Origin of the sequence: Nonomuraea sp. NPDC049158 (assembly GCF_040648335.1) — a bacterium.
GTDB lineage: Bacteria > Actinomycetota > Actinomycetes > Streptosporangiales > Streptosporangiaceae > Nonomuraea.
The window spans coordinates 112,745-169,830 of the sequence record NZ_JBEZDM010000016.1 but is presented as its reverse complement, the minus strand read 5'-3'; the positions used below and the strand labels follow the sequence as shown (position 1 = coordinate 169,830).

The following is a 57,086-nucleotide window of genomic DNA, read 5'->3' as shown; positions in this document are numbered from 1 at the left end:
GCGGGCTGACCGGGGCGCGCCCTCACGTCGTGGAGACCGACTCCTGCCGCTTGGCTCAGACGCGGGCCAAGGCAGAACAGGCCGCTGCGACCTGAACAGGGCGGGGACTGCCGCGGTGGCCGACACTCCGTGTCCAGTCCCCGGATCTGCTCACCCGATCATGTGGTGGGGAACGGCCAGATCATCCTTGGCGAACAGGCGGGTCAAAGTCAGCGGATCGTCTTTGGAGCAGGCAGCGGCGACCTCGTCGATGAGCTGGTCGTAATCGGGTCCCGTCTTGCCCTCATACGCAGCAGTCATACGCCCCCATTCGTCCCAGTTCGGCATTTCCCGCTTGCACAGCGCGGCGAGATCGCGGACGGCGTTGCCGCTGATCTCTGCCGGCCCCCAGGCGAAATCGACACCGGCCACCCCGAACTTCTGCCCGTCGACCAAGCCTTGGCGGTACTGGATCCATGCCTGCCGCCGGTCAGGAACTCACTCGGAGCGAGATCCTCAGGATGCTCGGATCGGTTCGTGAACACCGGCCCGCAGGTGTACGACCTCGCGACCTGGGGCGCCGAGGTCGGCCGGAAGGACGCGAAAGGTTCGGTAGCCATGAGTGTGGGCCTTTCGTCCTCACCCAGCCTGGTGATCAGTTGGGACGCGCCGCCCTGCGCGAAGCCCTGCCATCAGGGGAAGGCCCCCGAACTGGTGGTGCTCAACCTGGCAGCTATGCCTGACTGATCTCCCATCCGGTCTCCTTAACTGGATCATCGGTCATATGTGTCCATGTCCGGAATCATGGAGGCATTTCTGGGAAGTCTCTCGGCTATGGGGATGGGCGAGGTGAGGATCAAAGCCGGTTCACCCCACGTGGCAACGACGCCTTGAGAAGGGCCCGCGCCTGGGCTTGATGCCAGTGAGACGACCAGCCGCAGCTCGTCGACGAGCCCGGCCTGCGGCAGGGAACGCGGCAAACGCCTCCCGCTGGGGAGTGTGAGCCGTCAATCCCTCAGCTGGGCGGTGAACATCGGCTCCAGGGCGGTCAACATGAGCGTTCTGGAGCGCTCCTTTCCGCCGGCGATCCTGCCCGCCATCGCCAGCGACACGCAGCCGTGCAGGAACGCCCAAATCGTGTCGACCGCACCGGGGGGATCGGCCAGCTCGGCGCCCCGCTCTTCCGCGATGCCCTGCAACGCGATCCGGAAGATACGGAAGGCGTTCTTGGCCTCCCGCGGGGTCTCGGCCGTGCCGAACGGCACCCCGTCCATGCCGTTCATCGCCTGGTAGAGCTCCGGGGCGGCGAACGCGAACGCCCAGTACGCCTCGGCCATCGCGACCAGCCGTCCCTCCGGGAGGCCCTCGGCCGCCAGGCGCAGCCGCTCGGCCAGCTCGGCGAAGCCGACCATCATCAGTTCGACGAGCAGCTCCTCCTTGCTGGAGAAGTGCTGGTAGAGGATCGGCGCGCTGTATTCGAGCCGGCCGGCGATGCGGCGGATCGTGACGGCATTCCAGCCCTCCTCGGAGGCGATGACCCGGGCCGCGTCCAACAGCCGAGTGCGCATCTCCTGCCGCTCCCGCTCGCGCCGCTTCTTGCTGGCGCTCTGTTCGGGCTGGGCCTTGCTCGTCACGATGCGACCTCCTATTGACGCCGACATCCTAACGCCGGTCTAATTGCTAACAATGTTAGATTTTTGAACATAGTTAGGGGATCAGCATGATCGTCGTATTCGGCGGGACGGGCAGAGTCGGCCGTCAGATCGTGGAACAACTCCGCCGGGAGGGAAAGGCGGTGCGCGTCGTCACCCGTGATCCCGCCTCGGCAAACGTGGCTCAGGGCGTTGAGGTGGTCGCGGGCGACATACACGACCAGCGCACGCTGGTCCGGGCCGCGGCCGGGGCCGAGGCGATCGTCTGCACCGTCCAAGGCGGCAACGGCAAAGGGAACAACGGCCCCAGGGGCATCGAAGGCGCGGGGATCCCGAGCCTCATCGGCGTCGCACGCGACACCGCGGTCGAAAACTTCGTGTACATCTCCTCCGCCAGCGCCCGCGCCGACAGCCCTGTCGAGTTCTTCCAGCTCAAGTTCGAGGTCGAGCGCCTCCTGCGCACCAGCGGCGTGCCGTACTCGATTGTCCGGCCCACCCACCTGATGGACACCTGGGTGGAGACGCTCGCCGAGTCGATCACCAAAAAGGGGAAGGCCACCGTATTCGGCTCAGGCGCCAGCCCCGTCTCGTGGGTGGCCGGCCGGGACGTCGCCAAGGTCGCCGCCGCGCTCGCCATGCGCCCCGGCGAAGGTTGGTCCGCCGACCTCGGCGGCCCCGAGGCGCTACCGCTCACGAAGGTCAACGAACTCATCGCGGCCTCGCTGGGCCTGCGGATCAAGGGCGAGAACAAGATGTCAGCCGGGATGCTCCGGATGATGAGCCCGCTGACCAGGCCGTTCAATGAGGTCCTCGCCCGGCGGATGCAGATGGGGGCACTGCTGGACGCCCAGCCGCAGATCGTCGACTCCAGCGCGGCCTGGGCCCGGTTCGGCGAGCCGCTGTCCCTGTCGGCGTGGCTGAAGATCCGACGCTGAGCCGGGCCCGCGACAAGGGCCGGCTGCCGCCGGACAGGGACCTGAACATCGTCCAGCAGGTCGGATAGCGCTCCTGCTGGTCCGCCGCGACCGGGCCGCCTTGCACGACGTCGTGGTGGTCACTCGCGTCGTACCGTCGCCATAGTTCTCCGCGCGTCACCTGCCGTGCACACCGCGTTATCGAGACGTCCAGGACCTTCCGGCGTTACCGTCAAAACGTCCCCGACGTCCTCAGTCCCCCGAGGTGCACCGTGGCCGACGCTGGTTGCAGGACGAAACTCGCATTCCACGCCTCCGACACCAGCGGTCCGTCGGAGAGGCACTAGGAGCTGAGACATCCGTGCTATGGCCAGATGCCCTTCGCAATACCGTCAAAACTGGGCCAGATCGCGAAGTCCTGACCGTCTATCCGTATCGCTCCGTGTGCCCCAAGTCGATCTGGTGCAATCTGATCAACTCTGCGGGCAGCGAGATCGTGTTCGCCGACTACACCAACTACTTCCTACTCAGGAAGGCATCCGGTCTCTGAGGGGCGTCCGGATGCACCAGAGACGGGCCCGGACGCGGGGCCGGACATGGGCTTCAGCGAGAGTGGCGCGCGGTTGCGGGCTCTGGGTGAGGCGCTGGCTGAGCGGCATCCCGCTCATGAGACGTACCTCTACCTGCCGTGCATGGGGGTGGTCGGCGAGCGGCGGGGGGCCGGGCTGGGCTCGGCGATGCTGCGGCACCGGCTGGCGCGGGCGGACGCCGACGGGCTCGGCACGTATCTGGAGGCGAGTTCGCCCCGGAGCCGGGCCCTCGATCTGCGGTACGGATTCGAGAACCTCGGCGAACCGCTTCGCGTGGCCGACAGCCCGCTCCTGTGGCCGATGTGGCGCCCGCCGAGCCGTTGACGGCCGACGTACGACAACGCCGCCGACTCGCGGCATCCAACAAGCACAAGGAAAGAACAGATGAACCACGAAGCAGCGACCAGCGTTGATCGGCGTCCGCCGACCCTGCCGGCGTCGACCAGGGCGGTGTCACCGTGAGCAGGGTCGGCAAAGCCATCCCCGACCTGCTCGATCGGGTGGTCTATGTCGCGGCGTACTGCTGCGTCGACCTGCCGAACATGGCCGCCTACCTCGAAACACCGGAGAACAGCGAGAGCCTGTTCCCCCAATTGACCGCGGCGATGGTCGCCGACCCAGCGGTTCTGGGAGTGAGCCGGCTCAACTGGCGTTCGGCCGACCCGGCGGTGTTCCAAGGCGTCAAAGCGGCCCTTGCCGGTGACTTCAGCGACGAGGGTGTGAACCGGCTGCTCAACATGCTCGAACCAGACGAGACCGCCGGCATCCCCATGGCCGAAGCCCGGGGCCAGGCGGAGACCTGGGGCCGGATTCCCCGTACCTACGTGCGCTTCACCCTCGATCGGCTGGTTCCGCCGGCGCTGCAGGACCGGTTCATCAACGAGGCCGACCGCCTCACTCCGGACAACCTGACTGACGTGCGAAGCGTCGCGGCACCCCATTTCGGCCCGTTCGACCGGCCTGAACTGGTGGACATCTTCGCCGAGCTCGCCAGCCGCTGACCTCACGCCGCGGTTCCTGGCCATGCGGCATGGAACGGGTTGGAACGTGATGGAACGCCATATCTCCAGGGGGCCGCCTCACAAACGGATGCGACGACATCGTTCGCCGCACACGCATGGGAGAACAAGCATGAGCATTCAGTACGGCGTCACCGCGGTCACGGCGCAAGCGTCCTTTCTCCAGGGCGGCATCGCCGCCAGGTACCTGCCTTCGGCCGACGTCACTCCGTTCGCGGTGCGCCGGGACCCCTACGTCCGCGCCTCGGGGACGCAGGGCATCGACTGTTCGATCAACCAGCACATCCCGACCTGCCGATTCCCGACGACCGACTGCACCAACCGCTGCCCCGACACGCCGACCGGCTCCTTCTGCCCGACTCGCGAGTTCGTGTGCTAGCCAATGGTTCTCGCTCTGCCGGAACTCACCACCTACCTGCTGGATCGGCGGCACGTACACCCGGAGGCGGTGGTCGACGGTGGTCTCACCATCGTCGACGCGTCCCGCCGCAATCACAACGTCCTGGTGAGTGCTGAGCCGGCGGTCGGGCTGTTCGTCAAGCAGGGTCGTTCCGACCCGGTCCAGTCGGCTGCCGGCTGGACCGGGAGCGGTTCGCTGGTGCACGAGGCGGCGGTCTACTCTCTGCTCGACTCACTACCGCGCCCTTCCAGCAGCGGGGGGATAACGGGAGCACTGCCGCGCTGCCGCGGCTTCGATGCCGACCGCGATCTGCTCATCCTGGAAGCGCTGCCGGACGCGTCGGATCTCACCTCCTACCACTCTCGTACGCGCCGTTTTCCGGCCACCGTCGGAACCCGGCTCGGAACCGCGCTCGCCGACCTGCACGAGCGCGCCTTTCCGGCGGCGCGACGGAATCCGGCGGACTTTCCCGGGCGGCTGCCCTGGGTGCTCGGGATCGACCGGCCGGGAACGGCGTTCTACCGCGAGATGAGCAACGCGGGCCTCGAGCTCGTCCGCATCCTGCAATCGTCCCCAGAGCTCCGGGCGGCGCTCGCGGCGTTGCGTACCGGTTGGCGTCAGGATGCCTTCGTCCACCACGACGTCAAATGGGACAACTGCCTGGTGATCGCGGCCGGGACGTCGGGGCGGCGTATCCGGGTGGCGCTGGTCGACTGGGAGTTCGCCGACCTGGGGGACGCGTGCTGGGACACCGGTTCGGTGTTCGGCGCGTACCTCGGCTGCTGGCTGGCCTCGATCCCGGTGACCGGCAGCGAGCTGCCCGACCGCTACCTGGAGCTGGCCGAGTACCCGCTGACGCGCATGCGGCCGGCGATGCGCGCGTTCTGGGCGGCGTACGCCGGCGCGCGCGGGTGGGACGCCGCGACGGCGGACGCGGCGCTGATCCGCAGCGCCCGCTACGCCGGGGCGCGGCTGCTGCAGTCGGCGTACGAACGGGCCCAGGGTGCCGCCCGCGTCTCCACGACCGTGGTGTGCCTGGCCCAGTTGGCGGAGAACGTGCTGGTCCGGCCCGAGGAAGCGGTCGAGCACCTGCTCGGCGTGGCCCTGCGAGGAGGAGCTGATGAGTGACAGCCGCGCGCTGGTGGCCGAGGCCGTCGCCGCGACGCGTATTCACCCGCCGACGCGCTACACCTGGTTCGGACGGATGTCGCCCCGGCTGACCGCGCGCGCCGCCCGGATGCTCAGCCCGCGTGCCACCCGGGACTACCTCGTGCACCGGCTGGCCGGTCAGCTGTACGGCGACTTCTACCGGCGGGGTCGGGCCGAGCCGCCGCGCTGGAGTGTCCAGGGGTCGTCCGCGAGCCGTAGCGGCTTCGCGGCCGCGCTGTCGGCGGCGAACTGCGGGCAGGGATATCTGGACGATGGCTGGCAGGTGCGCGGGATCGACGAACGCGGGGTGATGGTCGCCAAGAACGGGCTGGAGCTGACCGTCCACGCCACCGAGTTGGCGGGCGTACCGGTCGTCGGTGGACGGGCCGCGATGCGGCTGCCCAAGGAGCTCTTCGCGATCTCCCCGGGCTTCTACCTGGCCCGCGCCGATCGCCCGATGGACGCCGGGCCGAGCGGCCGGGTCGTGCGGTTGTACTGGAACCTCCGCGCGGACGGGGCCGTCCCGTTCGTCGGGGCTGCGACGCGGCTGTTCAACTCGGCGGGCGCGGCCTTCCAGCTCAAGGTCCTGAACGACCCCGGCGCCTTCAGTCGGTGCGACGCGGGTGTGATCTACCTGGCCCATGACGACTATCCGGAGCTGGCCGACCTGATGCTGGCGCTGCATGCCGAGATCAGCGGGTTCCTGTCGCCTCGGACGCCGGTGTTCACCGCCGAGCTGGCGCCCGGCTTGGGGTTCGCCGAAGATCCCGGGACGGGGGAGAGCTTCGGGGAGCACCGCTGCCGGCTGCTCGCGGAGGCGCTGGTGCAGTCGCACGAATCGGGGTGGACGGACGACGCGGCCAGACTGGCGGCCGTCGAAGAACGCTTCGCCCGCGCCGGGATCGACCTGGACGCCGCACACCTGAGCCCTGACCCGGCCGCCGGCCTGGCTCCCGCGCCATGACCCCCCAAGACCGCGCCACGGCCGCGCGAGCCATGACCGCGCCGCTTGGCGGGCCCGCGGTCGAGCAGTTGGCGGTCGCGGTGGCGATCGGTGAGCGGCTGGTGCAGGAGGCCGTCTGGTCTGGGGAGCGCTGCAACTGGGTCGGGGCCGAGCCGGTGGACCTGCGGGACCGAGTCGGTGCGCTGACCTATCGGGCACTGGGCCCCAATCTGTACGTGGGCAGCAGTGGCGTCGCGTTGTTCCTCGCCCAGCTGGCCGCGACCACCGGCCAGGACGAGTTCCGCCCGACGGCGCTGGCGGCGATGCGGCACGCGATCTCCCGGCGCGACGACGTCAGCCCTGCCGCCCGTCTGGGCTTCTACAGCGGCTGGGCCGGAATGGCGGCGGCCGCGCTGCGCACCGGCCGGCTGCTCGACTCCGCTGAGCTCGTCGACGCCGGGAACGGCCTGCTCCGCGACCTCGCCCAGCAGCTCAAACAGGGGTACGACCTCATGTCTGGGGTGGCGGAGGGTGGGGGACAGCAGCACGACCTCATGTCCGGGGTGGCGGACGGCGGGGAGCAGGAGTACGACCTCATGTCCGGGGTGGCCGGGGCTGTTCCGGCATTCGCCCTGGGATATCGGTGCACCAGCGACGAGCGGATGGCCGAGGCGGCGGTCGCGGCGGCCCTATGGCTGTGGAGGTCCGCCAGGAAGTCCCGTACCGGCTGGTCCTGGCGCTCGCCCGGTCTGCGCAACCAGCGCGATCTCACCGGCCTCTCGCACGGGGCGGCGGGCGTCGCCGTGGCCTTCCTTGAGGCGTTCCGGTTGACCGGTGAGGAGATGTTCGCGACGGGTGCCCGCAACGCGATGCGTTACGAGGACCGCTGGCTGGACCTTGGGGAGGGCAACTGGCCGGACTTCCGGGAGAACACGGCAGACCGCCGCGCCCGCACCTTCGTGACGATGTGGTGCCATGGCGCGCCGGGCATCGCGCTGTCCCGGCTGTACGCGTACGAGCTGCTCGGCGAGGTGCGGTGGCGGCAGGACGCGATGACGGCCCTAGCCACCACGGAGCGGGTGACGCGCCCGCTGACGAACGGCGGCGGGGCCGACTTCTCGCTCTGCCACGGGCTCCCCGGCAACGCGGAGCCCTTCGAGGAGGCCCGCGAGGTCCTCGGCACCGAGGACCTCGGTCCGGTCATCCCACGGGTCGGTGGCGACGTCGTCGGTACCTCGCGGGTCGGTGGCGACGTCGTTGGCATGGACATCCCGCGGCTTGTCGCCGATCACGGTCTGGACCGGTACGCGCGTACCGGCGTGAGCTGGCCGTGCGGGACCCATACCGCCGAGACCCCGAACCTGATGCTCGGTCTTGCCGGGATCGGCTACTTCTACCTGCGGCTGGCCGTGCCGCAGGTCCCGTCTGTGCTGTTGCCGGTGCGGTGGGATCGGTGAGTGATCACGGCCACAGCAGCAAGCGGGCGATGGTGACGGTGCCGATCGCCACGATCAGGGTCCGTAGGACCGCGGGGCTGAAGCGGCGGCCCATGCGGGCACCGAGCTGGCCGCCGATAGCGGACCCGAGCGCGATGAGTACGACGGCCGTCCAGTCGAAGTCCGCGACGAAGAGGAAGAAGAGCACGGCGACGGTGTTCACGACGGCGACCAGAACGGTCTTGATGGCATTGAGGCGTTGCAGGGTCTCGTCCAGGAGCATGCCCATCAGGGACACGTAGATGATGCCCTGGGCGGCGGCGAAGTAGCCGCCGTAGACGCTGGCCAGCGTGAGGCCGATGAACAGTAGCGGACCGCCGTCCCGGCGGCCGGGGTTGCCGTCCGGGTCGCGGCGGCTTCGTACGTACCTGCTGATCAAGGGCTGGAACGCGACCAGGACGAGAGCGAGGCCGACCAGAGCCGGCACGATCGTCTCGAACGCCGTGGCGGGCAGCGTCAGCAGGAGCGTGGCGCCCGCGAGCCCGCCCAGCATGGCTCCCACGCTGAGTTTGAGGATGCGACGGCTCTGACCGCTGAGTTCAGCCCGGTAGCCGATGGCTCCGCTGATGGATCCGGCGATCATGCCGAGCGCGTTGGAGACCGTGGCGGTGACCGGCGGCAGGCCCGTGGCCAGCAGAACGGGAAAGGTGATCAGTGTCCCGGAGCCGACCACGGTGTTGATGGTGCCGGCGGCGACCCCGGCCGCGAACACCGCGAGCATCTCTCCGGGCGTCACGCCGTGCGTCCCGGCGCCGCATCGCCGCCAGAGCCAGACAAGGTTTCCATGCGGGCGACCTTATGCTGCGCACGCTTCGCCGCACACCGAAGCATGCGGGCGCCACTGCCCCTGTCCGCGCTCACCGAAGCAGGTCGGCGCCTACTTCCCAGGACAGAAGACCGCCTTGGCCGTCTGGTCGATGGCGGCTGGGGAGAAGTCCATGTTGCTCATGCTCAACGTGGCGGACACGGCGAACTGCAGGCGGCCGTCGAGAGAGGTGAAGGTCGCGGCCACGAAGCCGGGTCCGCTGCCCGCGATCGCCTGCACCGGGGGTTCGCCGCCGCACAGGCGGCTGCCGGGGGCAGGCTGGGGTGGTGCGTCCTCTGGCGGGTCGGTGATCACCTTTTGCAGCGACGCCGGCAGCAGCTTGCCTTGGACGAACGCGCGCCGGAAGGCGCTGGCGTCACGGGCGGTAGAGATCACCCCGCCGGCCGCGTACCCGAAACTTGCGTTTTGCCGGTCCACATCGCGCGGCTTGCCTTGGGCGTCGGGGTAGTAGCCATGCCCGTGTGGGCCCTTGATGCCCATGGGCGGCTTGGTGGGCAGATAGGTGTGGCTCATCCCGAGGGGGGCGAAGACGCGCCGGGTGAGTTCGGCGGGCACGGTATGGCCGGTCACCTTCTCGATGATCATGCCGAGGAGCACGTAGTTGGTATTCGAGTAGGTGAACTTCTCCCCCGGCGCCCCTGTCCGGGGCAGGCCGCGGGTGGCCTTCACCAGCTCGATCGGAGGGTGGTAGGTCGTGAAGTCGAAGTTGTCGAACAGCCCGGTTGTGAAGAAGTCGGGGATGCCGGAGGTGTGCCGGAGCAGCTGGCGTACGGTGATCTCATCGGCCCGCTCCACCAGGTCCTGCTGAGCCACTTGCGGCAGGACAGCGCTGAGCTTGTCATCCAGGCCGAGCTTGCCCTCCTTGACCAGTTGCAGCAGCACTACGGCCGTCATCTGCTTGGTCTGGGACCCGACGCGGTAGCGGGAGCCGACGGGGATCTTGCCGCCCTTGCCGTCGAGGAGGCGGGAGCCGGCCGAGCCCTGGCCGACGCGCTTGCCGTCGACGTACACCTCGCCGATGGCGCCGACCACTCCGGTGGTTTTCGCGAGGGCGTTCAACGCCTCCTGTACGTTCCCGGTCTGCGGTCGGTCGGCGGCGGTGGCGGGTGTGGCGATGCTCAGTGCCAGCATCACGCAGGCCAGACCGGCAGTACGAGCTGCGGTCGTACTATTCACAACAATGGTCCTCTCCTCGCGGGAGCGCGCGGGGAGCATTTGGCAGGGCCAAGACGCTCCCAGCGTGCTGATGTTCGAGGACTTTTTAGGCCAGCGGCTGTTTCCTCACCGTTTCCGCAGACAGTGTGGTGGCGGGCCAGGCGGCGCGCAGCCGTTCGGCCTCGTGTTCGGCTTGCGAGACTCCGGCGTGGAAGGCTGGTTGCCAGGACGCCACGTCTGACAGGTCGGAGCCGAATGCCTTCAGTGAGGAGGCATCGGGGCTGACCGCCATGGTGGTATCCGCGCCGAGCCCGTCGTGCGGCTCGCGGGGGAACAGGTGCGCCAGCGGCTCGACGAGCAGGACCACGCGGGCGCCGGTGGCCAGGGCGGCGTTCGTGCCGCCGGCCAGGGCGCCGTCGATGTACCGGTGGCCGTTGATCGTGATGGGCGGGTAGGCGCCCGGCATGGCGGAGCTGGCCGCCACCGCGGCTACCAGCGGCGCGCCGCTGTCGCGGTCCCAGACTTCCGGCTCGCCGGTCTCGGCATTGACCGCGGTGATGAGCAGCCGCCGGTCGGGCCACTGGCGCGCGGTGATCAGGGACTCCATCAGGGCGATGCGTTCCGCCTCAAGCATGGTGGGAGCTTCGAGAGCGATGCGGCCGACCCGGCGCAGGGCCTCCTGCGGTTCCAGAGTGGGGTCGCCGAGCACGGTGAAGACCTCGGCCATCCGCGCCGGGTCCGTTCGCGGGTGCGTCTGCGAACCTGCCCGCGCGTCCGTCTGCGCGTCTGCCCGCGCGTCTGTCTGCGGGCCTGTCTGCGAGGCGGTCGAGCGCCCGTCCCGCTCCTGTCGGAGGTCGGGATCGGGGTCGGGATCGGGGTCGGGGTCGGGATCGGGACCCGCACGGGTGGCGAGCCGGTCGAGGTCCTGACCGGTCGCCAGCATGGCGCCGACGATCGCCCCGGCTGAAGTGCCGACGATCAGGTCGGCGTCCGCGAGGTCCACTCCACGGTGCCTCAGCCCGGCGGCCAGACCGGCCATCCAGGCCGTCCCGGGAACGCCTCCGGGCCCGAGGACCAGTGCCCGCGAAGTTCCGCTCATGACTTCCCCCTATGGATCGGTACGGGAACAGCCTCGGACCTCAACCAAGGTTGAAGTCAAGTCGGCTCGCCGCTCCTCGCGGTGCCGGTGGTGTGAGAGATTAGAAGGATTCGTGGAGGTCTCACCGATGCATGGGGAGTGCCGTAGGTGAAGTCACGCGCGGCCGGTGGGGCCACCAGGCGCCAGGCCATGGCCGAGCATGTCCTGCGGCATGGCTCGGCCTCGATGACGGAGCTCGCCGAGACGTTCGGCGTGAGCGTGATGACCGTCCACCGTGACCTGGACCAGCTGGAGAGCCAGGGCATGGTGCGCAAATACCGTGGTGGCGCGAGCGCCCAGGCCTCCAGCATCTTCGAGAGCAACATCGCCTACCGCAAGACCGCCCAGACGGCGGAGAAGGAGGCGATCGCCCGGCATGTGGTGGGGTTGATCGAGCCGGGGAGCTCGGTCATCATCGATGACTCCACGACCGCGCTGGCCGTCGCGCGTCATCTCGACGAGGTGGCTCCCCTGACCGTCGTGACCAACTTCCTTGAGGCGATCAGGCTCCTCGCCCCCATGCCGGGCATCCGGCTCATGGCGCTCGGCGGTGAGTACTATCCGACGCACGACTCCTTCCTGGGCGTGGCCTGCGTCGACGCCGTCGAGGCGATGAACACCGACACGGTGGTCGTCTCCACCTCGGCCATCTCCGATCGGCACGCCTTCCACCAGGAGCAGGAGATCGTGCTGGTGAAGCGGGCCATGCTGGCCGCGGGCACACGGTGCGTCCTGGCGGTCGACCACACGAAGCTCGACCGCGTGGCCTTGCACCGGGTCGCTCCGCTTGACGCCTTCGACGTCATCGTGGTCGATTCGCACGCGCCGCCCGAGGCCGTGCAACGGCTCCGCGACCGCCACCACCGCGTCGACGTCGCCCAGGTCGAGTAACCAGGTCGAGTAACCAGGTCGAGTAACCAGGTCGAGTAATTAGGGGAGGGCGGTGCGGGGGACGGCGAAGATGGTTCGGCCGCAGCTCAGTGGGGTGGCCGTCTCAGTGGCGCACTGGTTCTTCGTCCATTCGGTCATCGACCAGACCAGGCCGGTGGCGTAGTCGTAGGTGAGGGACTCCGGATGCATCCCCCAGCACTCGTAAGCCGAGCTGTAGGGGTTGGCGCAGGTGTGGGATCTGCCGGTGGAGGTGTTCAGGGCCCATAGCTCGCCCGCCTCGTCCGGCCAGCTGTGCGCGACGTACCAGGTGCCGTTCCAGGACAGCACCCCCTGCATGTTGCCGACCTGGGTGCGGTACGCCTGGGCCGCCGGGGTGTAGCCGCTGGCGTTGGCGCTGAGCAGGAAGTTCGCGCCGCCGAGGTTGTAGCGGTAGACCCTGCCGTGCAAGGTGGGGTCGCTGAAGTACTCCACGGCGGTCAGGGAGTCCGGGGAGGTGCTGCGGTCCAGGGAGATGGAGGCGAAGCACGGCACGCCCGTGTCGCTGCTCATGGTGCACGTGCCGCTGGCGTAGCTGTAGAAGCCGACCTCCGGCATGACGTACTGGTAGCCGTACGCGGCGTACCCACTGCTCGTCTTGCCGATCGCCGAGCTCGCGTCGTTCACCCGCAGGATCTCCGACATGCTGAACACCCTGATGCCGGTGGAGTTGGCGCCCGTCGCGCTGACGTACAGCTTGTCGCCGTACCAGGCCATGCCGCCCATGTGCGTCTTGGCGGGGCCGAAGGTGTTGTTGGCGTAGCTGGTGACGTTCGGGTTGGCGGTGCCGTCCGTCGGCGCGACCAGGTAGACCCAGCGGTACTCCGGCGCCGACGGGTTGGTGTAGTCGATGAAGGCGACTCTGGCGTCGTTGTTGCGGAGGTTCGCGCCGCATTCGCCGGCGTTGCAGTAGTTCCAGCCACTGAGGATGGCCTTGTACGCCCCCCAGGTGCCGTCGTCGTCGGCATCGCCGGAGGTGGTGAGGCTCTGCGGGATCCACGTCTCGGTGCTCGCGTCACCGCTGTCCCAGCACCAGCTGACCGTGGCGGCCGGCTTGATCGGCAGTCCTGCGGCCTCGGTGCTGTCGCAGGTGCGCATGGGGTGGTTGGCGCTGGTCATGACCTCGGCGAAGTCGGCCTCGGTGAGGCCCGGCTGCGCCTTGAGCGTGCTCAGGCTGGTCGTCGGGTGCCAGATGACACCGGCTCCGGAGACGGCGACGAGCGGGGTTCCGTAGGCGGAGTCGTCGACGGGGTCGGCGTGCGCCGGGGTGGCGACGGCCAGGGGGAGGATGAGTAGCAGAAGGATGGCCACGAGTCTGGACAAGGGGGTGTCCTCTCTTACCGGCACATGTCCCCACATGTCGAGAGGGGGACAGCAGAAATCATGGAATCCGGAGCAGGGTCGCAGATAGCACTAAACACGTCTGAATCGGACGAAATTGCTGTCATCCGGATGACTAGGGTGGCGCTGTGATGGCCACGCCCCTGAAGTTGTCCCGAGGTCTGCTCTTCATCGCCGACGGCTCTCCCGCCTACGCGCGGCGCTACACCCACGAGGGCGAGGAGCCCGTGCACGCGCACAGCTTCGTGGAGATCGCCGTCGTGGTCGCCGGCACGGCCGTGCACCTTTCCTCGTCGGGACGGCAGGACCTGCGGGCCGGGGACGTCGTCCTGCTGCGTCCGGGCGTCTGGCACGGGTACGAGAACTGCGCGCGGCTCGTCCTGTACAACTGCTGCATCGGCACCGACCTGCTCCGCAACGAGCTGTCCTGGACGCGCGAGGACCCCCGGCTGGGCTACCTGCTCTGGACCGGTCCGCACTCGTTACAGCGCCGCGGCCTGCTGACCACCCATTTGACGGAGCTTGATCTGCGTACGTGCCTCGGCTACCTGGAGGCGCTCGACGGGCTGCGCGACCGCAGCATCCAGCGGCACCGGGCCGACGTCATAGGCTGGCTCTCGCTCTTCCTCGGGCACCTGTCCCGCACGGTCGACACCGGCCAGGACGAGGCGGCGGCCGACGGCGCGGCGACGCATCCGACGGTGATGCGGGTGGTGGGCATGGTGGAGAAGGACCTCGCCCACGACTGGACGCTGAACGAGCTGGCCGGGGCCGTCGCGCTCAGCCCCGCGTACCTGGTGCGGCTGTTCAAATCGGCCACCGGACTGCCGCCGATGGCCTACCTGGGCCGGCTGCGTGTCGAGACCGCGGCCGACATGCTGCTACGTACGGAGGAGCCGGTGACGTCGATCGCCCGGGCGGTGGGCTGGCCGGACCAGAGCCACTTCGCACGCCGCTTCAAGGCGTACTTCGGACTCAGCGCGACCACCTACCGCAACCGGTTCCGCACCTAGCGCCCCGCGGCTATGAGGTGTTCGGCCTGGTCGGCGGCGAAAGCCTGGATGGCGGCCCGTTCGGCCGCGTCACATGGCAGCAGCGGCGGGGCCACGTGCTCGGTGCACAGCCCGCGCTGGCGCAGCAGCTCCTTCACCGACGGTACGCCCGGCCGGATGGCGTGCAGCGCGGCGAGCCCGTCGGCGACCATCTGCAGCCGGTCGAGCGCGGCGTCGTTCCCGGCCTCGTACGCGGTGACGAGCCCGGTCATCGGCCCCGGTGCGAAGTTGGCCAGACCCGGTGCGATCCCGTCCGCTCCGGCACGCAGCCCGGTGGCGAGCCGGCCCTCCGCCCCTTGTGTGACGCCCACTCCGCCTACTTCGCGGGCGATGGCGACGATGCTCGCGAACAGCTCCGCGTCCCCGGAGCTGTCCTTGATCCCGACGACGTGGCCGAGCCGCAGGACCCGCGCCACCAGTGCGGGTGTGAGCGGGTTGGCGTAGCGGGGCGCGTTGTAGGCGACGACGGGCACGCCGTACTCGGCCAGGGCGGCGAAATGCGCGACGATCTCGTCGTCGCGGTGCCTGAAGTAGCCCGGCGGGCTGAGCAGGAAGGCGTCCGGCTCGGCGGCCAGCGCCGCTTCGGCTTTGGCGCGCGCGTCGAGCGTGCCCTGCGCCGAGACGTTGACCAGCACGGGGCCGTCGGCGACGAGGGCACGCCAGGCGCGGGCGGCGGCCGTGGCGTACGCGCCGATGGACGAGGCGGGCAGCAGCGAACCTTCGCCGTTGCTGCCGAGCAGCAGCAGCCCGCGTACGCCCGCGGCGGCCAGGCGGGGGAGCAGCTCGGGAGCAGCCCTGAGGTCCGGCCGGCCCGGAGCCGCCATCGGCGTGACGACGGGCGCGGTCACGCCGCGCAGCAGGGTTCGGCCGTCGCTCATGATCATCATCCCTGCGAATCGCCTTTCTCCAAGCGGACAGAGGTCGGTCGTGCGACGCTGACCTCCGGTGCGGGCCTCAGGCGCTGAGACCTCAGGTGCGGGCCTCAGGCGCTGAAACATCAGGTGCTGTTCTCGGCGCCTGCGGTGGACAGCTCAAGAGCCGCATCGAGCAGGCCGCGGGTGTACTCGTGCCGCGGCGACCCGAGAACGTCCGCGGTCAGCCCCTCTTCCACCACCACACCACGGCGCATGACGGCGATCCGGTCCGCGATCTGGTGCACCACCCCGAGGTCGTGGGAGATGAAGAGCATCGCCAGATGGTGACGCTCACGCAGGTCGACCAGCAGCCGCAGGATCTGCGCCTGGACCGACACATCCAGGGCGGACACCGCCTCGTCGCACACCAGCAGCCGCGGCCTGACGGCGAGCGCGCGGGCGATGCTGACCCGTTGGCACTGTCCGCCGGACAGCTCGTCCGCCCGGTGCCGGGCGACGCTCGCGTCAAGCCCGACGTCATCGAGCAGGCGATGCAGAGCGGCGGTACGGTCACCGGGCGGGGCCGAACTCGGATGGGTGCGCCAAGCCTCGTCGATGATGGCGGCCACGGTCATGCGCGGGCTGAGCGAGGACCGCGGGTCCTGGAAGACCATCTGCGCGGCACGTTGCTGCGCCGTGGTCCGGCGCCCGACCGGTCCCAGGGGCACGCCGTCGAGCAGGACGGAGCCGGAGTCGGGCCGGACCAGGCCGACCACCGCGCGGGCCACCGTGGTCTTGCCCGACCCGGACTCTCCGACCAGTCCCACGATCTCGTCGGGCGCCACCGCCAGGCTCACGCCGTCGACCGCGACGAACCGCCCAGACTGGCGCTCGGCGGGCGAGCGGAACCAGGAGCCACGGCGGTCAGCGCGCGACCGGAACCAGGAGCCACGGCCGTCAGCGCGCGACCCGAGCCAAGCGCCACGGCGGCCGAAAGTGACCCGCAGGTCGCGCACCTCGAGCAGGGTCCCGCCAGGGTCGACGTCTTCACTCATCGCGACAGCAGCTCCTCGGCGAAGTGGCACGCGGCCCATCGGCCGGGCGCGACGGATCTCGGCTCCGGTTCCTCGGTGCGACACCGATCACGGGCCAACGGGCACCGAGGGTGGAACGCGCATCCCGGCGGCCGGTTCGCCGGTGTGGCCGGCGTGCCCGGCAACGGGTGCGCCAGCGCGGTACGGGTCCGCACCGCGGGCACGCTCTCGACCAGCGCACGGGTGTACGGGTGGGCCGGGCGAGCCAGCACCGCCGTGGTGGGGCCGCGCTCGGCCACCCGGCCGGCGTACATGACGACGACCTGGTGCGCGACGTGCGCCACGACCCGCAGATCATGGCTGACCAGGAGCATCGCCAGTCCCTGCTCCTGCTGGATGGAGCGCAGCAGGCTCAGGATGCGCGCCTGCACCGTGACGTCCAGCGCGGTGGTGGGCTCGTCGGCGAGCAGCAGCGCCGGGCTGCCCGCCAGGGCGAGGGCGATCATGGCCCGCTGCCGCATCCCGCCGGAGAACTCGTGCGGGTAGCTGCGCATCCTCGTGGCGGGCTCCGGGACGCCCGCCAGTTCGAGCAGTTCGAGCACCCGCTGGCGCACCTCGGCGCGCGGGCGGCCGGCCCGGCGGAGGATCTCGCCCACCTGGCGGCCGATCGCCTGCGTCGGATTGAGCGCGGCCAACGGGTCCTGAAAGATCATCGCGATCTCGTGGCCGCGCAGCCGGCGCCTCCGGGCGGGGCTCGCCCGGAGGAGATCCTCGCCCCGCCAGCGCAACTCCCCGCCGGTCGCCGCTCCATTCGGGAGCAGGCCGATCATGGCGTTCGCGGTCATCGTCTTGCCGCTGCCCGACTCGCCGATGAGCCCGACCGTGGTCGCCGGCGGGATGTCGAACGTCACCCGGTCGACGACGCGGATGGCGCCTCCGGCGACGGGCAGGTCGATGACCAGCCCGTCCACCTCGAGCAACGGGTCGCCCGTCGTGGCGTCGGACACCGGCCGAGGGTGTGACGTCCGTGTTCGGCTCATGAACCGCTGACCTGCATGCCGGCGAAGTCGGGCAGCCCGTTCGGATCCGGCGTGACGCCGGTGACCCGGTGGTTCCAGACATAGGCGTACTTGACCGCCATCGGGAACATGCCGACCGCGTCCCGCCAGATGATCTTGCTGGCCTCGCCGTACAGCTTGACCCGCTCGCCGGCGTCCGGGCTCGCCCCGGCGGCGGCGAGCAGCTTGTCGAGCTCGGGGTTGCAGTAGCCGTTGCGCTTGGCCGCGCAGGGGTACAGCCGGCCGAGCGTGTTGGCCGAGTCGAACGTGGGGTTCGACAACTGCTGGAAGTTGATGTCCCAGTTCAGGGCGAGCAGGTCCTTGGTGAACACCGCCTGCTCCTTCTCCAGCAGGTCCACCTGGACGCCGATCTTCTGCAGGTCGGAGACGATCGCCTGGTTGAACGGCCGGAACTCGGCGTTGGCGAACTGCAGCCGCAGCTTGGTGGCGAAGTCGAAGCCGGCGGCCTTCAGCGCGGCCTTCGCCGCGGCCGGGTCGTAGCGGACGGGTTCCTGGGGGACGTGGCCGAGGGTGACGGGCGAGACCGGGGCGTCGGCCAGGGTGCCCGTCTGCGGGTACAGCCGCTTGATGATGGTCGCGAAGTCGACCGCCTGCCACAGCGCCCGGCGTACCTTGGCCTCCTTCAGCGCCGGTATGGAGGAGTTGAACCACATGGTGAACACGGCGGTGCTCGGCACCGTCTCGACCTTGAGGTTGGAGTCGCGCTGCAGCTCCGCGAGCTGGTCGTCGGGGATGCCCCAGATGAGGTCCACCTCGCCGGTCCGCAGCGCGGTCATCCGGGCCGCGAGCTCGGGCATCTTGCGGATGGTCACCCGGCCGAGCCGGGGCGCGCCCGCGTAGTAGTCGGGGTTCGGCACCAGCACGAGCGTCCCGGCCGCGTCGAACTTCTCCACCTTGAACGGCCCTGATCCGACCGGGTTCTTGAAGAACGCCGGATTCTCGCCGGTCAGACTGCCGGGCAGCACGTAGAAGATGGCCAGCTTGTACGGCACCGCCGCATCCGGTTTCGCGGCCTTCAGCACCACCTCGGTGGGCGACGTGGCGGTCATCGTGTAACCGGTGAAGTTGGCCGAGCTCGTGCTCTTGAGGTCGATGAACCGCTTGAACGAGGCGACGACGTCATCGGCGGTGACGGGCTTGCCGTCGCTGAACTTCGCGCCCTGCCGCAGCGTGAACGTCCACTGGGTGGCGGAGGCGTCGGGCTTCCAGGCGGTGGCGAGGTCAGCCTGCAAACTGCCGTCCGGGCGGGGCCGCATCAGCCGGCTGAAGATCGCCTGGGCGGCGAGCTGGGTGCCGGTGGCGCTGCCGGCCAGGGGACTGGCCGGGTCGAGGTTGTCGATGGCGTAGGTGCCGGCGATGGTGATCTCACTGCCGCCGGTGCCGCCGCCGGTGCCGCCACCGGTGGCGGCGCTGCATCCGCTCAGCGCGATGGCCGCGGCGGCGATAAGGGCCAGTGCCGCGCGGCGCGGCCTGCCTGAGGCAAGAGGTCTGGTCATGGACGTCTTCCCGTCTTCCGAGGGCTTTCAGGGGGTGCTGGTGAAGGGAAGGAGGGTGTGCCGGTCGGACGTGGGCCGGTGTCTCATCTGAGATGTCCGCGTCCGTATCGGGCGGTGAGCTGGTCGCCCAGGATCCCGACGTTGATGATCAACAACGACAGTGCGACGCCGGGCAGAGCCGAGATCCACCAGGCGGTTTCGAGGTACTGCTTTCCGTTCGCGATGGTCTGGCCCCACGAGACCGCCGAGTTGGGCAGGCCGATGCCGAGGAAGCTGAGCCCGGCTTCGGCCAGCACGACGAGAGCGAACTCCAGCGTCGCCAGGGCGACCACCGGACCGGCCGTGAGCGGCAGGATGTGCCGCACCAGGATGGACGCCGGCCGGACACCGAGGACGCGGGCCGCGTCGATCCAAGGCCGCTCCCGCACCGACAGCGCGACGCCGCGGGTGACGCGCGCGAACGAGATCCAGGCCGTCGCGGAGAGCGCGGTCACGACCACCAGGACGCTGCGCTCGAAGGCGCCCGCGATCACGATGGTCAGCAGGATCGCCGGGAAGGCGAGCAGGATGTCGATGCCACGGGCGAGCACCGTGTCGGGCCAGCCGCGAAAGTAGCCGGCGACGATGCCGATGCTCACGCCGATCAGACAGGAGACGACGACGGTCGAGACACCGATGATCACCGACGTGCGAGCACCGTAGACGACCTGGGCGAGGACGTCACGGCCGAGACCGTCCGTGCCGAACCAGGCGATCCCGCCCGACGTGACGAGCGATCCCGGGCTGAGCAGCCGGTCGTCGAGCGCGACGCGCACCGGGTTGTAGTCCATGACCAGCGGGCCTGCCCCGCCGACCACGGCGTAGACGGCGAGCACGGCGTACGGGATCCGGCTGAGCCACCGACCGGCCGCCACCCGCCCGCGGCCGGCGCCAGGCAGGACGTCGACGAGGGCGGTCATGCCGCACCGTCCAGTTTGATGCGCGGATCGAGTTGGGAGTAGAGCAGGTCGGCGACGAGATTGAACAGCATCACGATGCCGGCGATCAGGAAGGTCGCCGCCTGGACCACGGCGTAGTCGCGGTTGGAGACCGCGTCCACCACGAGCGTGCCGAGCCCGGGCCAGGCGAAGACGTTCTCGACCACGACCGCCCCGCCCATCAGGCCGGCCATGTGCAACCCGACGATGGTCACCACGGGGATGAGGGAGTTGCGCAGTGCGTGGCCGAGCAGCACCTGCCGCTCGGTGAGACCTTTGGAGCGAGCTGTCTGGATGTACGGCTCGCGCATCGTCTCGGCGACGCTCGTCCTGGTCAGGCGGGCCACGATGGCGGTGAACGGCAGCGCCAGCGTGATCGCCGGCAGGATCAGGTGCGCGGGTGTGCCCGCCCCCGCGCTGGGCAGCAGGCGGAAGGCCAGCGCGAAGACGAGGATCAGCATGATGCCCACCCAGAAGGTGGGGAACGACTGCAGGGCGATGGTGCCCGCGGTGACCACGCGGTCGACGACGCCGCCCGGACGCCCGCCGGCCAGCAGCCCGAGCACCAGGCCGAGGGCCACGGCGATGAGGGTGGAGGCGAGCATCAGGTCGGCGGTCGCGGGCAGGCGCTCGAACACCTGCGACATCGCCGGCCGATCGAAGCGGTAGGAGCCGCCGAAATCCAGCCGCGCCACGTCGGCGAGATAGCTGAGGTACTGAGTGAACACCGGCCGGTCGAGTCCGAGTTTCGTGGTGAGCTCGGCCACCTGCTCCCGGCTCGCGTCCGGGCCCAGCAGGATCGTCGTCGGATCGCCCGGGGCCACCCGGACGATGAGGAAGATGAGGGAGGCGGCTCCCCACATCACCAGCACGCCGACGAGCAGCCGTTTGGCGATGACCCGGATCATGTGTCGTCCCAGATGTTCCAGCCGACGGCTGCGGGCTTGGTCACTGCTATCTCCTTGGTGGTGCCACCGTCGCGCCCGGAATGAGGGGGCATTCGACGTATTCTCTGCGGGCCTCCGGCTCGGGCGCCTCCAGCAGCCGCACCAGCAGGTGGGTGGCTTGCCGGCCCATCTGCTCGCGTGGGACGACCAGGCCGGTCCAGGGCGTGTCGGTGCGGGACGCGCCGGTGGAGTCACCCAGCACGACCATGCTCAGATCGTCCGGGACCGACATTCCGTGCCGCTGCGCGCAGGTCAGAAGCTCCTCTGCCAGGAGGATCTGCTCCGCCACCACGGCGGTGATGCCGCCGTGCCGGATCTCCGCCAGCAGACCCGGCACATCGCCGGCGGACTCCAGTGTCCATACCGGACCGGCGAGCCGCCTGGCTTCCCCGGCGGGCATCGCTCGCTGGAATCCCTTCTCCCGGTCTCGGCTGGGCTGCGCCCCGCCGTCGCCGATGCGGGCGTAGGCGATCCGCCGGTGGCCCAGCTCGAACAGCTGTTCAGTGAGCTGCTGGGTCGCTCCGGCGTAGTCGGCCGCCACATAGGAGATCGGCACACCGGATACCTCCCGGTGTCCCACGTAGACGAACGGGTAGCCGGTGTCGCGCAGCCGTTCGATCTCCTCCACGTTCGGGTCGCGTCCGAGCAGCAGCGCGCCGTCCGCGAGTGACAACCGGGTCGCCCCGTCGCGGAAGACCTGCCGCTCGCCACCGCCGCTGGTGAACATCAGCAGGTCGTAGCCGAGGTCCGCGGCCGCCTGCTCCATGCCGAGCAGGAACGGGAAGTAGAAGTCCACGCTGGTCGTCGGGAAGACCGGTTCGAAGGTGTGTACTCCGATGATCTTGTTCTGGCCGCCGGCGAGGGATCGGGCCGACGGGTTGGCGACGTAGCCCCATTCGCGGATCGCCGCCAGCACTCGCTCTCGGGTCGTCGGACTGATCCGGACGTCGTTCCGCTCGTTCAGCACGAGCGAGACGGTGGCCTGACTGACGCCCGCGAGGCGCGCGATGTCGGCCTGAGTAGGTTTTCGCACCGGTCCGCGACTCATCCGAGCCCCCTGCTAATGCGCCTAACACAGTGATCGCAAAGTCTGGCTCTCGATTCTGTGAAATGTCAATGGACCTGGGCGAGAACGCGCTCTCTGCAATCGAGGGCAATTACTAATACCCATTAGCGTCTGGTGTCCGGGAAAGATCGCAGGTACCGTCCAGTCCTGTCCTCAGGAGGTTGACCCGAGGAGAGCCGCATGACCTTTCCCATCAGCCGGCGGACGTTCGCCCTCGGCCTCGCCGCAGGGGCCGCCACGGCTGCCCTGCCTTCCCCCGCCGCCGCTTCCCCAGTCGGCGCCGCACCGTTCTTCGCGGAGTCCACTCTGTGGGACACCGCCGTCGATCCGCTGGCCAGCTACCACGTGCACGCCCTCGCCGTACTGCCCGACGACACGATCCTGGCCTGCACCGAAGGCCGGCACCTGGTGTGCGACGCCGGACCGCACGACCTGCTCATCCGCCGCAGCACCGACAAGGGACAGACCTGGAGCCCGTCCCAGGCGGTGGCGCTCTCCGTCGACGGCCAGTCCTGGTCCAACCCCACCTTCGTGGTGGACCGGACGACGAGCGAGGTGTTCCTGTTCTACGGGCTCTGCGTGCAGTTGCCGGAGAACACCAGCTGCTCCGCCGACTCCAGCACGATGTACGTCAGCTCCAGCAAGGACGGCGGCGCCACCTGGGGCGAACCGCGCAGCCTGGCCGGTCTCTTCGACCACTTCCCGTACAACTGGGCGATGCACGGTCCGGGGCCCGGTCACGGCATCCAGCTCGATTCGGGGCGGCTGCTCCTCACCGTCTCCCACCGCACGATCATCACCGGTGTCCCCACCGCCGACCGCCACTACGGCGCCTCGACCGTCTACAGCGATGACCACGGCCGTACGTGGCAGGCCGGCGGCGAGGTGCCGATGGGTGCGGGCTATCCCACCGTGGGGGAGGCCAGGCTGGTGCAGCGCGACGACGGCACGGTGCTGATGAACAGCAGGCCCGGCTCGGGCAATGACTGGCCTCGCGACATCGCGGTCAGCGGGGACGGCGGTCTGACCTGGTCACCCCCCACCATGGACTTCAGCCCCGGACTCTTCAACGGCGTCGACACCGGCCTCACCCGCTACACCGGCGGACCCCGCAGCCGAGGCGTCAACCGCGTGCTGTTCAGCCGTCCCGACGCGCCGATGCGCTGGAACATGACGGTCGCGGTGAGCTACGACGAGGGCGACTCCTTCAGGTACAGCCGCTCCGTCAACCCTGGCCGGGGGTATTACTCGGATCTGGCGCGCCTGTCCGACGGCACGATCATTCTCCTGTACGGCTGCGACGGCGACCTCGACGGCACCCCGCGGCGCGTGGCCGCCGCCCGGTTCAACCTGGAGTGGCTGACGCAGGGCCGGGACAGCCTGGCCACCGGCCCGAAGCTGACCGAGAAGACGCACGACCTGGGTCACACCGCCGTCCATGCCCACCGGTCAGGCGGAACGGTGTCAGTGGTCCGCGAAGCCACCGCGCGCGGCGGTGTCCGCGCGGCCTTCGTCCCCGCCGCGACCGGGGACTTCATCGAGTACCCCTTCATCGTCGCCCACGGCGGCGAGCACGAATTATGGTTGCGCTACTTCCGATCCGGGGACGGCGGCCTCATGGCGGTGACCGTGGACGGGAAGACACCACGCAACTCCACGCTGGATCTGACGGCCTTCCGCGGTAACGGCTACGACGTCGCTCTGCTGGACCGGATGCGGCTGCGGCCCGGCCGGCACACCATCCGCTTCACGCTGGCCGGCGCCGGCCGGGGTGGTGGCACGGCCATCTCACTCGACCAGCTGAGCCTCGTCCAGGCAGCCGCCGCGCCTGACGTCCGCGAGGAGGTCACCGTCGACAACGGCGGGCTCGGCTTCGACACCACCGGCACCTGGCCGAGCAGCAGAGGCGTCACCGGCTACTACGGATTCAACTACCTGACGCACGCGCGCGGCACCGGAGCCAACCTCGCCCGGTGGCGACCGGCGCTCCCGGGCGACGACCGGTACGAGGTGCTCGTCTCCTACGCGGCCGACCCCAACCGGGCGACCAACGCCACGTATGTCGTCCACCACGCCGAAGGCACGACTCCGGTGGCCGTCAACCAGCGGGTGCGCGGTGTGCCCGACGTCCGCATGGGCGAATGGACGTCTGTGGGCACCTTCTCCTTCAAAGCCGGCATCGAGGGATATGTCGAGCTCAGCGACGCCGCCGACGGTGTGGTCATCGCCGACGCCGTCCGGTTCCGCAGACAGGTGTCATCGTGACGGCCGTACCCGGTCCGGCCGCCGCGGTGGCCCTGCGCCCGCTCTCCGCCAACCGGGTGACCGGCGGTTTCTGGGCCCGGCGGCTGGCGGCCAACCGGGCCGCGATCCGGCTCGGACACGAACGGCTGGTCCAGGCGGGCAACATCGGCAATCTCCAGATCGCCGCAGGGGAGTCCACCGGCACGGCCGAGGGGGCCGGCTTCTGGGACTCCGACGTCTACAAGTGGCTGGAGGCGGTCGCCTGGGAGCACGCGCGCAGCCCCGACGAAGGGCTGCTGGAGCATCTGCACAAGCTCAGCCGGACGATCGCGGCGGCGCAACGCGAAGACGGATACCTCAACTCCGCCATCCAGGTCCGCGGCGAGGAACGGTACGCGCGCCTGTGGAACAGCCACGAGCACTACTGCGCCGGCCACCTGATCCAGGCGGCGGTGGCGGCGGCCCGGGCGACCGGCCACGACGAGCTGCTGCGGGTCGCCACCCGGTTCGCCGACCATCTCGCCGGCACCTTCGGTCCCGATCGGCGCGGCGAGCTGGACGGGCACCCGGTGGTGGAGATGGCGCTCGTCGAGCTGTACCGGCAGACGGGTGCGCGACGGTACCTGGACCTGGCCCGGCACTTCGTCGAAGCCCGCGGCCACGGCCGGGCCGCGAAACCGGGCTTCGACCCCTCGCACTACGGTGACCCCGCCCACTACTCCGACCGGCTCCCCGTACGCGAGGCGGAGACGGTGGAGGGGCACGCCGTGCGCGCCGTCTACTTCGCCGCGGGCGCCACCGACGTCGCCATCGAGACCGGCGACGCCGAACTGCTGGCCGCGGTACGCCGGCAGTACGACACGATGCGCCGTCAGAAGCAACACGTCACCGGCGCGGTCGGCTCACGCTGGGACGGCGAGGCGTTCGGCGAAGCGTACGAGTTGCCGCCCGATCGGGCGTACGCCGAGACCTGCGCCGCGATCGGGACGATGCAGTGGGCGTGGCGGCTGCTGCTGGCCACCGGGGACTCCGCCTACGCCGACCAGATCGAGCTGCTGTTGTACAACGCCCTGCTGCCCGCGGTATCGCTGAGCGAAGCGGACTACTTCTACGTCAACACGCTGCACCGGCGGACCGGCGCACGGGGCGACGTGCAGCGGGCACCGGCGTACGGCCGCCGGCCATGGTTCAACTGCGCCTGCTGCCCGCCCAACGTGATGCGTACGCTGGCGAGCCTCCCCGCATACCTGGCGACCGGCACGGACGACGGGCTCCAGGTGCACCTGTACGCCCAGAGCACGCTGACCTCGGGTGGACTCACCGTCACCATCGACACCGAGTACCCAACGGACGGCCTGGTCACGGTGACCGTACAAGAGGCGCCGGAGCGGGAGGTGGAGCTGGCGCTGCGCGTACCGGACTGGGCGGAAGGGTCCACCGTGGACGACAAGCCGGTGGCGCCCGGCGGCTACGCCCGCACGCGCCGGGTGTTCCAGCCCGGCGATCGGGTGCTGCTGCGGATGCCCATGCCCCCTCGCGTCCTGGTGGCCGACGACCGCGTGGACGCCACGCGCGGGTGCGTCGCCGTCACCCGTGGGCCGCTGGTCTACGCGATCGAACAGCCCGACCAGCCGTCCGGCGTCGTCCTGGAGGACGTCCGCCTCGATCCCGCCACGCCGCTGCGGCTCGAACACCGGCCGGACCTGCTCGATGGCGTGATCGTGCTCCGAGCGGACGGCGCGCTCGCGCCGGGACCCGCTGAGTCCTCCTACCGGCCGTACGGGCAGCCGCTCCCGTCGGCGCGGTCCACGGACATCACGCTGATCCCCTACTACGCCTGGGCCAACCGCGGCCCGCACGCCATGCGGGTGTGGATTCCGGTGAGAGGGAACACATGACGAACTACGCCCGTATCCAGGCCGCGCTCGCCCAGGGCTGGAACACCTGGGACACGCGCAGCGTGCTCACCCACGTGCTCCTCCCCGACGCCCTGGGCCTGTCCCTCGGCCTGAAGGAGTACTACCGGGGCACATCGCTGCGTACCGCCCAGATCGGCCGGCGCACCGAGGGCGCGGAGACCGTCACCCTGGGCCGCCACGCCTATGACGGCGGCTTCACCGAGACGACCGTGACGTGGGCGGGCATCACGATCCAGGTGCGGACGGCGCACGCGGGTGACGACCTGGTCGTGCTGGTGACGCCCACCGCCAACCAGCCCAAGAGCGCGCTGCTGACCGTCGGTGTCGGCTACCTGTGGAACCGGCCCGGCTCCGTCACCCGCGAGGGCGACCGGATCACCGCCGAGGGACCCGGCGGGACCGTCCAGGTCTTCTGCACGGCACCGCACGTCGACGACCCCTACACCGACATCGACGGGCCGTACCTGGCGATGGAGCTGACCGGCGCCGTCGGGATCAGCACCGGCCGCGCCCGGGACCTGCCGGAGATCGCGGAGATCGTCGCCCGCGCCGCCACCGAGATCGGCACGGCCGGCACCGACCCCATGGCGCAACACCGCGAGATCGTCAGGGACGCCATCTCCTGGAACACGATCTACGAACCCGCGCGGTCCCGCGTACTCACGACCGTCAGCCGGCTCTGGAACGTCGGCAAGCGCGGTGGCTACGCCCTGTTCTGCTGGGACGCCTTCTTCAACGCGCTGCTGGCGGCCGTGTCGAGCAAGGAACTCGCCTACGTCAACACCGTCGAGATGCTGCGAGCCCTCACGCCGGAGGGCTTCGTCCCGAACGTCGAGCAGGGCACCGGCCGCAAGACCTACGACGGCTCCCAGCCACCGGTGGGCTCGCTGGTGATCCGCGAGCTCTACCGAAGGTTCGGCGACCGGTGGTTCCTGGAGGAGACCTTCGCGCCGCTGCTGTCCTGGAACCGCTGGTGGTGGCGGGTGCGCAGGGACGGCGACCTACTGTGCGCCGGCTCGACCTACTTCGACCCAGAGTTCCCCTCGCCGCAGGACGTCCCCCGCATCCACCAGCACTTCGGCGCGACCTGCGAGACCGGCTGGGACAATCACCCCGTCTTCGAAGACGTGCCCTTCGACCAGGCCAAGAGCCTGCTCGCCGCCCACGATGTGGGGCTGAACAGCCTGTACGCGGCCGACTGCGAGGCACTCGCCGACATCGCCGACATCCTCGGCGACCGGGCGGCCGCGGCGGAACTGCGCGAGCGGCACGCGGCCGTCGTGGCGGCGATGGAATCCCTGTGGGACGAGCCGACCGGCATCTACCGCAGCAGGCGCACCGACATCGGGCTGCCGACAGAGCGGCTGTCCACCATGAGCTTCTACCCCCTGCTGGCCGGCGTCGGCGCGGGCGAACGGACCCGGCGCATGGTGTCCGGGCACCTGATGGCCGACGACGGCTTCGGCGGCGAATGGATACTGCCGACCTCACCGCGCAGCGAGCCGATCGACCTGCGCGAAGGCACCTACTGGGCGGGACGGGCGTGGCCGCCGGTGAACTTCCTCGTCTATCTGGGATTGCTGCGCGCCGGCGAACGCTCCGCCGCCGAGTGGCTCGCCGAAGGCAGCTCCAGATTGGTGCTGAAGGAATGGAACCAGCACCGCCACGTGCACGAGAACTACTCCAGCAGCCACGGCGGCGCGTGCGACAAGCCGAACAGCGAGCCGTTCCAGACCTGGGGCGCGCTGCTGAGCCTCATCGTCCTCATGGAACGCGGCGAGGTCGGCTTCTTCGAGAAAGGTGGTACGACGTGACGAACACCGAGCTGAAGAGCACATACGAGCGCGACGGCTTTCTCGTCCTCCGCGACGCGTTCAGCCCCGGTGAGGTCGGCAAGCTGGTCGAAGAGGCCGTCCGCATCTGCCGCGGCGAACTCGGCGACGTCCAGGGGGCGCTCCCCGCCGGGCCCGCCGACACCGACGACGACGTCCTTCGCCGCTTCCTCTGCGTCCACTACCCCCACAAGCTCTCCGGCGTGATGCTCGCCGCCATGCGCCATCCGGCGATCGTCGCACCGCTCACCACGATCATCGGCCCGAACGTGAAGTCCATGCAGTCCATGCTGTTCATCAAGTCCGAAGGGGAGCCGGGCCAGGCCTGGCATCAGGACGAGATGTTCATCCCGACCCGCGACCGTTCGCTCACGGCGGTCTGGCTCGCGCTCGACGACGCCACCGTCGAGAACGGCTGCCTCTGGGTGCTGCCCGGCTCACACCGATCCGGCGTGGTCTACCCGAACCGTGAGCACGATGATCCGCGCTACGACTGCACGGTGGAGTCCTACGGCTTCCCGTTCGACGACTCCGACGCGGTGCCCGTGGAGGTCCCGGCCGGCTCCGCGGTCGTGTTCAACGGCTACCTGCTGCACAAGTCGCTGCCCAACACCGCCAGGGGCGGCTATCGGCGGGCCCTGGTCAATCACTACATGAGCGCCGAGTCGCTGCTGCCGTGGGACATTCCCGCAGCCGGGACGCCCATGGCGCAGGCGGACCACCGCGACATCGTCCTGGTCGCCGGCGCCGACCCGTACGCGTACAAGGGCCTGCGGGAGGTACGCCGGCCGCGGATCCGCCCGAACAGGGACGGCGGCTGCGACCGGTGACGACCGGGCCTCATGAGAGCCTGTCACCGGAGCACTAGCCGAGCAGCAGGCGCGCCGGACCGTGCAGGCCGCTCACCCGCTGTCCGGGGAAGACGAAATGCGTGGGGCTGACCGCGTCGAGATGCGGCGCGAGCGTGCCGTACACCTCGACCTCGACGGTGTTCTCACCCTCCTGTAGCGCCGCGCCGACGTCGAACCGGTACGGCGAGCACACCCTGACCCCGCACGACCGGCCGTTGACCCGCACCTCCGCGGTGCCGCGCACCCGGCCCAGATCCAGGAGAGCGGTGTCCGGACGCTCGTCGAGATGGACGGTGCGGCGGTAGCGGACGCCGCCGCTGTACTCCGGCAGGCCCGAACGCTCCCAGTCGCCCAGCTCGATCGGGCCGGGCCCGGTCTCGATCTCGATCGGCCCGGTGAGGATGGCGCCGCCGGTGTACCCGGCCTCGGTCACGACGCGCAGCAGGGCCTCGCGCGGCCCGGCCCGGCCGTCGAGGGACACCTCCAGGCGGTCGGTGCCCTCCGCCACCGTCTGACCGTCGATCAGCAGCTCGGCCGCGCCGCGCAGGGGCACCCGGAGGGCGGTGGCGCCCGGCGGGACCTGGAAGCGCAGCCACTCGACGCGCCCGGCCGTGCCCGGCTCGGCCAGCACGGCCGGCAGCACGACCGAGGACGCGGCCGGCACGGCTGAGGACGCGGCCGGTGATGTGGGGGCGGCCGGTTCGTTTCGGTCTCCTGACAGCCAGGAGGTGCCGGGGAGGGGGTGCGGGCGGCGCGGCAGGTGCAGGGCGGCGGGGTCGCGGTACTGCGTCCGGTGGATCTCGGCCGGGACGCGCTCGCCGTCGTGCACGGCCCACCAGCCGGGCCCGGAAGAGACGCAGCCGTCGACCAGGACCGGCTCGGCGCCGTCGCCGACCCGGACGGTCACCTCGTTCGCGCCGGGCCGCAGCACCCCGGCCAGGTCGTAGCGGCGGACGCGGGCCTTGCGGTGGTCGGCGTACGGGTCGAAGCCGCCCTGCCGGCCCACCTCCACCCCGTTGACCAGCACCTGGCAGGCCGTCATCGAGGCGACCTGGAGCACCGTCCCCTTCGGCGTGAACGCGGCGGTCAGCTCGGCCGGGCCCGCCGGACCGGTGATCCATTCCGGGCGTAGGTAGGGTTCGGGGTCGGTCACGACGGCGACGTGCGCGCGCAGCCACCCGTCGTCCTCGGGCACCAGCCGGACCTCCAGCAGGTGGCTGCCGGGCGAGAGGGGCCGGCGGGCCAGCGCCAGATAGCCCCGGTCGTCCAGGTCCACGTCATGGCCGTCGATCCGCACCGCCTTGGCGGCCGCGGCGCCGACGGCGAGGAAACCGTGCTCCGGCACGGTCAGCTCGGCCCTGAACCGGGCGCTCCGCCCCATGGCCACCTGCCCGAAGTCCAGGAACTCCTCCGGCACGTGCCCCTTGGGCCCGAGGTCGAGGCGGTGGATGGGGTCCTTCCTGATGCCGCGCGAGGTCGAGTACACCGCGGGCCGCCACTCCTCGCCGTCGGTCCGCAGGCTGCCGTGCGAGCCGAACGTCGCGTACGCGGGCCGCCACTTCAGGCCGTCCACCCGGTGCTCGACCTCCCAGCGGTGCAGGACCGGACCGGAGTGGCCGAGGTCGCCCCAGGTGTCGTCCAGGGTGGGGACGAGCTCCATCTCCCAGCCGGTGCCGAGATCGAGCTCCCTCGTGGGGGACGCGGGTTCGATTCCCGCCACCCGCACTTCTCGCTCGCCCTGCTGGCCAGGCCCGTCCTGCTGGTCCTGCTCGTCCCGCTCGCCCGTGAAGACGAGCAGCGCGGCGGGGCCGGCGTCGAACGGCACGACGACCTCGGTGTGCTCGCCCTCCACCGTGTACGGCAGCGCACGCACCCCGCCGCCGAACGGGTCCACCAGCAGCGGGGTCCCCGAGACGCCGCGCACTCGCACCGGCATCTCGGCGGCGTACCGGGCGGGGTCGAAGTCGATGGTGGCCGAGTCCCAGCCCTGGTCGATGCCGCGGTCACCCGGTCGTTCGACCGACACGTGGCTCGCCATGGGGAAGGTGGCCTGGAGGTAGACGATGGTGGCGCCGTCGAACTCCCGTACCAGCGGGGGAACCGGCGCCTCGACCCGGCGCAACGGCGACAGCAGCGGACCGAGGTCGGCCGTCGTCGCGGCGAAGCGGACCCGCGAGCGCAGCGGCCCCTCCGGGCGCGCGCCGACGGCGACGACCAGCCCGCCCCGATCGGCGAACGCCACGAGCGCCTCTTCCGTGGCCGGCTCGAGCGTCGTGCACGCGGGCAGCACGATCCCGGCATAGGACTCGCCCGCGACCTCCAGCCGCGTCCGGGCCGCACTGTCCCCGGCGGCGGCCTTCGCCCCCGCACCGTCCCCGGCCGCGCCGGTCCGGCCGGGTCGGATGGTGGCCCGCTGGACCGAGTCGTCGTCGATCACGTCGGCGTCCAGGCCGAGCCGGTCCAGGACGCCGGGAAGCATCCGGAACCAGGCCATCTCGCCCACGATCTCGCGATAGACCTCCTGCGCCCGCGCGGCCTCCGCCCCCACCGCGTCGAGCCGCGTGTCCGCCTGGACGGTCGCGGTGGGCATGAGGACCGCCAGGTCACAGGCGTGCCTACCCAACGAGAGCGCCGCGCACAACCGCGTGACGGCGTCGGCGAAGACGCGGTGGTGCCGCCAGTACGGCTGGCGCCAGTCCGTGGACGGCGGCGCCCATTCCCACCAGCCCGCCTTGGTCGTGTAGTAGACGGCGTGCGGGTTGTACAGGGTGGCTCCGGCCCGCAGCCAGGGCAGCAGCCAGTCGAAGGTCTCCTCCAGCGTGCCGCCCCAGCCGCTGGAGTGGAACGCCTCGATCCAGGTGCGCGGCCGGTCGTACAGATGGGCCAGCGAGGAGTGCACCCGCGCGTCCCCGTGGTGGTCGGAGCCCGGCGCGCTGAACCAGCGGTGCGTGCGCGCGTAGTCGGCGTACAGCTGCACGCCCTCCACCGGATGACCGGCACGGGCGGGATCCTGCTGGTCGCAGCCGCTCAGCAGGCCGTGGCGGGCGTGCCACTCGGCGAGCGGCCGGAAGAACGCCTCCTCCGCCAGCTCGGCGCGGGTGCGCTGGTAGTCGCGGCGGACCTCGCCCGCCCCCGCGCCGTCCGCCCACAGCAGCGGCAGGTGCGGGGTGAGGTCGTAGCCCCGGCGCTTCTCGAACTCCACGGCGAAGGTGCCCGACCAGGTCGGGACCGCGGGCAGCTCGTCCTGGAAGGAGCCGGCGATGACCCCGCCCAGCCGGTGCCCCAGCCGGCGCTCGAACTCGCCGTGCACCCGGTCGATCAGCGCCGCGCACGCGTCCGCGGACAGGTAGTCGAAGCCACGGGTGGTCACCGAGCCGTCGGCGGCCAGCCAGCGGCCGGCGAAGCGGGGCTCCTCGTCGACCAGCCGGGCCTGGAGATCGGCGCCCGAGAAGCCGAGCTGGTCGTAGAACCACAGGGAGATCCCCAGCTCCTCGGCGTCGGCGCACACCTGCTCCAGCAGGGCCCACCACTCCTCGGAGAAGAACGGCGGGTCGTCGGCGTCGGAGCCGAACATCGGTCCCGACGGTGCCAGGTTGAGTATCACGAGGTTCCACACGCCGCCCTCGGCGAACCGCTCCAACTGCCAGCGCAGCCGGTCACGTCTCAACCGCTCACCGCTCCACCACCAGATGGCCGCGGGGGAGTACGCCCGGGGTGGGTCACGCAGGATGCCGGCGAGCGCGGCGGGCAGGGTCATGGCAGCTCCAAGGGGTACGCGGCTGCTGAAGCGGCCTAACATTGACATGTGATTCTCACGTTGTCCAGTGTTACAAAGGAGCCTGCCGGATCATCCCCAGTCCAGTGGAGCCCAGCTCAAAGTGGATGTGATCGATCGTGTTACATAGCCGGTCGTCTTCACATCCGGCCTTGTGGCCGGTCTGGCGCGATATATACGTTTTCTTGACGCCCTCACCAGCCGAAACACCCATCTGCCGTCACTAGTGTCGTAGTGCACGATATTGATGGAGGGTGACCGGGATGGTGCTGGCGAAACGGCCGGTCGCTACTGAGGGAACGCTGCGGTCGTGGCTGCTCGAAGGGCTGCAGACCGACCGCAAGCAGATCGAGCACGGCCCGCACGTGAGGCACTCGTGGTGGCGGGTGATGTGCCTGACGGGTGTCGACTACTTCTCCACGCTCGGCTACCAGCCGGGCATCGCCGTGCTGGCGGCCGGACTGCTGTCGCCGCTGGCCACGCTGTTCCTGGTGGCCCTGACGTTGCTGGGCGCGTTGCCGGTCTATCGGCGGGTGGCCGCCGAGAGCCCGTACGGGCAGGGCTCGATCGCGATGCTGGAGAAGCTCGCCCCGCAGTGGTGGGGCAAGTTCTTCGTGCTGGCCCTGCTCGGGTTCGCCGCGACCGACTTCGTGATCACGATGACGTTGTCGGCGGCCGATGCCACCGCGCACCTGCTGGAGAACCCGTTCATGCCGGACTTCCTGTCCGGGCAGCGGGTGATCGTCACGCTGGTGCTGCTGGCCCTGCTCGGCGGGGTGTTCCTGATGGGGTTCACCGAGGCCATCGCCATCGCCGTCCCGCTCGTCTTCGTCTATCTGGGACTGAACGCGGTGGTGGTGGCGACCGGGATCGTGCACGTACTCCAGGCACCGCGGCTGGTGTGGGACTGGGAGAGCGCGCTGAGCGTGAGTTACAGCAGCCCGCTGGCGATGATCGGGCTGTCGCTGCTGGTGATGCCCAAGCTCGCGCTGGGCATGTCCGGGTTCGAGACCGGCGTGGCGGTGATGCCGGTGATCAAGGGCGGCATCGAGGAGCGGATCGCCGGCACCAGGCGGATGCTCACCACCGCGGCATTGATCATGAGCGTGTTCCTGATCTTCTCCAGCTTCGTGACCACCGTGCTCATCCCGCACGAGGAGTTCGCGGAGGGCGGCAAGGCCAACGGGCGCGCGCTGGCCTACCTGGCCCACGACTATCTGGGCAACTGGTTCGGCACCGTCTATGACATCAGCACGATCGCGATCCTGTGGTTCGCCGGGGCGTCGGCGATGGCGGGCCTGATCAACCTGGTGCCGCGTTACCTGCCCCGGTACGGCATGGCGCCGGAGTGGACCGGGGCCGTGCGGCCCCTCGTGCTGGTCTTCTCCGCCATCGCGTTCGCCATCACGATCATCTTCGACGCCGACGTGGACGCCCAGGGCGGCGCGTACGCCACCGGCGTGCTGGTGCTCATGCTGTCGGCGGCGGTCGCCGTGACGCTGTCGGCCAGGAAGAAACGCCAGCACGCGGCGACGGCCGGGTTCGGCGTGATCTCGGCGGTGCTGGCGTACACGCTGATCGACAACGTCATCGAGCGGCCGGACGGTGTGAAGATCGCCTCGTTCTTCATCGCCGCCATCGTCAGCCTGTCGGTGATCTCGCGGGCGACGCGCTCCACGGAGCTGCGTGTCATCGACGTGCACCTGGACTCGCTGGCCGAGGAGTTCGCCAACGAGGCGTGCGGCGAGATCCATGTGATCGCGAACGAGCCACAGCAGCGCGACCAGGCCGAGTACAACGACAAGCTCCGCGAGACGTGGATCACCCACCGGCTGCGCAGCAACGAGCCGGTCCTGTTCGTCGAGGTGACGGTGCCGGACGCCTCGGAGTTCGAGACCGAGCTGTACGTCCAGGGCGAGGAGCGGTACGGCCACAAGATCCTGAAGATCGAGAGCTCGGCGGTGCCCAACGCGCTGGCCGCGCTCCTGCTCTACCTGCGTGACCGGACCGGCGGCGTACCGCACATCTACTTCCACTGGACCGAGGGCAACCCGGTCGTGGCGATGCTGCGTTACCTGGTCTTCGGCGGCGGCGACGTGCCGCCCCTCACCCGCGAGGTCCTCCGCAAGGCGGAGTCCGACCCGGTACGCAGACCGCACGTCCACGTGGGCTGAACCGCTCTGAAGGAGGCCCGGGCGTTCAGGGGCGGAACGCCTTGAGCGTGAGCTCTACCAGGGCGTCGGCGTATTCGGGCGTGAGCGGCCCGGAACGGTGCAGCCAGCGCTGGTAGAGCGGGGCGTAGAGCAGTTCGAGCGCCAGGTCGAGGTCGGCGTCCGCGGCGAACTGGCCCGCCCGCTGCGCACTGCGCAGCCGCTCCTTCTTGGCCTCGTCCACGGGGCCGGCCAGCTTCTCGCGGTATTGGGCGGCGAGCTTCGGATCGTGGATGATCTCCGTGTTGAGTGCCCTGATCGGTGCCTCGAAGGCCGGATCGGCGAACTCGGCGACCGTCGCCCGCATGACCATCTTCAGGTCGGCCTCGATGTCGCCCGTGTCGGGCAGCGCCAAGCCCTCGGCGCCCTCGCTGAGCGTCAGGAAGGAGTCGAAGATCACCGCGCCCTTGCCCGGCCACCACCGGTAGATCGTCTGCTTGCCCACCCCCGCCCGCGCGGCGATGGCCTCGATCGTGACCTTCGCGTACCCCACCTCGGTGACGAGCTCGCGAGCCGCGTCGAGGATCGCCTGGCGCGATCGCTCGTTGCGGCGGCCGGGGTCCGGCTGCTTGGCGATGGACATGCCGGTGAGGATAGCAGTCTGTCGAGACGAGACGTTCCGTCTTGACGCATTGCGGCGCTTGCGGCAAGCTGCTCTCTGCGAGACGAACCGTCTCGTCTCGAATTGGAGGAGGTGGGGGCCTGTGACGAGCACCCGAGTGTGGTTCATCACGGGGGCGTCCCGGGGCCTGGGCCGGGCGTTCGCGGAGGCGGCGCTGGCCGCCGGAGACCGGGTCGTGGCGGCGGCGCGTGATGTCGATCCGCTCGCGGATCTGGCCGAGGAGCATCCGGGCCGCCTCGTACGCCTGGCGATGGACGTCTCCGACCGCGCGGCCGTGAAGGACGGCGTGGACCGGGCGGCGGCGGCCTTCGGGCGGCTCGACGTCGTGGTCAACAACGCCGGCGGGTTCCTGTTCGGCATGCTGGAGGAGGCCACCGAGGAGCAGATCCGGGCCCACTTCGACGTCAACTTCTTCGGCGCGATCTGGGTGACCCAGGCCGTCGTCCCCCACCTGCGCAAGCAGGGTTCGGGGCACATCCTGCAAGTCACCTCGATGGGCTCCGGTGGGGGATTCGCCTCGGTCGGCCTGTACGCGGCGGGCAAGTCGGCCCTCGACTCGGTCAGCCAGGCGCTGGCGATGGAGGTCGAGCCGTTCGGGATCAAGGTCACGATCGTTCAGCCGGGCGGGTACGACACCGGACTGTTCACGGTCGGCACCACGGTGACCGAGCACCTCCCCGAGTACGAGCCCCTGCGGACGAAGCTGGCCGAGATGTGGGGCGAGGACGCCGGGCCCGCTCCGAGCACGGCCGCACCCGTCATCATGGAGCTGGTCGATCTTCCCGAGCCGCCGCTGCGGCTGATCGTCGGCGGCCACTCCTATGACCTCGTCCAGCAGATGGACCAGGCTCGTACGGAGGTCTACCGCGCCTGGGAGCACCTCAGCCGTAAGGCGCCGGGCTGAACGGCCCGTGAGCAGCGACAAATGGCCAAAAATACGTATATGAGACGGCCCATCCTGGGCCAGGCCGACAGCGTACGCTGCTCTGCATGCGCAGACGGGTGATCGACGACCGGTTCGAGCTGGTGGAACGGCTCGGCGGCGGCGGCATGGGCCTGGTGTGGCGGGCCTGGGACGTAGCCCTGCACCGGGAGGTCGCCCTCAAGGAGGTGCGCCCGCCCGACCCGGACATGGACGAGCGCGACCCCGAGGCCGCCCGCGAGCTGCGGGCCAGGGTGCTCCGTGAGGCCCGCGCCCTGGCCCGGCTCAACCACCCGCACGTCGTGACCATCCACCACATCGTGGACCACGGCGACAGCGGCTATCCGTGGCTCGTCATGGAGCTGGTCTCCGGTGGATCGCTCCAGGAACGCCTCGAACGCGGCCCGATGACGCCGCACGAGACCGCCCGCCTCGGCCGCGAGATCCTCTCCGCGCTGCGGGCCGCGCACGCCGTCGGCATCCAGCACCGCGACGTCAAGCCGGCCAACGTCCTGCTGCGGCCGGACGGCCGGTCGGTGCTGACCGACTTCGGCATCGCCGCGGTACGCGAGTCCACCAGCCTGACCGCGACCGGCTCGTTCATCGGCTCGCCCGAGTACATCGCGCCGGAACGCATCAACGGCTACGAGGGCGACCCGTCCTCGGACCTGTGGTCCCTGGGGATGCTGCTGTACGTCGCCGTGGAAGGCCGCCATCCGCTGCGCCGGGCCACCACGCTGGCGACGCTGGCCGCGGTGCTCAACCAGGACGTACCGCCGCCGCAGCGGGCCGGCGCGCTCGGTCCCGTGCTCGGCTACGTGCTCACGCGCGACGTGGCCGCCCGGCCCGACGCCGAGACACTGGACCGCATGCTCGCCTCGGTGACCGACGCGCCCGCGTCGATGCCGCTCGCGCCGCCGGCCTGGGCCCCGGGCCCACCGCTCCCGCAGCCGCCCATGGGCTCGCGGCCGACCGGCCCGCAGTACGCCCAGATGAACACCAGCCCCCCGCTCCCGCGCTCGGTCACCGGCACCACGCACCGATCGAAGCGCGGCGCGCGCCCGGCCATGATCGCGGTGTCCGCCGCCATGGTCGTGGTGGTCGGCGTGCTGGTGTGGACGTTCCTGCCCCCGATACTGAACGGCGACGCCGCCGACGACCCGCGCTCCACCGGGTCCGGGGAGCCGACCAGCACCGCCACCAAATCCGGGCGGAAGCCCAAGACCACGCCCAAGGCCACCCCCGAGGACACCGAGACGGCCGCCGCCGACCCGGGCGACCTGCTGACCCCGGCCGGGATCCGGGCCGCGATCGTCAAGCTGAAGCCGGCGATAGGCGGCACCAAGGTCATCAGAATGGTGATCTACCCCGAGTACGCGAGCGTCCAGGCGCCGGTCAAGGGCGAGAAGGGCGTCTACGAAATGTTCATGTACCGCGACGGCGCCGTCAGTCGCCAGCCCGGGGGCAGCACCACGGACCAGGATCCGGTGGACCTGACCAAGTTCAATTGGGACGCCATGCCCGCCCTGCTCCGCAAGGCGAACCAGGCTCTGGGCGTCCGCAAGCCCACCACCCACTACATCGTCGTGGACCCCTCCTTCGCGTACGTGGGTGCCCGCGAGTCGCTGCTCGTCTATGTGAGCGACAAGTACAACCGGACGGGCTACCTGGTAGCCGACACCAAGGGGAAGGTGATCAGGACCAATCCGGCGTGAGCGCGATGTCCCGCTGCCGCCGCAGCGGTGAGAACACCAGCCAGAGCACCGCGAGCCACGAGCAGGTCACCGCGACCGCCAGGGTCGTGCGGGCGCCGAGCCACGCGCCGAGGGTGCCCGCCAGCAGGCCGCCGAACGGCATGGCGCCGCGGATCAGCCATCGGATGCTCGCATTCATCCGGCCGAGCAGTTCGGGCGGGCAGATCGACTGCCGGTAGGTGATCTGCAGCACGTTGTACGCGACGGTGGACAGGCGCGAGGCGAACAGCCCCGCCGCCACGGCCAGCACTCCCCAGCCGGGTCCGCCGAGGGGGATGAGCAGCGCGAACCCGCCGAGACACAGCTTGCCCGCCCATAACGCCCTGGCCGGACCCACCCATCTCGCGAACGACGTGGCGAGCATGCCGCCCACGATCCCACCGGCGCTGCCCAGCCCCAGCACCAGTCCGAGCGTGGCCGGATCGGCGCCGAGGTCGCCGAGCACGAAGACGACGACGAGAGTGGTGATCATGGCGTCGCAGAGGTTGGAGATCGCGCTGCACGCCACGACGCGCCGCAACACCGGGTGCCCCAGGACGAAGGTGATCCCCTCGGCCGCCGCCCTGCGCAGGCTCCGGGACTCGCGGACGGCGGGCCGCGGTTCGGGGGTGCGGATCAGCAGCAGGGACGCGATGCCGATCACGTACGAGAGGCAGTCCACGACCATCACCCGAGCCGCGGTGTGCAGCAGCGTCATCAGGCCGCCCGCCAGGGAGGGGCCGACGGCGAGGGCCACCGCGTTGGTCGTGGCGATCTTGCCGTTGCCCTCGATGAGCCGCCGCCGCGGCAGCAGGGCCGGCAGGTAGCTCTGGCAGGCGATCTCGAAGACGACGTTGATCGAGCCCACGAGGAAGGCCATCGCGTACAGGTGGACGATCGTCAGGTGGCCCAGCGCCGCCGCGACGGGGATCGAGGCCACCACCGCGCCCCGCGCCACGCCGCAGCCGATCATCAGCGGGCGCTTGGCGAGGCGGTCGACGATCGTCCCGGCGGGCAGCGTCATGACCAGCCAGGCGGCTGTGGCGCAGGCGGTCAGCACCCCCACCTCGAAGGTGGTGGCGCGGAGCATGGTGACGGCCACAAGGGGGACCGCCAGCGTCGTCACCGCCGCGCCCAGGTCGCTGATGCTCTGTCCGGTCCAGAAGAGCATGAAGTCGCGATTCCTGAGGAGTGTGCCGTCCTGTTCGGATGCCTGCCGGTTGATGGTCACGTCATAGACCGTACGAAACCGGTACCGGCTTACCCCGAGCTGACACGTGGTCCGTCATCCTCGAGGCGGAACGGAAGGGGTACTGCTCGTGACGGAGCCTGACGACCCTGCCGTGCGCCCATGGAACCGGCTGGGGCTCCGGATGCGGCTCGCGCTCCTGTACGGCGGCTCGTTCTTCGTGGCCGGATCGCTGCTGCTCTGGTCGACGTACCTGATCACCGGGCAGGCGCTGGACCAGCAGTTCCCCGCGAAGGCCATGAGGGTCGTCGGCGAGCGGGCCGGGCCCGCGCCGGAGGGCGCCGCCAAGGGTGACATGGTCTTCGAGAAGGTGAACGTCCAGCAGCGGGCGGACGGGGTGCTCGACGAGATGCTGCGGTCCTCGGTCGTGATCATGATCGTGATCGGGGTCATCGCGTTCGTGCTCGGCTATTTGATGGCTGATCGGGCGTTGCGGCCGTTGGATCGGGTGACGGAGACGGCGCGGCGGTTGTCGGAGAGTACGTTGCATGAGCGGATCGGGTTGCGGGGTCCGCAGGATGAGGTCAAGCGGTTGGCCGATACGTTCGACGCGATGTTGGATCGGTTGTATCGGGTGTTCGAGGCGCAGCGGCGGTTCATCGGTAATGCCTCGCATGAGTTGCGGACGCCGTTGGCGATCAATCGCACGATTTTGGAGGTGTCGCTGGAGGAGCCGGCGGCCTCGCCGGATCTGAAGGCGCTGGCTCGTGCCCTGCTGGGGACCAACGCTCGTTATGAGCGGTTGATCGAGGGGTTGCTGCTGCTGGCCCAGTCGGAGCAGGAGCTCGCCATCCGCAAGAGCCTCGACGTACGCCAGGTGATCCGGGCCGTGGAGGAGCAGCTCGACCTGCAACCCCGCAAGCGGCCGGTCACCCTCCACCAGGACCTGAGCGCCGCCCTCGCGATGGGCGACCCGCTGTTCCTGGAGCGCTGCGTGTTCAACCTGCTGGAGAACGCGATCAAGTACAACGTCCGTGACGGCGACGTGTGGCTTCGTCTGCGTCAGGAGGGTGACGAGGCGGTCGTCGTGGTGGAGAACACCGGCCCGCAGGTCTCGCCGTACGAGGTGGACGACCTGTTCGAGCCGTTCCGCCGGTTGCAGGGCGATCGGGTGCGGTCGGCGCGGGGCGCGGGGCTGGGACTGTCGATCGTCCGGGCCATCGTCGACGCGCACGGCGGCACGGTCACCGCCGAGGCGCGGCCGGAGGGCGGTCTCACCGTCACCATGCGGCTGCCCCGGCTGGAACGCCGGGCGGTCCTGCGGGCCTGAGCAGAGTTAGCGGACAGGCGTACGTACATTTGCCGATGCGTTGTATGCCCTCTATGTCTACTGTCTGCCGCATCGAGCGCCGTCCAAGCAAGGTAGGTTCATGCGCGCGCTGACCGTACTCCTCTCCACCGTCCTGGTTTCCGCGACCCTGGCGGCTCCCGCGACCGGCCTCGCCGCCACGCGACCCGCGGCGGCCACGGTGGACGTCGTCTACCAGCGGGCCGACTTCGCCGCCGGTACGCCCGAAGGGACGGTCATCGGCGAGGGCCTGTCGTTCGCCGCCGCGGTCGGCACCACCACCTACACCGACGCGCTCGGCACCAAGAACTGGGAGTACGCCCGCTGGACCGGCCCGGAGCGGCCGATCGGCTTCGCCGCGACCGAGCTGATCGCCTCCTGGACCGCCGACCTCCCGGCGGGCAGTTGGCTGCAGGTCGAGGCGCGCACCCGGCACACGGCCGGGCTGAGCAAGTGGTACGTGCTCGGCCGCTGGGCGTACGGAGAGGGCGACATCCGCCGCACCTCGGTGTCCGGGCAGGCCGACGCCGACGGCACCGTCTCCGTGGACACGTTCGTCGCGGCGGCGGACAAGCAGATCAACGCCTACCAGCTACGCCTCACCCTGTACCGGACGCCCGGCTCCGCCGTGACGCCGACCGTACGGACGCTGGGCGCGATGGCCTCGAACGTGCCCGAGCGCAAGACCGTGCCGGTCAGCCCGGGCGGCGGCGCGTGGGGCACCGAGCTGGCCGTCCCGCGTCGTTCCCAGAACGTGCACGAGGGCCACTACCCGGAATGGGACGGCGGCGGTCAGGCCTGGTGCAGCCCGACCTCGACCACGATGGTCCTGGGCTACTGGGACAAGTGGCCCAGCGCGCAGGACACCTCCTGGGTGGATCCGTCCGACCCCGATCCTGAGGTCGACTACGCCGCCCGCTACGCCTACGACCACGCCTACCAGGGCGCGGGCAACTGGCCGTTCAACACCGCCTACGCCGGACGCTACGGCATGGACGGCTTCGTCACCCGCCTGCGGTCGCTGACCGAGCTGGAGAAGCTGATCACCGCCGGGATCCCGGTCATCACCTCGCAGTCGTTCAAGAAGGGCGAGCTGCCGGGCGCCGGGTACGGCACCAACGGGCACATCATGGTGATCGTCGGCTTCACCGCCGAGGGTGACGTGATCGCCAACGACCCCGCCTCCGCCGACGACGACGCCGTGCGGCACGTCTATCCGCGGGCCGCGTTCGAGAACGTCTGGCTGCGCAGCTCCAGCAGCGGCGGCATCGTGTACGTCATCCACCCGCCCGGCCACGCCCTGCCCGCGACCACACCGGGGCTGCCCGCCAACTGGTGACGCTCAGGACGCCCTCCGGTAGCGGTCGAGGGCGGCGCGGGCCTGCGTGGTGATCGTGTCGATCACCACGGCCGCCGGTTCGATCGAGTCGACCAGGCCCACGCCCTCGCCCGCGAGCAGCGCCATCTCCTCCAGATCGCCGCTGGTCAGCCCGCGCATCGGGACCAGGAAGGAGAACTTGCGCATCTCCACCGGCTCCCCGTTGACCACCGTGTGCCCGATGACCTCCAGGCCCGAGGTGTCGCGTGGCACCTCGTCCGCCCGGTCGTGCCACTCGCGGACGACCCGGTTGCGCAGCACCCGCGTCGGATTGAACGCCGGATGCTCCGGGCCGAACATCGGCGTACGCGCGGTGTCGGTGCCCCGTGCCGCCACCAGCCGGCTCTTGTAGCCTTCGTGCGCCGCGGACTCGGTCGTGGCCACCAGCCGCGTACCGATCCAGGCGCCGTCGGCCCCGAGCATGAGCGCGGCGGCCAGCCCCCGGCCGTCCGCGATCCCCCCGGCGGCCAGGACCAGCGCCGGGGCGACCGCGTCGACCACCAGCGGGACCAGCGCGAACGTCGGCAGGGTCGCGTAATTGTGCCCGCCCGCCTCCAGCCCCTGCGCCACCACGACGTCCACCCCGTCGTCCACCGCCCGCTTGGCGTCGTCCACCGATCCGACCTGTTCGAAGACGCGCACGCCCGCACCGTGCAGCTGGCCGATCCAGCTCTTCGGCGGATGCCCCCAGTGGAATGACGCCACCGCGACGCCGGCCGCGCAGACCGCGTCGATCTGCTCGGGCTTGGCGAAGGGGGCGACGAAGTTGACGTTGACCGGCCCGGTGGTGCCGGCCCGTACCGCGTCGATGGTCTCGACCATGGTGGCGGTCGGCATCAGCCCCACCCCGAGCGACCCCAGCGCGCCGGCGTTGCTCACCGCGATGGCCAGCTCCGGCAGCATTCCGGCGAACGCCATGCCGGCCTGTGCGATCGGGGTGGTCAGACCGTACGCCTCGGTGAAGCGTGTCCGCAGTTCCATGTGCGGCCTTTCCCCTGTGTAGCGATATCTCCTGACAAAGGGGCGTTCCATGCCGTTCCAAGTGAACACATCCGACCTATTGACTCGCCTGACTGCCAGTGGTCATATCAAGAAATATTAGGAAAGTTTATTAACGAGCGCACGTCACAGGGAGCTGCGCCATGTCCAGAACGGTGCCTGTCTTAGCCATACTCGCCCTGCTGGCGACGGTATTGATCGGAGGTGTAGCACAGGCGGCAACGAACCGCTACGAGGCCGAGGCCGCCACGATCTCCAAAGGCGTCCTGGAGACCACCCACACGGGTTTCTCCGGCACCGGCTACGTCAACGGCGACAACGTCTCGGGCAGCTACCTGGAGTTCGCCGTCACCGCCCCCTCGGACGGCAGCGCGACCCTCGACCTGCGCTACGCGAACGGCACCACCACCAACCGCCCCGCCACCATCGCGGTCAACGGCACGGCGATCGCCACCGGTCACGCGTTCACCAGTACGGGCACCTGGGACACCTGGACCACCGCCACACTCACCGCGACGCTGCAAGCGGGCGCCAACACGGTCAGGGTGACCGCGACCACCGCCAACGGAAATCCCAACCTGGACTTCCTCGACGTCACCCCCTCCAGCACCCAGGACATCGCCTACCAGGCGGAGAGCGCCGTACTCTCCCAGGCGGCGGTGGCCAGCAACCACACCGGCTTCACCGGCACCGGCTTCGTCGACTACGTCAACACCACCGGCGGCTATGTCGAGTGGACCGTGAACGCGGCCGAGGCGGCCACCACGACGCTGACCCTGCGCTACGCCAACGGCACGAAGGAGAACCGACCACTGGACATCTCGGTCAACGGCACCGTGATCGCGGCCGGCAAGGCGTTCAACCCCACGGCGAACTGGGACACCTGGGTCGACCTCGCCATCCCCGCCCAGCTCAACGCCGGGGCGAACACGGTCAGGGCGACCGCCACGGCCGCCACCGGCGGGCCCAACCTCGACAAGCTCACCGTCTCCGGGCCCATCGACTCCCACCCGCCCACGGCTCCTGGCCAGCCGAGCCAGACGGCCATCACCTCGTCTAGCGTCACGGTGACCTGGGCGGCCTCGGCCGATGACGTGGGCGTCGCCTTCTACGACCTGTTCGGCGACGGGCGGGCGTGCGGCACTGTCTCGGGACAGACCACCACGGGCACCTGTACGGGCCTGAGCGCCGACACCGACCACGTCATCCACGTCGTCGCGCGGGACGCGGCCGGCAACGCCTCCCCGCCGAGCCCCGATCTCACCGTCCACACCCCCGTCGCGCAGAACCCGTACGGCGACCCGTACCTGGTCTCCATGTTCGACGGCACCACGCTGAACGGCTGGACCCCGCACGCGGCGGCCGGCTGGACCGTACGCGACAACGCCATCCACGGCACCGGTACGGCAGGCAGAGGCTGGATCTACTACAACAAGCAGCAGACCGGCACGTTCCGCTGGATCTTCAGCGTCCGGCAGGTGACCGGCGACCACGCGCCGACCGTGCTGATCTGGGGCACCACCACGCCGATCAGGGACGCACTCAGCGCCATCCAGTTCCAGCCGCCCAACGGCGGCCACTGGGACTACCGCCCCGGTCACAACAACGGCGGCGGCAGCCTGTTCACCCAGTTCCCGCACACCAAGTGGGACATCCACAACTGGAGCCAGTGCGAGCTCGTGGCCAACCAGAGCACCGGCGAGGCGAAGATGGCCTGCTGCCCGATCACCGCGGGCACGCCCACGTGTACGGCAGTGAAGGTGCTGGCCTTCAAGGACACCACCGCCGGGCAGACCGGCCCGCTGGCCATCCAGATCCACAACAGCGGCATCCAGGACGAATACCGTGACCTCTACCTGGAGTCCCCGGTGGTGGTGAACCCGGACGGCTTCATCACGACGGGCTGACCGGACGGCGTCCCCGGCTTCCCGATGATCTCGGGAAGCCGGGGACCCCCACCGACTCATGGGCGGTCGGCGTCAGCGCCTACAGCGCCCATCCCGCCGACGCGCGCCCTCGTTCCGGACCTGGACGGCCGCCGGGGCAACACCCTGACCGGATCCCCTGCCCAAGGCGGCGGCGCTTCACGGATCCCCCATCTGGGGCGGGGGCGTTTCCCGGACCTCTATCTGGGGCGGAGGCGTTTCCGGACCTCTATCTGGGGCGGGGCGTTTCTCGAGTCCCTACCTCGGGCGGCGGCCCTTCGCTCGGGTCAGCACGATGATCGCCCCGACCACGGCGGCGAGGAGCGCCACGCCGCCGACCGCCCACGGCAGGCCGCCGCTCCCGCTGCTCCCGGCGAGAGCGGCCGCAGGCGCGGCGGCAGGCGCGGCGGCAGCGGGCTCGGATGCCGGGTCAGCCACTGCGGACTCATCGGTCGCCGACTCATTGGTCGCGGGGTCCTCGGCTGCGGCCTCGTCGGTTGCGGGCTCGGCAGCGGCGGAGTCGGTGGGTGCGGGCTCGGCAGCCGCAGAGTCCGTGGGTGCGGGCTTGGACGGTGCGGCGGCGGCCTTGGCGGCGCGGAAGACCACGTCGGAGCAGGAGTAATAGGTGTCCGGCGTGTCGGAGTTCTGCCAGATCGTGTAGATCAGGTGACGGCCGCTCTTCCCGGCGGGCAGTCGCCCTTTCATGACGTACGAGCCGTCCGCCATCGCCGGGTCGGTGACCTTGAGGAAGGGCTGCTTCTCCAGGTCAGACCACCTGAGGGCACGAGACGGGTCGTAACGGTCCGTTGTGACGTACAGCCGGAAGGTCCCCTTGTGCGGGATCGTCCCGCGATACCTGAACGTGAAGCCCGCCCCGGCCGTCAGCCTGGTGGCGGGCCAGTCGGCGCGGGCGAGGTCGAGGCCGCCGAAGCCCTCGATGCCACCGCTGCACAGCTTCCCGTCGGGGATCACCTCGCGGTCCTGGCCCGCGACGTCCGCCACCCTGAGGTTGTCCCACTCGTCGGGCAGCGCCGTACCGCTCACCGCCAGGGCGGCCGTACAGGCGGGGGACTTCTTCGACAGCGGGCTGTCGGCGCCGCAGGCCGCCGCCCGGCTGAGCGGGTTCTCCAGCGCCCCGTGGGCACCGGCCGGTCCGGCGGGCAGCAGCAGGCCGCCGGCGAGCAGGCCGAGCGCGACGACGGCCACGCCCGCGATCCGGCGACGACGCACGCCCACGTGACAGACCTCCTCGGCTCGCGAAACCCGTCCTGCGTACAGGTACGGCCCGCCGGCCACGCAGGTTCACCCGAGCGGCTGTCCGGACTGGCGGAGAACCGCGAGCGGCTGGCCGGACTCAGCGGAGAGCCGCGATCGGCTATCCGGACTCGGCGGAGAACCGGTAGAACTCCTGGAGGACCCGCGCGGCGGCGTCCTCGCCGACCTCGGGGCACACGTACTGGCCGGCCGCGATGTGCGCGCACAGCTCCGGGTCCGGCCGCAGGTGGTGGGCGCGCAGGTAGTAGGTGACCGTGTCGGTCCAGACGTACGTCCCGTCGGTGCGGAAGCTCAGCGGCACCACCTCGCCGCGCTCCGGCTCGACCCGGTCCACGTCCAGCCCGGTGGTGCCCAGGATCGGCGTGCCCGCCTCCAGGTAGCCGGCCAGCCGTTCGCGTTCGTGCGGGCTGTCCACCAGCGGATGGCCGGGCGCGAAGTACGGCACGCCGTCCCGGACGCCGTCGAACACCCGAGCGACCATGATCATGGTCTCTCCCCTTCCGGACGGTACCTGTCGAGAACGGACGGCTGCCAGCCGATGATCGCATAGCGGCCGATGAGCTGCTCGGTCACCCTAGGAGCCGCCGAAGTGATGGACGGGCTCATGGGGCAACGGCACGTCACCGGTCGCGTGCGCGGCGATCTGGTACAGGCGGTCGAGCACCTCGTCGTGCCACGCCTGGCGACCCAGCCGCTCGAACTCCGGCCGCAGCGCCTGGATCCGCTCGGTGAACACGTCGATGTCCTCGCGAGTGAGCTTGTTGTCGATCCACTCGCCGTCGTCGTCCATGTAGTGCCAGGCGAAGTCGTTCTGGGCGTACTCGAACTTGTCCAGGCCGAACGAGAAGGACCTGCTGAGGTCGATTCCGCCCACGCCGTCCTTCCCGTGCGCGAGCCAGTTGCCGCCCCTGCGGTCGGTGTTGCCGACCAGGGCGTCGAGCAGACCGAGCCGCCTTCCCCCCGCACTTTCGTAGAAGGGCAACATGTCGCCTCTGATCTCGGACCGGTCCACGCCGTCCATGAACTGCATGTAGACCGCCTCATGGTTGAACGGATCCCTGATGATGTGCGGTACGGGGGCGCCGACCATCCGCCCGACGAGGGAGGCGAGCAGGTCCTTTTTCAGCGTGACATGCCCGTAGAGATGGAGTTTCCGGATCAGGACGGTGCCGTCGCGGAACCGGACCGTCTGCACCACTCCATGCTGGCCACTGTCCAGGAACTTGGGCAGCGGCTTCTCCTGCTCCAGCTTCGCCTTCAGCGTCTCCTCGTTGAGCGCCCCCGGCGGAAGCTCGGGGCTCGGCCGGGCCATGTCCGCCGGGACGGCCGGCTGCTGGTGCGGCTGCTCCGGCCGGGTGGAGTGCCACTGGCCGTCGTCGCGGAAGACCGGCCGGCCGTCGGGGCGGTACTGGGGGATGCTCCCGGTGTGCGCCTGCCGGTCGGCGCCGATGTAGACCAGCTTGTCGGCGGCGATGACCTCCCGGCCGGTGAAATCGGCGAGCTGCCGCACCGCGACGCGATTCAGGTCGAGGTCGCAGCCCAGGAGGCGCAGCTTGGCGGTGGGGTCGGCGCGCACGGCCGGATCGTGGGCGAGCATGGTGCCCACGTCACGGCTCGACAGCCGCTCGTCGCCGATGTAGAACCCGTGGCGGTCGGTGCGGATGCCCACGTCGATGACCCCGGGGGTCTGCCGCAGCAGCCGCATGTCCGCGCTGGGCATGACCGCCCGGCCCGGATCCCGGTACCAGACGCCCGCGGCGACCTCGTGCCGGCTCTGCCGGATGAGCTCCCGGTGCCTGGGCGTGAGCACCGGCACGGCCGTCCCGCCGCCGCCGGTTTCGGCCCGGCCGGTCCCCTCGGGCGGCGGCCGGCCCGGACCGTCGTGCGGGTCCTGGCCGAAGTGGTACGCGGGCGCCCGCTGATCAGCCGGACGTCCCGTGCCCTCCAGCCTCGTGCCGTCCAGCCGGGTGCCGTCCAGTCGCGGGGCCTCTCCCAGGTGGGGCATGCGGAGACCGTCGGCGGCGCGCGGGCCCGCGTAGCCCGCCCGGCCGTCGATGCCGCCCGCGAAGCCCGCCACCGCCGCCTTGGCCAGCGTCTCCGGGGTGAGCTGGCCGTTCTCGTACAGCATGGGGACCGAGCCGATCACCGAGGCCACACTGCTCTGGGTCGCCACGCCGCCCACGGTCTGGGTCAGGAACGCGGCCACCCGCTCGCGCGCCGTCAGCTCCTCCTTCAGCACGACGCCGCCCAGCAGCCGCGGACCGCCGACCTTGGCGATGATCCCGCCCAGCCCGGCGAACGCCAGCCCGGTCAGCAGCCCGCCCTCCACCGCCGCGGCCGTCTTGCCGCCGTCCCATTCGTGCCGCTTGCCCTCGGCGAACTGCCAGAGCTGGGTGCCGCCGTCCAGGCCGACCATGAACGCGATGCTCAGCAGCAGCAGCTTGGCGATCGTCCTGACGTTCAGCCTGGCCATCGAGCAGGCGGGCCCGATGGACAGGAACGAGGCGCCGCCCGTGGCGGGCCCGAACGCGTAGGACCGCAGCAGCAGGAAGGCCAGCAGGATCAGGCAGAGCGCGATGTACTTCTGCGTGTAGTCGGTGTCCAGGCCGTATGACTCGAGCTGTTTCGCCGCCGCCTCACAGGCTTTGGCCAGCTCCTCCACGTACGCGGGATCATCGGTGGTGAACTTCTCCCAGTAGCCGCACAGCGCGGTGGCCGCGGGGCCGACGGCGTAGGCCAGCACATGGTTGAGCGCTTCGTCCCCCTGGCCGCCCGCTGTGCGGCACATCCCGGCCGCGCTGCGCAGGTCGGTGGCTCGCGCCAGGCTCTCCTCGCCGTCGCCCTGCGGGTAGTCCATGCCGACGACCCAGCCGAGTACCGGTTCCACGTACGGGAACGCGGGGCCGAGCAGGGTCTTCAGATCCACGTCTCAGACCTGCGGATACAGGTGATCGGCCCGCTCGTAGTTGCGGGCCGACGTGTCGACCTGCTCCGTCAGGTCGTCGATGCTCATCGCGCCCTGGTGGAAGTCGGCGAGGAGGTCTTCGAGCGTGCGGGTGAACCGGGCGGCGAACCGCAGCCCGTACTGGTCCTGTCCCCACGGCGCGCTGTTGAGCACGGACTGCACGACCCCCCTCGCCTCACGCAGGGTGGCGGCGGGGGCGCACCAGTCCGTGCCCGCCCGGCGCATCTGGCCCCAGGCGACGTCGAACCCCTGCGCCCACTCGTTCATCGGCTCTCCCCGCGCTGGAGTGGCGTGTCCGGCAGCAGCCGGTCAAGGTCGAACTCGCCGCCGAACAGCTGCTCGGCCGACATCCCCTCGGGTACGAGCGGCGCCATCAGCTTCCGCGACTCCTCGGCGACCCGCGCGTTGGCCTCGGTGATCTGGTCGAGCACCGCCTGGGCCAGTTCCGACGGGGAGAGCCGGGTGTAGACGCGGGGATGGAAGGTGATCTCGTCGATCCTGCCCTGCGGACCCGCCGTCACGGTCACGTTGCCGTCGGAGGCCGTGGCCGTGACCTCCCGGAGCTGGGCGTGTGTCTCCCGGACCTGGCTGACTTGCCTGCCGAACTCCGCCACCAGACCCTCGATGGCCGCCTGCAGGTCATCGTGCATTCAGCACCCCTTCACTACCGAGACCCCCATAGTCCCATATGTAACACGAAACCGCAGGAAACCGCCCAGCAACACTCTTGTATTATTAATAAAATACGAATAATGTCTCCCCTCAACCGGAACCCGCAGGTCAGGCGTTCCGTTCGAAGGGAGTCAGCATGGGATCGAGGATTCCCAGGGCGGCCCGACTGGTCGCCGCTGTCGTCGCTATTGGGCTCGCGGCGGCTTGCGGGGGCGGTGCGAGCGCGCCGCCCGGCACCGCGGCGAGTGGCGATCCGGCCCAGCCGGTCTCACTGACGTTCTGGTCGTGGGTGCCGGACATCCAGAAGGCCGTCGACGCCTTCAACACCGCCCACCCCGGCATCAAGGTCAAGCTGGAGACCATCACTCCGGGTCCCGACGGCGGATACGCGAAGATGCTCGCCGCGGTCAAGGCGGGCAACGCGCCCGACGTGGCGCAGGTGGGCTACGACTCCCTGCCCTCGTTCCTGGTCAACGGAGCCTTGCAGGACGTCACGGAGTACGCGAAGGACGACGCGGCCACGTTCGTCGACTGGCAGTGGCAGACCGGCGTCTTCGGCGACAAGGTCTACGCGATTCCCCAGGCCAGCGGGCCCATGGGCTTCTACTACCGCAAGGACCTGTTCACCAAGTGGGGCCTGGAAGCCCCCAAGACGTGGGACGACTTCGCCGCGGCCGCCGCGACCATCAGGAAGAAGGACAAGAGCGCCTACATCTCGACCTTCGCCGCCAATCAGGCGCCCTGGATGATCTCGCTGGCTCAGCAGGCCGGGCAGCAGTGGTTCGGCACCGAGGGCGACGCCTGGAAGGTGACGATCGACAACCCCGACACCCGCAAGATGGCCGCGTACTGGCAGAAGATGCTGGACGACAAGCTGGTCAAGACCGAGGCCGACATGTCCAACGCCTGGTACAAGGACCTGCAGACGGGCAGCGTCGTGGGCTGGATCGGCGGCTCGTGGGGCGATGCGATCATCCGCGGCAACGCGCCCGGCACCTCGGGCAAGTGGGCGGTCGCGCCCATGCCCCAGTGGGCGGGCGCCGCCCAGTTCACCTCCGCGAGCTGGGGCGGCGGCTCGGCCTCCGCCATCCTGAAGGGCACCAAGAACCCCGGCGCGGCCACCGAGTTCGCGGTCTGGCTCAACAGCGCCCCCGAGAGCGTCAACACCCTGCTGTCGGCCGGGTACGGCTGGCCGTCCGTCAAGGACACCAGCCAGATCACCAACCTCCAGAAGGACGACACGGTCTTTCCCTTCTACGGCGGCCAGAACATCTGGGAGGTCTTCAAGCAGGCCGACGCCGCCGTGGCGACGGACTGGCGCTGGCCCCCGGTGAGTGACGCGCTCTACTCCTCGCTGACCGACAACGCCAAGGCCGCGGTCCAGGGCGACGGGACGCTCACCGACGCCTTCGCCAAGACCCAGCAGGCGATGGTCGAGCAGCTCAAGGCCAAGGGCCTCAACGTGGTGACGGGCGGTTGACGGTGACCGGGGTGGTGCGGGGGGCGCGCGCGAACTCGCGGCGCCCCGGTCGGCCGAGGACGCACGTGGTGGTCCTGGTCGCGCCGTTCTTCGTGGCCTTCGCGCTGTTCTTCCTCGCGCCGATCGGCTACGCGATCTATCAAAGCTTCTTCAAGCTCACCAGCAGCGGGCTCGGTCTGACCGAGCCGGTGCTGGAGTTCGCCGGGCTCGGCAACTACGTCACCGCGCTGAGCCAGGAGGCGTTCGTGGCGAGCATCGGCCGGGTGCTGGTGTTCAGCCTGATCGAGGTGCCGACCATGGTGGTCTGCGCCCTGGCGCTGGCCCTGCTGCTCGACTCGGCCAGAGCGCGCTTCCAGCCGTTCTTCCGCGTCTCGTTCTTCCTTCCGTACGGCGTGCCCGGGGTGATCGCCTCGCTGCTGTGGGGCTTCCTCTACGTACCGCAGACCAGCCCGCTCATCGACGTGCTGGCCGCCATGGGCCTGCCGCACGACTTCCTCGGTCCCGACACGATCCTGCTGGCCATCGCCAACATCTCCACCTGGCAGTTCGCCGGCTACAACATGCTGGTGCTGATCGCCGGGCTGCAGGCCATCCCCCGGGAGCTGTACGAGGCGGCCAGGGTGGACGGCGCGAGCGAGCTGCGGATCGCCTGGCACGTCAAGATCCCGCTGGTCCGCGCGCCGCTGATCCTGATCACCGTGTTCACGCTCATCGGCACCCTCCAGCTGTTCGTCGAGCCGCTGATACTCAAGCCGCTCACCACGGCGATCAACAGCGACTACACGCCCAACCTGGCCGCCTACAACCAGGCTTTCGGCCAGGCGGATGTCCATCTCGCCTCGGCGGAGGCCACACTTATCGCGATCATGGCATTCGTGATCTCCTTCGGCTTCCTTCGGCTGGTGAACAGGAAGGGGAACAGAGCGTGGTGAACCGGTGGAGACCGGCCACCGTCGTGGTCATGGCGCTGCTCCTCGCGGCGGCGGTCTACTTCCTGCTGCCGGTCGTCTGGGTGCTGGTCGCCGCGACCAAGAGCACCGCCGACCTGTTCGGCACCTTCGGCCTGTGGTCGCCGCACCCGCAGCTCGGCGCCAACCTCGGCCGCCTGTTCGGCGACGGGCTGTTCGGCCGGTGGATACTCAACAGCTTCCTGTACGCGGGGACCGGCGCGCTGGTGGCCACCATGCTGTCGGCCGGGGCGGGCTACGCGATGGCCAAATACCCCTTCCGGGGCCGGGAAGCGCTGTTCAACCTGGTGCTGGCCGGCGTGCTCGTGCCGGCCACGGTGCTGGCGCTGCCCACGTACCTCATCTTCAGCCAGGCGGGCCTGACCGGATCGTTCTGGTCGGTGCTGCTGCCCAGCATCGTCAGCCCGTTCGGCGTCTACCTCGCGCGCATCCACGCCAACGCCGCGATCCCCGACGCGCTGCTGGAGTCGGCGCGGCTGGACGGCGCGGGGGAGTATCGCATCTTCTTCAGCATCGGCCTGAAGATCATGAGCCCGGCGCTGGTCACGATCTTCCTGTTCCAGTTCATCGGCATCTGGAACAACTACTTCCTGCCCCTGGTGATGTTGTCGGACCAGAACCTCTACCCTGTCACGTTGGGCCTGGCCCTGTGGAACTCCCAGACCTTCAGGAACCCGGCCTTCTTCGAGCTCACGGTCACCGGAGCGGCGGTGTCCGCGCTCCTTCTCGTCATCACCATGGCCTCGCTGCAGCGATTCTGGCGGGCGGGCCTCACCGCAGGGAGCGTCAAAGGATGAAGCACGACCGAGTACATTTCGGCGCCGACTACAACCCCGAGCAGTGGGCGCCGGAGGTCTGGCGTGAGGACATCCGCCTCATGCGCGAGGCCGGGGTCACCATCGTCACGCTCGGCGTCTTCTCCTGGGGCCTCGTCGAGCCCGAGCAGGGGACCTACGACTTCGGCTGGCTGGACGAGGTCATGGACCTGCTCGGCGACGCGGGCATCGAGGTCAGCCTGGCCACGGGCACCGCGTCACCGCCTGCCTGGCTGTCGCGTCTGCACCCCGAGACGCTGCCGGTCACCCGCGACGGCGTGCGTCTGTCGCCCGGCTCCCGCCAGCACTACTGCCCCAGCTCGCCCGTCTACCGCGAGGCGGCCGTGGGCCTGGCGGTCCAGCTGGCCAAGAGGTACGGCGGGCATCCCGCGCTGGCCATCTGGCACGTCGGCAACGAGTACGGCTGCCACATCCAGGAGTGCTACTGCGACGTCTCCGCGGCGGACTTCCGCACCTGGCTGCGCGAGCGTTACGGCGACCTCGACGCGCTCAACGCCGCCTGGTCCACCACGTTCTGGAGCCAGCGGTTCGCCGACTGGGCCGACGTGCTGCCGCCCCGCGCGACCCCGACCCTGCGCAATCCCGCGCAGGATCTCGACTACCGGCGCTTCAGCTCCGACGCGCTGCTGGCCTGCTACCGGGCCGAGCGGGCCGTCCTCCAGCAGCTGACGCCCGACGTGCCGATCACCACGAACATCATGGGCATGTGGGAGCCCGTCGCCGACTACGCCTCCTGGGCGGCCGACTTCGACGTGGTGGCGCTGGACATCTACCCCGAGCCGAAGGACCCCGGCGCGCACATCGACGCGGCCTTCTTCCACGACCAGATGCGCTCGCTGGGCGGCGGCCGGCCCTACCTGATGATGGAGACCGCGACCAGCGCGATCAGCTACCGCCCGCCGAACCGGCCGAAGCGGGACGGACTGAACCGGCTGTGGAGCCACCAGGCGGTGGCGCGCGGCGCCGACGCGGTCATGTACTTCCAGTGGCGGGCCTCGGCGGGCGGCGCGGAGAAGTTCCACTCCGCGATCGTCTCGCACGGCGGCGCGGACAACCGGATCTTCCGCGAGGTGGCCGGGCTGGGCGCCGAGCTGGCGGCGCTGTCCGGCGTCGCGGGCTCCCGGGTGCGCGCCGACGTGGCGATCGTGCACGACTACGCCAACTGGTGGGCGCTGGAGCTGGACGCCCGGCCGGGCGAGCTGAAGATCCCCGAGCGGGTACGCGCCCACTACGCGCCGCTCTGGCGGGAGAACGTCACGGTCGACGTGGTGCCGCCCGAGGCGGACCTGTCGGCGTACAAGCTGGTCGTCGTGCCGAACCTCTACCTGTGCACCGACGCGGCGGCCACCAACCTGCGCGGCTACGTCGAGGGTGGCGGGCACCTGCTGATGTCGTTCTTCAGCGGGATCGTCGACGAGTGCGACCGCGTCCGGCTGGGCGGCTACCCCGGCGCCTTCCGGGAGCTGCTCGGGCTGCGGGTGGAGGAGTTCTGGCCGCTCAGTGAGGGCGAGAACGTGGGCCTGACCTCGGGCGGGAGCGCGGACCTGTGGGCCGACCACGTCGTGCCGGAAGGCGCCGAGGTCCTGGCCGCCTACACCGGCGGCCCGCTGACCGGGTCGCCGGCGATCACCCGGCACGCCTTCGGCCTGGGCACCGCCACCTACCTCGGCACGCGCCCCGACGAGCGGGCCATGCGCGAGCTCGTCCGCGACGCCCTGCGGCTGGCGGAGGTCGCGCCCGTCCTCCAGGGGCTGCCCGACGAGGTGGAGGCCGTACGGCGTGGGGGGCACCTGTTCCTGCTCAACCACGGTGACCGGCCGGTGAGCGTGGCCGGGGTGGAGCTGGCTCCCCATGATGTCGTCGTCCTGGCCGAGTCATGAGCGGGCGTTTCGCGGGCAGGACGGCCGTCGTGACCGGTGGCGCGTCGGGGATCGGCGCCGCGACGGCGGCGCGGCTGACCGCTGAGGGGGCGTCCGTCCTGGTGGTCGACGTCGTCGCGGAACCGCCGCCGACGGGCGCCGGCTACCTGCGCGGCGACGTGGCCGAGGAGGAGACCTGGGACCGGGTCGCCGAGTGGGGGCCGATCGACGTGATCGTGAGCAACGCGGCCGCCGCCGAGGTGGCGCCCGCGCACCTGACCACGCTGGAGTCGTGGAACCGGCAGCTCGGCGTCAGCCTGACCGGCACCTTTCTGGCCGCCCGCAGGCTGCTGCCCGGCCTGGCCGCCAGGGGCGGCGCCATGGTGGTCACCTCCTCCGTGCACGCGCTCGTCGGCCTGCCCGGACACCCCGCCTACGCCGCCGCCAAGGGCGGGCTGAGCGCGCTCACCCGGCAGCTGGCGGTCGAGTACGGCCCCGCCGTCCGCGTCAACTGCGTCCTGCCCGGGCCGATCATGACGCCCGCCTGGGACCGGGTGGACGAGGCGGGCCGGGCGGACAGTGTCAAGGCCACCGTGCTCGACCGGTTCGGCACGCCCGAGGAGGTGGCCGCGGTGATCGCCTTCCTGGCCTCGCCAGAAGCCTCGTTCGTCACGGGAGCCTGCGTGGTCGTGGACGGCGGCTGGAGCATCGTGAAGGACTCGGCGTGATGGCGGCCTACAGCGGGCGCGGGCTCCACGGGCAGACGGTCGAGGCCATCGCCTCGATGATCTTCGGCGGGGAGTTCAGGTCGGGTGACAGCCTCGACGTCACCGTCCTACAGGAGCGGCTCGGCGTCAGTTCGACGGCGCTGCGCGAGGCGATGAAGGTCCTCACCGCCAAGGGGCTCATCGGGGCCAAGCCCAAGCTCGGCACCTACGTACGCCCGCGCGCCGACTGGAACCTGCTCGACGGCGACGTGATCCGGTGGAAGTTCGCCGGGCGCCCCGACCCGGGATTCCTGCGCGACCTGCACGAGCTGCGCTCGATCGTCGAGCCCCAGGTCGCCCGGCTGGCCGCGCTGCGCCGTACCCCCGAGCAGCTCGAGGCCCTGCGGAAGGCGCTGGACGCGATGGCGTCCGCCACCGACCCCGTCGCGGCCGACCTGGACTTCCACCGGGCGCTGCTCGCGGCGGGCGACAACGAACTGCTCATCCGCATGGAGGTCGTCATGGGCGCGGGCCTGGCCGGGCGCGACCGGCTCGTCCACGGCTCCAGCGGCAGCGACGACCCCGTACCCAGTCATTTGGCGGTGCTGACGGCCATCGAGAGACAGGACGGCGAGGCCGCGGAGGCGGCGATGCGGGACCTGCTCGACAAGGCGTGGCGCGACCTGGAGGACCTGCTGTGAAGATCACCAGGATCGAGACGTTCCCGGTGCCGCCGCGATGGCTGTTCTGCCGCGTGGAGACCGACGAGGGCATCGTCGGCTGGGGCGAACCCGTCGTCGAGGGACGGGCCGAGGTCGTCCGGGCCGCGGTGGACGTACTCAGCGAATATCTCCTCGGCCAGGACCCGCTGCGGATCGAGGACCACTGGCAGGTGCTCACCAAGGGCGGCTTCTACCGGGGCGGCCCCGTCCTGTCCAGCGCCGTGGCGGGGCTCGACCAGGCGCTGTGGGACATCGCCGGCCAGCACTACGGCGCGCCCGTGCACGCCCTGCTCGGCGGGCCGGTCCGCGACAAGGTCAGGGTCTACGCCTGGGTCGGCGGCGACGACCCCGGCGAGCTGCGGGAGGAGATCGACAAGCAGGTCGAGGCCGGGTTCACCGCGGTCAAGATGAACGGCTCCGGCCTCATGCCGCGCTCGCTCACCGCCGCCGACCTCGCGTCCGTGGTGCGCAGGGCGGAGGTCGCCAGGTCGGCCCTCGGCCCCGGCCGCGACTTCGCGATCGACCTGCACGGCCGCGCCACGACCGCCAACGCCAGACGCGTCCTCGCCGCCGTCGCCGACCTGCACCCGCTGTTCGTGGAGGAGCCGCTGGCCCCCGACC

At 70.3% G+C, this 57,086-nt stretch carries 50 protein-coding genes (2 of these 50 running past the window's edge); 28 read left to right on the top strand and 22 right to left on the bottom strand.

Annotated elements, in window-relative coordinates; translation table 11 throughout:
• Positions 1 to 95, top strand: partial view of a hypothetical protein gene (locus AB0B61_RS31425; RefSeq protein WP_358439417.1) — the 3' portion only. 52 nt of this gene lie to the left of the window's left edge; the window shows 95 of its 147 coding nt (coding positions 53-147); the start codon falls outside the window, past its left edge; the stop codon is at positions 93 to 95.
• A gap of 55 nt (positions 96 to 150) precedes the next feature.
• On the opposite strand, the gene AB0B61_RS31420 is transcribed toward AB0B61_RS31425, so the two are convergent.
• On the bottom strand, positions 151 to 435 hold the full coding sequence (locus AB0B61_RS31420; RefSeq protein ID WP_358439414.1) for a hypothetical protein: 285 nt from the start codon (positions 433 to 435) through the stop codon (positions 151 to 153).
• Between the two features lie 81 nt (positions 436 to 516).
• Between AB0B61_RS31420 and AB0B61_RS31415 the strand changes: the two genes are divergently transcribed.
• Positions 517 to 726 (top strand): hypothetical protein, encoded by a 210-nt coding sequence (locus tag AB0B61_RS31415; RefSeq protein ID WP_358439411.1) that lies wholly within the window; start codon positions 517 to 519, stop codon positions 724 to 726.
• 260 nt (positions 727 to 986) lie between these two features.
• Here the strand turns inward: AB0B61_RS31415 and AB0B61_RS31410 are convergent, their stop codons facing one another.
• Positions 987 to 1,613, bottom strand: a complete 627-nt coding sequence (locus tag AB0B61_RS31410) for a TetR/AcrR family transcriptional regulator (RefSeq protein ID WP_358439408.1) — start codon at positions 1,611 to 1,613, stop codon at positions 987 to 989.
• 86 nt (positions 1,614 to 1,699) lie between these two features.
• On the opposite strand from AB0B61_RS31410, the gene AB0B61_RS31405 reads away from it, so the two are divergent.
• The 7 genes from AB0B61_RS31405 to AB0B61_RS31375 all read left to right on the top strand — a co-directional run bounded on the left by AB0B61_RS31405 (position 1,700) and on the right by AB0B61_RS31375 (position 8,103).
• Positions 1,700 to 2,566: an NAD(P)H-binding protein gene (locus tag AB0B61_RS31405; protein ID WP_358439405.1), complete on the top strand. Its 867-nt coding sequence runs from the start codon at positions 1,700 to 1,702 to the stop codon at positions 2,564 to 2,566.
• A gap of 575 nt (positions 2,567 to 3,141) precedes the next feature.
• On the top strand, positions 3,142 to 3,459 hold the full coding sequence (locus tag AB0B61_RS31400) for a GNAT family N-acetyltransferase (protein WP_358439402.1): 318 nt from the start codon (positions 3,142 to 3,144) through the stop codon (positions 3,457 to 3,459).
• Between the two features lie 134 nt (positions 3,460 to 3,593).
• Positions 3,594 to 4,136: a hypothetical protein gene (locus AB0B61_RS31395; RefSeq protein WP_358439399.1), complete on the top strand. Its 543-nt coding sequence runs from the start codon at positions 3,594 to 3,596 to the stop codon at positions 4,134 to 4,136.
• A 130-nt stretch (positions 4,137 to 4,266) separates the two neighbouring features.
• Positions 4,267 to 4,533: a hypothetical protein gene (locus AB0B61_RS31390; protein WP_358439396.1), complete on the top strand. Its 267-nt coding sequence runs from the start codon at positions 4,267 to 4,269 to the stop codon at positions 4,531 to 4,533.
• Between the two features lie 3 nt (positions 4,534 to 4,536).
• Positions 4,537 to 5,682 (top strand): phosphotransferase, encoded by a 1,146-nt coding sequence (locus tag AB0B61_RS31385; RefSeq protein ID WP_358439393.1) that lies wholly within the window; start codon positions 4,537 to 4,539, stop codon positions 5,680 to 5,682.
• Positions 5,675 to 6,667: a T3SS effector HopA1 family protein gene (locus AB0B61_RS31380; protein ID WP_358439390.1), complete on the top strand. Its 993-nt coding sequence runs from the start codon at positions 5,675 to 5,677 to the stop codon at positions 6,665 to 6,667. Before AB0B61_RS31385 ends, AB0B61_RS31380 begins: the two co-directional genes overlap by 8 nt.
• The gene (locus AB0B61_RS31375; RefSeq protein WP_358439387.1) at positions 6,664 to 8,103 is read left to right on the top strand and encodes a lanthionine synthetase LanC family protein; all 1,440 of its coding nucleotides are present in this window, start codon (positions 6,664 to 6,666) and stop codon (positions 8,101 to 8,103) included. The genes AB0B61_RS31380 and AB0B61_RS31375 overlap by 4 nt, the downstream gene beginning before the upstream one ends.
• 4 nt (positions 8,104 to 8,107) lie before the next feature.
• On the opposite strand, the gene AB0B61_RS31370 is transcribed toward AB0B61_RS31375, so the two are convergent.
• From AB0B61_RS31370 to AB0B61_RS31360, 3 genes are all read right to left on the bottom strand, one after another.
• Positions 8,108 to 8,878, bottom strand: coding sequence for a sulfite exporter TauE/SafE family protein (locus AB0B61_RS31370; protein WP_358439384.1), 771 nt, complete (start codon positions 8,876 to 8,878; stop codon positions 8,108 to 8,110).
• 141 nt (positions 8,879 to 9,019) lie between these two features.
• The gene (locus AB0B61_RS31365; RefSeq protein ID WP_358439381.1) at positions 9,020 to 10,144 is read right to left on the bottom strand and encodes a serine hydrolase domain-containing protein; all 1,125 of its coding nucleotides are present in this window, start codon (positions 10,142 to 10,144) and stop codon (positions 9,020 to 9,022) included.
• 85 nt (positions 10,145 to 10,229) lie between these two features.
• The gene (locus AB0B61_RS31360; RefSeq protein ID WP_358439379.1) at positions 10,230 to 11,222 is read right to left on the bottom strand and encodes a patatin-like phospholipase family protein; all 993 of its coding nucleotides are present in this window, start codon (positions 11,220 to 11,222) and stop codon (positions 10,230 to 10,232) included.
• 147 nt (positions 11,223 to 11,369) lie between these two features.
• On the opposite strand from AB0B61_RS31360, the gene AB0B61_RS31355 reads away from it, so the two are divergent.
• A complete protein-coding gene (locus AB0B61_RS31355; protein ID WP_358439376.1) occupies positions 11,370 to 12,152 on the top strand; it encodes a DeoR/GlpR family DNA-binding transcription regulator in 783 nt (260 codons plus the stop codon).
• A gap of 39 nt (positions 12,153 to 12,191) precedes the next feature.
• Here the strand turns inward: AB0B61_RS31355 and AB0B61_RS31350 are convergent, their stop codons facing one another.
• The gene (locus AB0B61_RS31350; RefSeq protein WP_358439373.1) at positions 12,192 to 13,511 is read right to left on the bottom strand and encodes a hypothetical protein; all 1,320 of its coding nucleotides are present in this window, start codon (positions 13,509 to 13,511) and stop codon (positions 12,192 to 12,194) included.
• A 149-nt stretch (positions 13,512 to 13,660) separates the two neighbouring features.
• On the opposite strand from AB0B61_RS31350, the gene AB0B61_RS31345 reads away from it, so the two are divergent.
• Positions 13,661 to 14,542: an AraC family transcriptional regulator gene (locus AB0B61_RS31345; protein ID WP_358439370.1), complete on the top strand. Its 882-nt coding sequence runs from the start codon at positions 13,661 to 13,663 to the stop codon at positions 14,540 to 14,542.
• Here the strand turns inward: AB0B61_RS31345 and AB0B61_RS31340 are convergent.
• From AB0B61_RS31340 to AB0B61_RS31310, 7 genes are all read right to left on the bottom strand, one after another.
• Complete coding sequence (locus AB0B61_RS31340; protein WP_358439367.1) at positions 14,539 to 15,459, bottom strand: dihydrodipicolinate synthase family protein; 921 nt, start codon at positions 15,457 to 15,459, stop codon at positions 14,539 to 14,541. The genes AB0B61_RS31345 and AB0B61_RS31340 overlap by 4 nt on opposite strands.
• A gap of 119 nt (positions 15,460 to 15,578) precedes the next feature.
• A complete protein-coding gene (locus AB0B61_RS31335) occupies positions 15,579 to 16,490 on the bottom strand; it encodes an ABC transporter ATP-binding protein (protein ID WP_358439363.1) in 912 nt (303 codons plus the stop codon).
• Positions 16,487 to 17,476, bottom strand: coding sequence for an ABC transporter ATP-binding protein (locus AB0B61_RS31330; protein WP_358439360.1), 990 nt, complete (start codon positions 17,474 to 17,476; stop codon positions 16,487 to 16,489). Before AB0B61_RS31330 ends, AB0B61_RS31335 begins: the two co-directional genes overlap by 4 nt.
• Before the next feature lie 29 nt (positions 17,477 to 17,505).
• The gene (locus AB0B61_RS31325) at positions 17,506 to 19,044 is read right to left on the bottom strand and encodes an ABC transporter substrate-binding protein (RefSeq protein ID WP_358439357.1); all 1,539 of its coding nucleotides are present in this window, start codon (positions 19,042 to 19,044) and stop codon (positions 17,506 to 17,508) included.
• Positions 19,045 to 19,127: 83 nt separating this feature from the next.
• Positions 19,128 to 20,003, bottom strand: a complete 876-nt coding sequence (locus AB0B61_RS31320) for an ABC transporter permease (RefSeq protein ID WP_358439355.1) — start codon at positions 20,001 to 20,003, stop codon at positions 19,128 to 19,130.
• Positions 20,000 to 20,929, bottom strand: coding sequence for an ABC transporter permease (locus AB0B61_RS31315; protein WP_358439352.1), 930 nt, complete (start codon positions 20,927 to 20,929; stop codon positions 20,000 to 20,002). Before AB0B61_RS31315 ends, AB0B61_RS31320 begins: the two co-directional genes overlap by 4 nt.
• Before the next feature lie 46 nt (positions 20,930 to 20,975).
• A complete protein-coding gene (locus AB0B61_RS31310) occupies positions 20,976 to 22,001 on the bottom strand; it encodes a LacI family DNA-binding transcriptional regulator (protein ID WP_358439350.1) in 1,026 nt (341 codons plus the stop codon).
• A gap of 213 nt (positions 22,002 to 22,214) precedes the next feature.
• Here AB0B61_RS31310 and AB0B61_RS31305 point away from each other — a divergent pair, with 213 nt between their 5' ends.
• From AB0B61_RS31305 to AB0B61_RS31290, 4 genes are read left to right on the top strand one after another with little or no spacing between them, the layout of a single operon-like run.
• Positions 22,215 to 24,299, top strand: coding sequence for an exo-alpha-sialidase (locus AB0B61_RS31305; protein ID WP_358439348.1), 2,085 nt, complete (start codon positions 22,215 to 22,217; stop codon positions 24,297 to 24,299).
• Positions 24,296 to 26,176 carry a beta-L-arabinofuranosidase domain-containing protein gene (locus tag AB0B61_RS31300; protein ID WP_358439345.1) on the top strand — a complete coding sequence of 627 codons (1,881 nt, stop codon included), beginning with the start codon at positions 24,296 to 24,298 and terminating at the stop codon, positions 26,174 to 26,176. Before AB0B61_RS31305 ends, AB0B61_RS31300 begins: the two co-directional genes overlap by 4 nt.
• A complete protein-coding gene (locus AB0B61_RS31295) occupies positions 26,173 to 28,011 on the top strand; it encodes a trehalase family glycosidase (RefSeq protein WP_358439342.1) in 1,839 nt (612 codons plus the stop codon). Before AB0B61_RS31300 ends, AB0B61_RS31295 begins: the two co-directional genes overlap by 4 nt.
• Positions 28,008 to 28,859 (top strand): phytanoyl-CoA dioxygenase family protein, encoded by an 852-nt coding sequence (locus AB0B61_RS31290; protein ID WP_358439339.1) that lies wholly within the window; start codon positions 28,008 to 28,010, stop codon positions 28,857 to 28,859. The genes AB0B61_RS31295 and AB0B61_RS31290 overlap by 4 nt, the downstream gene beginning before the upstream one ends.
• Before the next feature lie 34 nt (positions 28,860 to 28,893).
• Here AB0B61_RS31290 and AB0B61_RS31285 read toward each other — a convergent pair whose 3' ends face one another.
• Complete coding sequence (locus AB0B61_RS31285; protein WP_358439336.1) at positions 28,894 to 32,637, bottom strand: glycosylhydrolase-like jelly roll fold domain-containing protein; 3,744 nt, start codon at positions 32,635 to 32,637, stop codon at positions 28,894 to 28,896.
• A 281-nt stretch (positions 32,638 to 32,918) separates the two neighbouring features.
• Here AB0B61_RS31285 and AB0B61_RS31280 point away from each other — a divergent pair, with 281 nt between their 5' ends.
• Positions 32,919 to 34,829, top strand: coding sequence for an amino acid transporter (locus AB0B61_RS31280; RefSeq protein ID WP_358439334.1), 1,911 nt, complete (start codon positions 32,919 to 32,921; stop codon positions 34,827 to 34,829).
• Positions 34,830 to 34,854: 25 nt separating this feature from the next.
• Here AB0B61_RS31280 and AB0B61_RS31275 read toward each other — a convergent pair whose 3' ends face one another.
• Positions 34,855 to 35,448 (bottom strand): TetR/AcrR family transcriptional regulator, encoded by a 594-nt coding sequence (locus AB0B61_RS31275; protein WP_358439331.1) that lies wholly within the window; start codon positions 35,446 to 35,448, stop codon positions 34,855 to 34,857.
• Positions 35,449 to 35,569: 121 nt separating this feature from the next.
• Between AB0B61_RS31275 and AB0B61_RS31270 the strand changes: the two genes are divergently transcribed.
• A complete protein-coding gene (locus AB0B61_RS31270) occupies positions 35,570 to 36,391 on the top strand; it encodes an SDR family NAD(P)-dependent oxidoreductase (protein ID WP_358439328.1) in 822 nt (273 codons plus the stop codon).
• Between the two features lie 86 nt (positions 36,392 to 36,477).
• Positions 36,478 to 38,124, top strand: a complete 1,647-nt coding sequence (locus AB0B61_RS31265; protein ID WP_358439325.1) for a serine/threonine-protein kinase — start codon at positions 36,478 to 36,480, stop codon at positions 38,122 to 38,124.
• On the opposite strand, the gene AB0B61_RS31260 is transcribed toward AB0B61_RS31265, so the two are convergent.
• The gene (locus tag AB0B61_RS31260) at positions 38,105 to 39,373 is read right to left on the bottom strand and encodes an MFS transporter (protein ID WP_358439322.1); all 1,269 of its coding nucleotides are present in this window, start codon (positions 39,371 to 39,373) and stop codon (positions 38,105 to 38,107) included. The genes AB0B61_RS31265 and AB0B61_RS31260 overlap by 20 nt on opposite strands.
• Positions 39,374 to 39,461: 88 nt before the next feature.
• Between AB0B61_RS31260 and AB0B61_RS31255 the strand changes: the two genes are divergently transcribed.
• On the top strand, positions 39,462 to 40,661 hold the full coding sequence (locus tag AB0B61_RS31255; protein ID WP_358439319.1) for a HAMP domain-containing sensor histidine kinase: 1,200 nt from the start codon (positions 39,462 to 39,464) through the stop codon (positions 40,659 to 40,661).
• Positions 40,662 to 40,761: 100 nt separating this feature from the next.
• Positions 40,762 to 42,018, top strand: a complete 1,257-nt coding sequence (locus tag AB0B61_RS31250) for a C39 family peptidase (RefSeq protein WP_358439316.1) — start codon at positions 40,762 to 40,764, stop codon at positions 42,016 to 42,018.
• Positions 42,019 to 42,021: 3 nt separating this feature from the next.
• Here AB0B61_RS31250 and AB0B61_RS31245 read toward each other — a convergent pair whose 3' ends face one another.
• On the bottom strand, positions 42,022 to 43,038 hold the full coding sequence (locus tag AB0B61_RS31245; RefSeq protein ID WP_358439313.1) for a nitronate monooxygenase: 1,017 nt from the start codon (positions 43,036 to 43,038) through the stop codon (positions 42,022 to 42,024).
• A 161-nt stretch (positions 43,039 to 43,199) separates the two neighbouring features.
• Between AB0B61_RS31245 and AB0B61_RS31240 the strand changes: the two genes are divergently transcribed.
• Positions 43,200 to 44,963, top strand: coding sequence for a CBM35 domain-containing protein (locus tag AB0B61_RS31240; protein WP_358439310.1), 1,764 nt, complete (start codon positions 43,200 to 43,202; stop codon positions 44,961 to 44,963).
• Positions 44,964 to 45,239: 276 nt separating this feature from the next.
• Here AB0B61_RS31240 and AB0B61_RS31235 read toward each other — a convergent pair whose 3' ends face one another.
• The 5 genes from AB0B61_RS31235 to AB0B61_RS31215 form a co-directional block, all read right to left on the bottom strand.
• Positions 45,240 to 46,217: a lytic polysaccharide monooxygenase gene (locus AB0B61_RS31235; RefSeq protein ID WP_358439307.1), complete on the bottom strand. Its 978-nt coding sequence runs from the start codon at positions 46,215 to 46,217 to the stop codon at positions 45,240 to 45,242.
• 139 nt (positions 46,218 to 46,356) lie between these two features.
• Complete coding sequence (locus AB0B61_RS31230; protein ID WP_358439305.1) at positions 46,357 to 46,743, bottom strand: hypothetical protein; 387 nt, start codon at positions 46,741 to 46,743, stop codon at positions 46,357 to 46,359.
• 87 nt (positions 46,744 to 46,830) lie between these two features.
• Positions 46,831 to 49,182, bottom strand: coding sequence for a hypothetical protein (locus AB0B61_RS31225; RefSeq protein ID WP_358439302.1), 2,352 nt, complete (start codon positions 49,180 to 49,182; stop codon positions 46,831 to 46,833).
• 3 nt (positions 49,183 to 49,185) lie between these two features.
• The gene (locus tag AB0B61_RS31220; protein ID WP_358439300.1) at positions 49,186 to 49,488 is read right to left on the bottom strand and encodes a hypothetical protein; all 303 of its coding nucleotides are present in this window, start codon (positions 49,486 to 49,488) and stop codon (positions 49,186 to 49,188) included.
• A complete protein-coding gene (locus tag AB0B61_RS31215) occupies positions 49,485 to 49,871 on the bottom strand; it encodes a YbaB/EbfC family nucleoid-associated protein (RefSeq protein WP_358439297.1) in 387 nt (128 codons plus the stop codon). Before AB0B61_RS31215 ends, AB0B61_RS31220 begins: the two co-directional genes overlap by 4 nt.
• Before the next feature lie 158 nt (positions 49,872 to 50,029).
• Here AB0B61_RS31215 and AB0B61_RS31210 point away from each other — a divergent pair, with 158 nt between their 5' ends.
• From AB0B61_RS31210 to dgoD, 7 genes are all read left to right on the top strand, one after another.
• Positions 50,030 to 51,373, top strand: a complete 1,344-nt coding sequence (locus tag AB0B61_RS31210) for a sugar ABC transporter substrate-binding protein (protein WP_358439295.1) — start codon at positions 50,030 to 50,032, stop codon at positions 51,371 to 51,373.
• A 65-nt stretch (positions 51,374 to 51,438) separates the two neighbouring features.
• Positions 51,439 to 52,305, top strand: coding sequence for a sugar ABC transporter permease (locus AB0B61_RS31205; RefSeq protein ID WP_358439292.1), 867 nt, complete (start codon positions 51,439 to 51,441; stop codon positions 52,303 to 52,305).
• Positions 52,302 to 53,138: a carbohydrate ABC transporter permease gene (locus AB0B61_RS31200; RefSeq protein ID WP_358439290.1), complete on the top strand. Its 837-nt coding sequence runs from the start codon at positions 52,302 to 52,304 to the stop codon at positions 53,136 to 53,138. The genes AB0B61_RS31205 and AB0B61_RS31200 overlap by 4 nt, the downstream gene beginning before the upstream one ends.
• Positions 53,135 to 55,057, top strand: a complete 1,923-nt coding sequence (locus AB0B61_RS31195) for a beta-galactosidase (RefSeq protein WP_358439288.1) — start codon at positions 53,135 to 53,137, stop codon at positions 55,055 to 55,057. The genes AB0B61_RS31200 and AB0B61_RS31195 overlap by 4 nt, the downstream gene beginning before the upstream one ends.
• Positions 55,054 to 55,764: an SDR family oxidoreductase gene (locus AB0B61_RS31190; protein ID WP_358439285.1), complete on the top strand. Its 711-nt coding sequence runs from the start codon at positions 55,054 to 55,056 to the stop codon at positions 55,762 to 55,764. Before AB0B61_RS31195 ends, AB0B61_RS31190 begins: the two co-directional genes overlap by 4 nt.
• Positions 55,764 to 56,444, top strand: a complete 681-nt coding sequence (locus tag AB0B61_RS31185) for a FadR/GntR family transcriptional regulator (protein WP_358439283.1) — start codon at positions 55,764 to 55,766, stop codon at positions 56,442 to 56,444. Before AB0B61_RS31190 ends, AB0B61_RS31185 begins: the two co-directional genes overlap by 1 nt.
• Positions 56,441 to 57,086 carry the 5' portion of a galactonate dehydratase gene (gene dgoD / locus AB0B61_RS31180; RefSeq protein ID WP_358439280.1) on the top strand. It continues 500 nt past the right edge of the window, so 646 of the gene's 1,146 nt are visible here — the first part of the coding sequence; it begins with the start codon at positions 56,441 to 56,443; the stop codon falls past the right edge of the window. Before AB0B61_RS31185 ends, dgoD begins: the two co-directional genes overlap by 4 nt.

What these genes read in the sequence shown, in the direction of transcription:
- AB0B61_RS31400 (WP_358439402.1), top strand. Translation starts at nt 3,142, where the DNA reads ATGGGCTTCAGCGAGAGTGGCGCGCGGTTGCGGGCTCTGGGTGAGGCG.
- AB0B61_RS31210 (WP_358439295.1), top strand. Translation starts at nt 50,030, where the DNA reads ATGGGATCGAGGATTCCCAGGGCGGCCCGACTGGTCGCCGCTGTCGTC.
- AB0B61_RS31220 (WP_358439300.1), bottom strand. Translation starts at nt 49,488, where the DNA reads ATGAACGAGTGGGCGCAGGGGTTCGACGTCGCCTGGGGCCAGATGCGC.
- AB0B61_RS31285 (WP_358439336.1), bottom strand. Translation starts at nt 32,637, where the DNA reads ATGACCCTGCCCGCCGCGCTCGCCGGCATCCTGCGTGACCCACCCCGG.
- AB0B61_RS31265 (WP_358439325.1), top strand. Translation starts at nt 36,478, where the DNA reads ATGCGCAGACGGGTGATCGACGACCGGTTCGAGCTGGTGGAACGGCTC.
- AB0B61_RS31325 (WP_358439357.1), bottom strand. Translation starts at nt 19,044, where the DNA reads ATGACCAGACCTCTTGCCTCAGGCAGGCCGCGCCGCGCGGCACTGGCC.
- AB0B61_RS31335 (WP_358439363.1), bottom strand. Translation starts at nt 16,490, where the DNA reads ATGAGTGAAGACGTCGACCCTGGCGGGACCCTGCTCGAGGTGCGCGAC.
- AB0B61_RS31405 (WP_358439405.1), top strand. Translation starts at nt 1,700, where the DNA reads ATGATCGTCGTATTCGGCGGGACGGGCAGAGTCGGCCGTCAGATCGTG.
- AB0B61_RS31315 (WP_358439352.1), bottom strand. Translation starts at nt 20,929, where the DNA reads ATGATCCGGGTCATCGCCAAACGGCTGCTCGTCGGCGTGCTGGTGATG.
- AB0B61_RS31230 (WP_358439305.1), bottom strand. Translation starts at nt 46,743, where the DNA reads ATGATCATGGTCGCTCGGGTGTTCGACGGCGTCCGGGACGGCGTGCCG.
- AB0B61_RS31245 (WP_358439313.1), bottom strand. Translation starts at nt 43,038, where the DNA reads ATGGAACTGCGGACACGCTTCACCGAGGCGTACGGTCTGACCACCCCG.
- AB0B61_RS31275 (WP_358439331.1), bottom strand. Translation starts at nt 35,448, where the DNA reads ATGTCCATCGCCAAGCAGCCGGACCCCGGCCGCCGCAACGAGCGATCG.
- AB0B61_RS31360 (WP_358439379.1), bottom strand. Translation starts at nt 11,222, where the DNA reads ATGAGCGGAACTTCGCGGGCACTGGTCCTCGGGCCCGGAGGCGTTCCC.
- AB0B61_RS31240 (WP_358439310.1), top strand. Translation starts at nt 43,200, where the DNA reads ATGTCCAGAACGGTGCCTGTCTTAGCCATACTCGCCCTGCTGGCGACG.
- AB0B61_RS31380 (WP_358439390.1), top strand. Translation starts at nt 5,675, where the DNA reads ATGAGTGACAGCCGCGCGCTGGTGGCCGAGGCCGTCGCCGCGACGCGT.
- AB0B61_RS31305 (WP_358439348.1), top strand. Translation starts at nt 22,215, where the DNA reads ATGACCTTTCCCATCAGCCGGCGGACGTTCGCCCTCGGCCTCGCCGCA.
- AB0B61_RS31320 (WP_358439355.1), bottom strand. Translation starts at nt 20,003, where the DNA reads ATGACCGCCCTCGTCGACGTCCTGCCTGGCGCCGGCCGCGGGCGGGTG.
- AB0B61_RS31390 (WP_358439396.1), top strand. Translation starts at nt 4,267, where the DNA reads ATGAGCATTCAGTACGGCGTCACCGCGGTCACGGCGCAAGCGTCCTTT.
- AB0B61_RS31195 (WP_358439288.1), top strand. Translation starts at nt 53,135, where the DNA reads ATGAAGCACGACCGAGTACATTTCGGCGCCGACTACAACCCCGAGCAG.
- AB0B61_RS31295 (WP_358439342.1), top strand. Translation starts at nt 26,173, where the DNA reads ATGACGAACTACGCCCGTATCCAGGCCGCGCTCGCCCAGGGCTGGAAC.
- AB0B61_RS31385 (WP_358439393.1), top strand. Translation starts at nt 4,537, where the DNA reads ATGGTTCTCGCTCTGCCGGAACTCACCACCTACCTGCTGGATCGGCGG.
- AB0B61_RS31250 (WP_358439316.1), top strand. Translation starts at nt 40,762, where the DNA reads ATGCGCGCGCTGACCGTACTCCTCTCCACCGTCCTGGTTTCCGCGACC.
- AB0B61_RS31340 (WP_358439367.1), bottom strand. Translation starts at nt 15,459, where the DNA reads ATGAGCGACGGCCGAACCCTGCTGCGCGGCGTGACCGCGCCCGTCGTC.
- AB0B61_RS31185 (WP_358439283.1), top strand. Translation starts at nt 55,764, where the DNA reads ATGGCGGCCTACAGCGGGCGCGGGCTCCACGGGCAGACGGTCGAGGCC.
- AB0B61_RS31190 (WP_358439285.1), top strand. Translation starts at nt 55,054, where the DNA reads ATGAGCGGGCGTTTCGCGGGCAGGACGGCCGTCGTGACCGGTGGCGCG.
- AB0B61_RS31280 (WP_358439334.1), top strand. Translation starts at nt 32,919, where the DNA reads ATGGTGCTGGCGAAACGGCCGGTCGCTACTGAGGGAACGCTGCGGTCG.
- AB0B61_RS31345 (WP_358439370.1), top strand. Translation starts at nt 13,661, where the DNA reads ATGGCCACGCCCCTGAAGTTGTCCCGAGGTCTGCTCTTCATCGCCGAC.
- AB0B61_RS31215 (WP_358439297.1), bottom strand. Translation starts at nt 49,871, where the DNA reads ATGCACGATGACCTGCAGGCGGCCATCGAGGGTCTGGTGGCGGAGTTC.
- AB0B61_RS31375 (WP_358439387.1), top strand. Translation starts at nt 6,664, where the DNA reads ATGACCCCCCAAGACCGCGCCACGGCCGCGCGAGCCATGACCGCGCCG.